This is a genomic window from Conexibacter arvalis, assembly GCF_014199525.1.
GTDB lineage: Bacteria > Actinomycetota > Thermoleophilia > Solirubrobacterales > Solirubrobacteraceae > Conexibacter > Conexibacter arvalis.
This window is the reverse complement of sequence record NZ_JACHNU010000003.1, coordinates 385026-442696: the sequence shown is the minus strand read 5'-3', so window position 1 is coordinate 442696 and position 57671 is coordinate 385026. Positions and strand designations below refer to the sequence as shown.

Genomic DNA, 57671 nt, shown 5'->3' with positions numbered 1-57671 from the left:
GATGGGGCTGCTGGCGCTGCTCGCCACCGCCTGCTTCCTGCACGCGTTCGTCTACCGCCGCGGGCGCCGCTGGATCGTGCTGTTCGGCATCTTCCAGGCGCTGATGCTCTACACGCACAACTGGGGCATCTTCTACGGCCTCGGCGCCTTCGCCGCGCTGCTGCTGCTGTGGTGGAGAAGCGACGAGCGCAAGCCGCTGGCGATCGACGGGCTGATCGGCTTCGGCATCCCGGCCGTGCTGTTCCTGCCGTGGCTCCCGACGCTGCTGTTCCAGGCCGGCCACACGGCGGCGCCGTGGGGCAGAGCGCCCCGCTTCGGCGCGCCGATCCAGATCTCGCGCGACCTGATGGGCGGCGACCGCGCCAGCATCGTGATGCTGCTGTGCGGCGGCTTCGGCCTCGCGCAGGTCCTGCAGGCGCGCAAGCAGAAGCGCGATCCCGAGCGGCTGTCGATCTGGGTGCTGATCGCGATCCCGTTCGTGACGCTCGCGATAGCGTGGATCCTGTCGCAGATAACGCCGGCGTGGGTGTCGCGCTACTTCGCCGTCGCGCTCGCTCCGCTGCTGCTGCTGACCGCGCTCGGCCTCGCCCGCGCGCGCTGGCTCGGCGTCGCGGCCCTCGCGGTGCTCGTGATGTTCTGGATAAACCCGAGACCGTTCGTCGACGGCTACAAGAGCAACGTCCGCGACATCGGCGCCGAGGCCGGCTCGCAGATGAGACCGGGCGACCTGGTCGTCGTCGGGCAGCCGGAGCAGACGCCGCTGGCGTGGTACTACCTGCCGGCCGGGCTGAGATACGCCGACACGGCCGGGCCGGTCGACGATCCGCGCCACATGGACTGGGTCGACGCGATGGACAGGTACGAGGCCGCGCAGCCGCGCGACGTCCTGCCGCCGCTGCTCGACGCCCTCGAACCGGGCCAGAAGGTCCTGCTGATGCGTCCGCTGACCGAGGGGGTCGAGAACTGGTCGGCGCCGTGGACCCAGCTCGCCCGGCGCCGCTCGGCGCAGTTCGGTGCGATCCTTCAGGAGCAGTCGGGGCCGGGCGGCACGTTCAGACAGATCACCGTGGCGCCGCAGTTCTACCGGGGAGCCTCGACGGTCGGCAACGTCGGGATCCTCTACGAGAAGGTCCGCGACACGCCGATGACACAAGCCCCCTGACGCGCTCACCCCGGCGCAGACGAACGATCGGATATGACTGAGAACGAGACCGTCCCCGCTCCCAAGGACAGCCGCCCGTACGTCGTGCTCGGCGGCGGCCCGGCCGGACTGACGGCCGGCTACCTGCTCGCCAAGCGCGGCGAGCCGGTGATCGTCCTCGAGGCCACCGACCAGGTCGGCGGCATCGCCCGCACCGAGGTGCGCAGATCGCCCGACGGCGGCGAGTATCGCTTCGACCTCGGCGGTCATCGCTTCTTCACGAAGGTCAGAGAGGTCGACGACCTCTGGCTGGAGATCATGAGAGGCGAGTTCCTGCTGCGTCCGCGCCAGTCGCGCATCTACTGGCGCCGCAAGTTCCTCCAGTACCCGCTGGAGGGCATGGACGTGATCAAGAAGCTCGGTCCGGTCGACCTGATGCGGGCCGGCTTCTCCTACCTCTACGCGGCGGTCAAGACGAAGGTCCGCCCGCAGAGGGAGGAGACCTTCGAGCAGTGGGTCTCCAACCGCTTCGGCAGATGGCTGTTCACCCAGTTCTTCAAGACCTACACCGAGAAGGTGTGGGGCGTGCCGACCTCCGAGCTGCGCGCCGACTGGGCCGCCCAGCGGATCAAGGGCCTGTCGTTCTTCTCCGCCGCGAAGGCCGCCTTCTTCGGCAACAAGGGCAACGAGATCAGATCGCTGATCGGCGAGTTCCACTACCCCAGATTCGGCCCCGGCCAGATGTGGGAGAGAATGGTCGCCGAGATCGAGGCGCACGGCGGCGAGGTGCGGATGAACGCGCCCGTCACCAGAATCGTCATCAGAGACGGCGTCGCGACCGGCGTGATCGCCGGCGGCGAGACGATCGAGGCGACGGCGATCATCTCCTCGCTGCCGCTCGGCACGACGACGAGAATCACCGACCCCGAGGCGCCCGCCGAGGTCCGCGACGCCGGTCGCAACCTGCGCTACCGCGACTTCCTCACCGTCTCGCTCGTGATCGACGGCAGAGACCTCTTCCCCGACAACTGGATCTACATCCACGAGCCGGGCGTGAGAGTCGGCCGCATCCAGAACTTCCGCTCGTGGAGCCCGTGGATGGTGCCGAACGAGAACGAGGCGTCGATCGGCATGGAGTACTTCTGCTTCGAGGGCGACTCGCTCTGGAACATGAAGGACGAGGACCTCGTCGAGATGGCCAAGCGCGAGCTGGGCCAGATGGGCCTCGGCGACCCGTCGAAGGTGACGATGGGCTTCGCGACCCGCGTCCACAAGGCCTATCCGGTCTACGACGAGGAGTACGCGAGAAACCTCGAGGTCGTCAAGCAGTGGCTGGCGCAGACGCCGAACCTCGTGCAGGTCGGCCGCAACGGCCTCCACCGCTACAACAACTCCGACCACTCGATGCTGACGGCGATGCGCGCCGTCGACAACCTCGTCGACGGCACCGACCACGACATCTGGGCCGTCAACGCCGAGGCCGAGTACCACGAGGAGGATGCCGCCTCCTCGGCCGGCAAGATCGGCGGCCAGGGCGACCGCAACGCGGCCAACCCCTACCCGTACAAGGACGCCCCGCCCGAGAACGACCGCGAGCAGGCGGCCAAGTCCTCGTAGCGCCGCGCCGCACCGCTGCTTCGCTCGAGAGCCCCGGCCCGCGCCGGGGCTCTCGGCGTTCAAGGGGGAGGAGTGGCGCTCTGGGGGCGCATATCACCCCCACAGCGCCACTCCTCCCCGTGCCGGCGGGGCGTCAGGCGAGGCCGAAGAGGGCGCGGGCGTCGGCGGGGGAGAGCTCGCCGAGCGGGGGCGGGGCGGTGGCGTGGCGGGGCGGGGTCGCCGACATGCGAACCGGGTTGCGGGCGACGCGCGTCGGGGCGGGCGGGGCGGCGCCGGCGGTCGCGGCGGCCTCGACGGCGGTCGGCAGCGGCTCCAGCTCGGCGACCGGCTCGAGGCCGAGGCGCTGCGCGAGTGCGAAGGCGCCCGCGAGGTCGTTGACCTCGCCGGCCGGGACGCCGGCGGCGAGCAGCCGCTCGGCCCACTCCGCGGCGGGCGCGGCGGCGAGCCGCTGCTCCAGCAGCGCCCGCAGCTCGGCGCGCGCGGCGACCCGCGCCGGGTTGGTCGCGAAGCGCTCGTCGGCGGCCAGCTCGGGCGCGCCGATCAGCTCGCAGAGCTTGCCGAACTGGCGGTCGTTCCCGACGGCGAGCACCAGCTGCGTGCCCGCGCCGGCGGAGAACAGCTCGTACGGCGCGATGCTCGGGTGGGCGTTGCCCATGCGGCCGGCGACGACGCCGCCCGCGGTGTACGCGGAGGCCTGGTTGACGAGCGCGGCGAGCAGCGAGGAGAGCAGGTCGACCTCGACCAGCTGGCCCTCGCCGGTCGCGGTGCGATGGCGCAGCGCGGCGAGGATCCCGTTCGCGGCGAAGAGGCCGCAGATCACGTCGACCAGCGCGACGCCGGCCTTCTGCGGGTCGCCGTCGGCCGGGCCGGTGATCGACATCAGGCCGCCGACCGCCTGCACGAGCAGGTCGTAGCCGGGCATCGCGGCGCCGGCGCCGGAGGAGCCGAAGCCGGTGATCGTCGCGTAGACGAGGCCGGGGTTGGCGGCCGCGAGCGTCGCGTGGTCGAGGCCGAGCCGCGCCATCACGCCCGGGCGGAAGTTCTCGACCACGACGTCGGCTCGGGCCGCCAGCTCGCGTGCGAGCGCGAGGTCGGCGGGATCTCTCAGGTCGAGCGCGAGCGAGCGCTTGTTGCGGTTGACGGAGAGGTAGTAGGTCGCGACGCCGGCGGCGTCGCGGGGCGGTCCCCAGGCCCGCGTGTCGTCGCCGGCGCCCGGGCGCTCGACCTTGACGACGGTGGCGCCGTGGTCGGCGAGCAGCATCGTCGCGAGCGGGCCGGCGAGCACGCGCGAGAAGTCGAGCACGAGCAGGTCGCCGAGCGCGGCGGGCGTCGCGGCGTCATCAGGGGTCACTCTCTCCACGTCCATGATTAGATTTTATAAGATTCCCGCTCAGCGGAGGTGCCGCACCGCCCCGCGGACCGCCCGCACCGCCGCCTCGCCACCGCACCGGAGGAGACCATGACCGCCTCGACGACCGCCGCACCGGCCCTGCGCCCGAACGACTTCCTCAACATCGACAGCCTGCTGTCCGACGAGGAGCGGCTGATCCGCGACACCGTCCGCCAGTTCGTCGCCAGAGAGGTCGTGCCGAACGTCGGCGAGTGGTTCGAGGAGGCGCGGATCCCGCGCGAGCTCGCCAACGAGCTCGGCGACCTCAACGTGCTCGGCATGCACCTGACCGGCTACGGCTGCGCCGGCGCGTCGGCGACCGCCTACGGCCTCGCGTGCATGGAGCTGGAGGCCGGCGACTCGGGCGTCCGCTCGCTCGTCTCGGTCCAGGGCTCGCTGGCGATGTTCGCGATCTGGCGCTGGGGCTCGGAGGAGCAGAAGCAGGAGTGGCTGCCGCGGATGGCAAAGGGCGAGGCGATCGGCTGCTTCGGCCTGACCGAGCCCGACGCCGGCTCCGACCCCGGCTCGATGCGCACGCGCGCCAGACGCGACGGCGACGAGTGGGTCCTCAACGGCCAGAAGATGTGGATCACGAACGGCTCGATCTCCGACGTCGCCGTCGTCTGGGCGCAGACCGACGAGGGCGTTCGCGGCTTCCTCGTGCCGAGAGGGACGCCCGGCTTCACCGCGCCCGAGATCCACAAGAAGCTGTCGCTGCGCGCCTCGGTCACCTCCGAGCTGGTGCTCGACGACGTGCGCCTGCCCGACTCCGCCCGCCTGCCGGAGGCCAACTCGCTGCGCGGGCCGCTCTCCTGCCTCAACGAGGCCCGCTACGGGATCGTCTGGGGCGCCGCCGGCGCCGCCCGCGCCTGCCTGGAGGCGGCGGTCGAGTACAGCAAGACCCGCATCCAGTTCGACAAGCCGATCGCCTCCTTCCAGATCATCCAGCAGAGACTGGCCGAGATGGCGACGAAGGTGAACCAGGCGACGCTGCTGGCGCTCCACCTCGGCCGTCTGAAGGACGCCGGCCAGCTGCGCAACGAGCACGTCAGCATGGGCAAGCTCGCGAACGTCAACGCCGCGCTGGAGGTCGCCCGCACCGCCCGCCAGGTGCTCGGCGCCAACGGCATCACGCTCGAGTACCCGGTGATCCGGCACATGAACAACCTCGAGTCGGTCGTCACCTACGAGGGCACCGCCGACGTCCACGCGCTCGTGATCGGCAACGCCCTGACGGGGATCTCCGCCTTCCGGTGAAATCCTGCGGCCAGAGGTCTTGGATTCCATTGGAAGAACTCGCCTGGCGGCTCGCTCTTCCAGCGAGGCGGGCGTGAGCGCCCCCCGCCGTCACTCCACCTCGCAGGAGCACGCGGTCCAGTGGCTGCGCGCGGCGATCGTCGCGCGCGAGCTGCGGCCGGGCGAGCGGGTCGGGCAGGAGGACATCGCCGAGCGGATCGGCGTCAGCGTCGTGCCGGTGCGCGAGGCGCTGCGCGTGCTCGAGCAGGAGGGGCAGCTGACCTACCTGCCGCGCCGCGGCTACTTCGTCACCGAGCTGAGCGTCGCCGACCTCGACGAGATCTACGCGCTGCGTGCGCTGCTGGAGGCGCGCGCGGCGCGGCATGCGCTGCCGGCGCTCGACGCCGAGGCGCTGGAGCGGATGGAGCTGGCGGCGCGCGACTGCGTCGCCGCGGCGGGGGCAGGCGACGTCGCCGCCGAGCTGGAGGCCAACCGCCGCTTCCACTTCGCGATCGTCGACGCGCCCGATCAGCCGCACCTGCTGCGGCTGATCCGCTCGCTGTGGGACGCGACCGAGTCCTACCGCGCGCTCTACTACAACGACGCCGCCGAGCGCGACGCGGCGAGCGAGGCGCACGAGCGGATCATGGCGGCGGTTCGGGCGAGAGACGAGACGCGGCTGATCGCCGAGCTCGACGCCCACCGCGACCGCGCGCTGGAGGTCCTGCGCGGGATCCTCGCCGCGCCGTAGGGGCGCCGCCTACGGGCGTCCCGTCGAGGCGCGCGCGATCACGCGGTGGGGGACGAGCACGTGGCGCTGCGCCGGCTCCTGCTCCTCGAGCAGGTCGACCAGCAGCCCGGCGGCGCTGCGGCCGATCTCCTCGGGGTTGAGGTCGAGCGTCGTCAGCGACGGTCTCGCCTCGTCTGGCGCCTGGCTCTCGGTCGCGGTCGTCGCCAGCAGGAGGTCGTCGGGGACCCGGACGCCGCGCGCCTCGGCCGCCAGCAGCGTGCCGAAGGCGAGCCGGTCGTAGGTCGAGAAGATCGCGTCGGGCGGCTCGGGCAGCGACAGCAGCTCGCTCGCGACGGCGTAGCCGGCGCGCTCGGTCAGGTCGCTGGCGGCGCGGCGCAGCAGCGGCTCGGCGCCGCGCCGCTCGCACCAGTCGGCGTACGCCTGCTCGACGTCGTGGGAGTAGGAGATGTCGAGCGCGCTCGTCATCAGCGCGATCCGGCGTGCGCCGCGGCGCTCGAGGTGGTCGAGCATCTCCGTCGTGCCGGCTATGTGGTCGTTGTCGACCCAGCAGGAGGGGGCGTCGCCGCCGGGGAGGCGGCCGGTCGTCACGACGGCGATCCCGGCCTGCTGCAGCTGCGCGACCAGCCCGTCGTCGCGGACGGGGTCGACGATGATCGCGCCGTCGACGGCGATCCCGGCCTGCGGGTTGAGGGCGGCGTCGCCCGGGGCCATCACCAGCGCGTAGCCGTTGGCGATCGCCTCGGTCGAGGCGGCCATCATCAGCTGCGCGAAGTAGGCGAAGTCGGTGACCGCCAGCGGCGCTCCGCCCTGCTGGGAGACGGCCAGCCCGAGCAGTCCCGTCTTGCCGACGACGAGGTTGCGCGCGGTCGCGTTCGGGCGGTATCCCAGCTCGTCGGCGATGCGGCGGACCCGCTCGCGCGTCTCCTCCGGCAGGCGCCCCTTCCCGTTGAGCGCATGCGACACGGTGGTGACCGAGACACCGGCCGCTGCGGCGACCTCCTTGATGCCGATGCGCTGTCGAGGGGTCCCCATGGCGAAGACAGATTATCCGTGCGGACGTTGACAATGCAAAACCGTTTTCTCTAGGCTGCGCGAAGGAGTTTGCAAAAACGTCTTTCCAACGAGGAGGGAGAGACTGGTGTCGACCACCCCCGCGTCTGACCCGACGATGTGGACGAGCCTGCTGCACGCAGGTCTCGTCGGCTCGTTCCTGCGCCTGCCCCACGTCCCCGCCGATGCCGATGCGCTGAAGGCGCACGGCGCCAAGGCGGCGATCTACGGCCTGCCGTGGGACGCGACCAGCATCAGCCGCACCGGCGCCAACTACGGACCGCGCGGGATCCGCGAGGTCTCGGCGCAGTTCCTGACCTACAACGCGACGCTCGACTTCGACCTGCTCGACCTCAACCCGGTCGACGTCGGCGACTGCGACGTCGTGCTCGCCAACGCGGTCGAGACCTTCGCCCGCGCGCAGGCCGACATCGGCGCGATCCTCGACGCGGGCGCGCTGCCGGTCACGCTCGGCGGCGACCACTCGATCACGATCCCCGCCGTCCGGGCGGTGCGCGAGCGCGTCGCCGACCCGGGCCTCGTGCTCGTCGACATGCACCTCGACACCGCGCCCGACGTCGGCGGCGAGGAGCTCAACCACTGCTGTCCGATCACGCGCGCCGTCGACGCCGGCTTCGACCCGGAGAAGATCGCGCTGGTCGGCATCTCCGGCTGGATGAACCCCCGCACCGAGCTGGCCTACTGCCGTGAGAAGGGCATCACGATCATCTGGCTCGAGGAGATCTGGGAGAAGGGCGCCGCCTGGGCGGCCGACAAGGCCCGCGAGGTCGCCGGCGCCGGCGACGGGATCTACCTCTCCTTCGACGTCGACTCGCTCGACGCCGCCTACGCGCTGGGCACCTGCTGCCCGTCGCCGGGCGGTCTCACGAGCCGCGAGGCGATCGAGATCGTGCGCGGCGTCTCGCGCGAGGGCCTCGTCGGCGTCGACGTCGTCGAGGCGGCTCCGAGCCTCGAGGCCGGCGCGACCTCGCCGACCTGCTCGATCGCCGGCCGCGTCGCGCTGGAGGCGATGGCCTTCCACGCCGGCGCGCAGGCCGGTCTCGACCGCCTGCTGTCGAAGGCCGGCCGCGAGGCCTGATCGGCGATGCGCGTCCTGCTCGCACAGCTCGCGCCCGCACCCGGCGACCTCGACGCCAACGCCGCGGCGGTCGCCGCGGCGATCGCCGCCCACCCCGACGCGGAGCTGGCGGTCTTCCCGGAGCTGTTCCTGACCGGGTACGACCCCGCTCGCGCCGGGGAGCTGGCGCTCGGCGTCGACGAGTCGCCGCTGCAGGCCGTCCGCGCCGTCGCCCGCCGCCACGGCACGGCGCTGCTGCTCGGCTTCGTCGAGCGGCTCTCCGACGGCCGGATCGCCAACGCGGTCGCGTGCATGGACACCGACGGCACGCTCGTCGCGACGTACCGCAAGACGCATCTCTTCGGCGGCGAGGAGCGCGAGGTCTTCGCCGCCGGCGAGGAGCTGCTCGTCGTCGAGCTGGCGGGCCGTCGGCTCGGCGTGCTGAACTGCTACGACGTCGAGTTCCCGGAGCCGGCGCGGGCGCTCGCGCGCGCCGGCTCGGAGCTGCTCGTCACCGTCGCGGCGAACATGGAGCCCTACGGCCCCGACCACGCCCTCGCCGCGCAGGCGCGGGCGCTCGACAATCGCCTGCCGCACGTCTACGTCAACCGCGTCGGCGAGGAGGCCGGCCTGACGTTCGTCGGCGGCAGCTTCGTGGCCGGGCCGGACGGGCAGCCGCTCGCCGCGCTCGACGCCGGCTCGCAGACCCAGGTCGCCGACGTGCCGCTCGGCGCGGCCGCCGGCGACGACGTCGACTACCTCGCGCATCTGCGCGACGACCTCGTCGTCAAGGCCGTATCGTCACCCAGCGTCCAAGGAGGAAACCGATGAGCAGCAGCACCGCATCGCCTGGGTTGTTCACCCGCAGAGCGACGGGCCTCGTTCGCGAAGGACGGACGCGCGACGCGCTGTTCTACAACCTGCTGTGGTCGAGCGTCGGCTTGACCTTCGCGTTCTTCTGGCTGTTCGCCGGCTTCTACCCGGGCGCGAGCGCGCTGCTCGCGTTCCTGATCGCGGCCGCGCTCGGCCTCCCGGGCGCCTTCCTCTACGCGATGCTGACGCAGCTGATGCCGCGCACCGGCGGCGACTACGTCTTCAACAGCCGCTCGCTGCACCCGTCGATCGGCTTCGCCGGCAACTTCTCCTACTCGGTCTGGCTGGCGATCGTGATCGGCGTCTACTCGACCTACATCGCCGCATACGGCTTCGGCGCCTTCGGCCGCATGATGGCCGGCTTCGGCGCCGGCGACGGCTGGCTCAGCTTCGGCGACTGGTTCGGGACCAGAGCGGGCCTCTTCATCACCGGCACCGCCGTGCTGTGCCTGTCGGCGGCGATCTTCGCCTTCGGCGGCGTGCGGCTCTTCTTCAAGATCCAGATCGTCGCGTTCAGCCTCTACCTGCTCGGCGCGATCGTCGTGCCGGTGCTCGTCGGCCTCTTCACGAGCAACGCGACGTTCGTCTCGAACTTCAACGAGTACGCCGCCCACTTCGGCGTCCAGGACGCCGCCGGCAAGCTCGCCGCCTCGGCGACCGAGCTCGGCTTCGCGCCGGCCGAATTCAGCTTCGAGATGACGTTGAGAGCGGTCTCGGTCTTCTGGTTCATCTTCGGCTTCATCTTCTCGTCCAATTACTTCGCCGGCGAGATCCGGCTCGCGAAGCGGACGCACATGTACTCGATGCCGGGCGCCGTCGGCCTCGCCGTGCTGGTGCTGCTGTGCATGGTCCCGACGTTCACCCACGTCGTCGGCTACGACTACGCCGCGATGTTCAGCCTCGCCGACCCGACCGCGTACGGCTTCGGGCTCGGGCCGGCCTATCCGGAGCTGATCGGCATCGCCGCCGGCAGCCCGGTGATCGGCGCGATCGCGATCATCGGCTTCACGATCGCGCTGCTGACGTGGCTGCCGCAGACGCTGATGCTCGTCAGCCGCAACATGTTCGCCTGGTCGTTCGACAACGTCATGCCGGCGAAGCTGTCGCAGGTCGACGCGCGCACCCGCTCGCCGCTGATCGCGATCGGCGTGATGCTCGTGCTGTCGATCGGCTCGACCGCGATCTACTCGTTCACCGACTGGTTCAGCTCGATCGCGGCGCTGCTGGGGCTGACCTTCCCGCTGCTGGTGACGGCGATCGCCGGCACGCTGCTGCCGTTCCGCCACCCGGACCTCGTCGCCTCCTCGCCCTACAGCGGCAAGGTGCTCGGGATCCCGGTGCTGACGGCGGTCGGCTCGCTCGCGATCCTTGGCTTCGGCGGCGCGATCGCGATCCTGCTGTGGGACCCGGCCTCGGGCGTGTCGCTGAGCGAGAACGGCGGCAAGATCTTCCTCGTCGCCGGCATCTACCTCGCCGGCATCGCGATCTGGTGGATCTCGCGCGCGATCCGCAAGCGCCAGGGCATCGACGTCGACCTCGCCTACCGCGAGCTGCCGGCGGCGTAGCGTCATGGGTCTCTTCAAGCGCGACAAGAAGGGTGGCGGCTCCGGCGCCGTCACCCGCATGTACTACGCCTCCGACATCCACGGCTCCGAGGTGCTGTGGCGGAAGTTCCTCAACGCCGCCGGCGCCTACAAGGCCGACGTGCTCGTGATGGGCGGCGACGTGACCGGCAAGGTCGTCGTCCCGCTCGTCGAGAGAGCGGACGGCTTCCACGTCGACCTGTTCGGCCAGAGATCGGTCGTCGCCGGCGACCAGCTGGAGGAGATGGAGCACAAGATCCGCAACAACGGCATGTACCCGCACCGCATGTCGGGCGAGGACGTCGAGCGGGTCGCGGCGCTGAGCGAGGACGAGCGCGAGGAGTGGTTCGCCGACGTGATGCGGGTCACGTTCGACCGCTGGCTCGCGCTCGCCGACGAGCGCCTCGCGGAGCAGATGCGCTGCTTCGTGATGCCGGGCAACGACGACCCCGAGGGCGTCGACCGCTCGATCGCGGAGGCGGCGAAGGTCGAGGAGTGCGACGGGAAGATCGTCCGCTTCGGCGACTACTCGATGATCTCCCTCGGCTATGCGAACAGAACGCCGTTCGACTCGCCGCGCGAGCTGACCGAGGAGCAGATCTTCGAGCGCGTCAGCGCGCTCGCCGACGAGGCCGGCGACATGTCGAGGATGATCTTCAACCTCCACGTGCCGCCGTACGACTCGACGCTCGACACCGCGCCCGCGCTCGACGAGAACCTCGCGGTCGTGATGTCGGGCTCGGCGCCGAAGATGATCGGCGTCGGCTCGACGGCCGTCAGAGAGCTGATCGAGAAGTACCAGCCGATGCTGTCGCTGCACGGCCACGTCCACGAGTCGCCGGGCGCCGTCCACATCGGCCGCACGCTCTCGATCAACCCCGGCTCCGATTACCACACCGGTCGCATCGCCGGCGTGTTGATCCAGCTGAAGGGCGACACCGCCCGCCACCAGTTCGTAACCGGATGATGAGATGAGTGCCATGACCGACACCGCCTCGTTCCTGAACCGCCTGCCGGCCGAAGGCCAGGGCATCGTCAGCGACGCGGAGGAGCGCGGCCTGCGGGTCCGCCTGCTCGGCGGGATCGCGATCCGCCTGCTGCTCGGAGACCGCTTCGACATGGCCTTCGACCGCTCCTACCGCGACGTCGACGTGATCTGCGGCCGCAAGGACGGCCGCGGGCTCGAGGAGCTGCTCGCGGCGCGCGGCTGGGAGCCGGCGGCCGAGTTCAACGCGCTCAACGGCTCGCGCCGGCTGCTGTTCCACGACCCGGCCAGCGAGGCGCAGGTCGACGTCTTCGTCGGCGAGTTCTCGATGTGCCACGCGCTGCCGCTGGCCGACAGCCTCGACCGCCCGGGCCCGTCGCTGCCGGCGACCGACCTGGTGATGACGAAGCTGCAGATCGTCGAGCTGAACGCGAAGGACCGCAGCGACCTCTACGCGCTGCTGGCCGGCTGCGAGGTCGGCGACGGCGACCCGGCGGCGATCGAGCCGGCGCGGATGGCGTCGCTGACCGGACGCGACTGGGGCCTGCACCACACCTTCGAGCTCAACCTCGCGAAGCTGCGCGAGGGCGTCGCCGCCGGCGAGGGGCCGGCGGCGGCGACCGTCGCGATCGACGCGCTGGCGGAGGCGATGGAGGCCGAGCCGAAGTCCCGCAGCTGGAAGATGCGCGCCCGCATCGGCGAGCGCAAGCGCTGGTACGAGCTGCCGGAGGAGGTCGACCGCGAGGGCTGACGCCTTCGCGGCCGGCCCCGCCGCCGGCCGGCCGGGTCCGCCCGGCTCGCTCGGCCGCGGCGTGCGACCCTCGCGCCGGCCCCGCCGGGGCCCAATCCGCACATGGCGCGCGCGGGCGCGTTAGGCTCGCGCCATGCACCGCTTCGTCGCGCTGATCGCCGTCGTCGCGGCGCTCGCCGCGCTGCCCGCGGCGGCGCTCGCGCAGGACAACCCCTTCCTCCCCGACTCGGGCCAGCAGACGCCGCGGCAGAACACGCCGCCGCCGCCCGCGCCGGTCGAGGAGGACCGCGGCGACGACGGCGACCTCGGCCCCGGCGTCGCGATCGGCGTCGGCGTGATCGTCGTCGCGCTGATCGCCGGCATCTGGATCGCGATCTCGCGCGACGCCCGCGGCGCTGCGCCCGACCGCAGAAGGCAGCACACCGCCCGCACCGAGCCCGACGCCGACCTGCGCGCCACCCCCGGCTCCAGAGGCCGCCACGCCACCCGCGCCCGCAGAGGCCGCAAGCCGAGCAAGCAGGAGCAGAAGCGGCGCAAGCGCGGGCGGGCGCGGTAGCGCTCCGTTTCGCGGACGCTGGGGCGGCGCTCCTGCCGCGGCCGTCGTCTGGCGCTCTCGTCGCTGCCGGTTCGGGGCGCCTCCCGGCGGGAGGCGCCCCGTTGGCCCGGGCCGGCGGAAGCCGGCGACCGCCGATGGGATCGCACAGCGGCAAGGACACGGCCTTGATGAACGCGCGCGAGGCGCGAGCCGGCTCGATGGCGATTCGTGGTTGCGTCGGACCGACAGACCGGGCATGCTTCGGCTGCGAGATGCCGGAATAGTGACAACTACAAGAACACGTTACCGACGGGGTACCCTCGAGCTTCCGGCGCTAACCCACCAACCAGGGGAGTTTGCATGTCGCTCGCAACCTTGCGCGATCACCTGTCCCGCGGCGGTGCCGCGACGCTCAACCATCCGGCGACGTATGCCGTCGCCGAGGGGGCAGTGATCGCGCCGGCGCGGTACGCGGGTCGCTCGGGCTCGGAGTTCGTCTTCGAGACGCGCTACGTCGACGGCGGCTTCGCGCGGACGGTGCTGATCGACTCGAAGGGATCGCAAAGCAACCGCGCCGAGGAGGGCCTTCTGACGGCGCGGCGCGAGGTCGCGGCGGCGGAGCGCATTCCGGTGATCGAGGTCCGCTATCCGAGCCGGACGCTCACCGATCTCGAGCTGCCACATCGCGCCGTCGACGCCCACATTCGCGCGAGCACGCGCGACGGCGTCGACACCGTCAAGACCGAGTGGTACCGCGCACTGCGCGACGCGACGGCGGTCGACCTCTCGCCGCTGTTCCTCGCTTCGCCGGCCACCCTCGCCTTCGGCGGCTGGGACAGCAGCCGCAGACGGGGCCAGCTGCGGCTGCGCAGCCTGTTCGTCTCGGAGCTGTTCGGCGTCGTCTCGGAGCAGGAGGACGGCCGCGTGTCGCGTCGCTCCGGTGGCCGGCTTGACCCGCTCGGGCAGGATTTCCACCTCACCCCCGACGAGTTCCAGCGGCTGCTCGACGTTCAGCGCGACGAAATGGGGGAGAGAACCGTCAGAACGCTCGAGAGAAGAGTCGCCGCCGCGCGCAGAAACGGCAGAGCGGAGACGATCTCGGCCTCGCCTCTCAACCTCGGCGGCGTCCCGCCGAGCACGGAGACGCCGTTCGGCGTCTCGGTTCCCGCCGTCCGGCGGGCACGCACCTACTCGCTCGCCGGACTGCGGCGACTGCGCTTCGGCGGAACCGCCGAGGATGACGCGAAGGCGCGGACGGCGCTGCTGGCGATGCTGCTGCTCGGTGCCGCCTACGCCGACGCCGACCCGGAGATCCGCGCCTACTGCGATCTCTCGGCGCCCCGTGGGCGCGTCCTGCTCGACGACAGAGAGGCCGAGCTGGACCTCTCGATCGACGCCTGCGCGGCGTTTCTGGAGGAGGCGATCGCAGATCTTCCCGAGCGACTCGCTTGGACCGGCCAGACGATTTCGCTCGATGGCGAGCCGTCGCTCGATCGGGCGGCGACGGCCACGGCGGACGATGCGGACGCGTGAGCACCATGGATGCGGATGCGGGCGGCACGCTGCGGATCTCCGTCAGCTTCCCGCTCGGCTCGTACTGCGGCGCTGACAACGGCGCCGCTGAGGACCTGCCCGCGCCGTCACGGCTCCATGAGGCGTTCGTCGCCGCCGCCGGCGGCGGGTCGTGGGCGGTGCCGGACGGTCCGGTGCTGGTCATCTGCGACAGGCATCGGGCTGCGCTCGAATGGCTCGAGCGCGAGCAGCCGATCGGCGTGGTCGTCCCGAAGACGCTGCTGACGCGGTCGCCGTTGCGGCGGTACCGCTGGCGGGCCTCGCTGGTCAAGCCGAACGAGACCGATTTCGAGCCGCGCGCGGCGCTCGACGGTCCGGTCGACTACGTGTGGCCGAGCGCGCCGCGGGAGGTCGTCGCGGCTCTGGAGGAGATCGCCGCCGAGGTGACCCACGTCGGTCGCGCCGACAGCGTCGCGATCGTGCGCGTGCAGGTCGACTCAGGCGAGCCGCCGCGCCAGATGCTGCGACGGGCGCAGCGGCGCGGGCCGGGTCGCGTCATGCGGGTCGCCTCGCGCGGCCGCACGCAATGCCTCCTCGACGCGCATCGCGAGGCGAGCCGCGGCGGCGAGCACCGCAGAGGCGACTACGGCAACCAGGCCGGAGACGTGCTGGTGACCGGCGCCAACGAGACGGCAACGGAGCTGTGCCGCTTCGCGCCGGCGAAGCCGGAGTTGGCCTGGCCGTACGACGAGGTTTGGGCGCTGCCGATCGAGGGCGATCGGGGGATGGCCAGGGCCGTGGTCGCACCGCGGTCCAGCGTCGCGACGGCGGTCGGCGTCCACCGTGCGATCGTCGCCGCGATCGCCTCCGACGTGCCGCCGTTCATCACCGGCCGCGACGGCGAGCGGCCGCTGCGAGGTGCCGGGCACCTCGCGATCCAGCCCCTGCTGGACGAGCGCTCGGGCCGACCCGCGGTGTTGCTCGGGATTCCGGCCGGCGTGCCGGAAGCCGATCGTGAGCTGCTCCGCGGCGTGCTCAGTCGCGGCCTGCGTACCGGCCAGGCTGGCCGACGTGGCGAGCGGCGGCACTGGTTCACGCTCGGCAAGCCGCAGGCGCGCCCGCCGGTCCCCTTCTGGGACGGCGACACGGCGATCATGCGCACGGCGGTCCCGCTCGCGTTGGAGACCACGGGAGGGCCGCGAGGCGGAGGTTGGACGCTCGAGGACGCGGTCGTCTGCTCGATCGGCTACGCGATGCGCGGCGTGCTCGAGGACGCAGGCGTGGCGTGGGGCACAGGATGGAGCTTCCGGGCCGAGCTGGTCGAGCGACTGCGCGGCGACTTCAAGGTCGGGGTCGTCGCTCGCCGCGTGCAGGGAGACGCGAGCCGTTTCGTCCATCGTGTCCGCGATGGCGAGCTCGTCGTCGCCGCGCACGCGGCGGTCGCGCTCGGGCTGCTGGCCCCGCAGGCTGGCGGCTTCCTCGCGATCGGCCGCTCGCGCCACCTCGGAGGCGGCTTGCTCGTGCCGCTTGGGAGCGGGAGATGAACGAGATGCTCGAACGCTTCCGCCGCTTCTTCGCGGTGACCAACGGCGGGGCGCGGCCGTATCCCTGGCAGGAGGCGCTGCTGGCCTCAATCGCCGCGAGCGGCCGTTGGCCCGCGGCGATCGCAGCGCCGACGGGGTCGGGCAAGTCGTCGGTCGTCGACATCCATGTCTTCCTCGTCGCGGAGCGCGAGCGGGCGCGTGCTGCCGGTCGGGACACCATCGCACGGCCGCCGCGTCGGCTCGTGCTCGTCGCTCCGCGCCGCGTCTTGGTCGAGGACCAGTTCCTGCGTGCGCAGCAGCTCGCCGAGGCGATCGCGAGAGCCGAAGGCGCGAGCGACCCGATCGTCGGCGAGGTCGCCGATGCGCTGCGCCGGCTGACGACCTCCGAAGTCGACGAGGCAGAGCAGCCCTCGCCGCTTGGGGTCACGCGCCTGCGCGGGGGCGTTCGCCTCGACACGCGGTGGCGGCTCGACCCGGCGCAGTGCCAGGTGATCTGCGCGACGCCGCAGATGTGGGGTTCGCGGCTGCTGGGGCGCGGCTTTCGCGGCTCGCGGCTGTCGCGCAACCTCGAGATGGGACTGCTCGGCCATGACGTCGCCGTCGTGGTCGACGAGGCGCATCTTCACGGGCGGCTGGTGGAGACGGCGTCGAAGGTGGCGTCGCTGTCGGCGCCGCCGATCGGACTGCAGGTCGTCGCGATGAGCGCGACGCCGAACGGCGTCGCGGCGGCCCATGGGCTGACCGAGGCAGACAGCGCCGATCCGGAGCTCAACCGGCGCGTGCGGGCGCGCAAACGCGTCGAGCTCGTCGAGGTCGACGACTGGAGACGCGACGCGGTCCCGGCGATCGTCGAGCACGCGGAAGCCCACCGCGGGCTCGGAACCGTCGGGGTGTTCGTCAACACGGTCGAGATGGCGCTGCACGTGGCGGCGAAGCTCGACGGCGAGGTCGAGCTGGTCTGCGGTCGCATGCGACCGGCCGACGTCGCGGCGATGCGCGACCGTCGGCCCGGGCTGCTCGAGCCGCGTGGCAACGCGGATGTCGACTTCCTCGTCTCGACCCAGTCGCTGGAGGTCGGGGTCGACCTCGATCTGCCGGCGATCGTGACCGCGATCGCTCCGGCCGCCGCGCTGGCTCAGCGGGCGGGACGGCTCAACCGCGGCGGCAGACGTGACGACGCGGTGCTGACCGTCGTCGCGCCGCGCACGCTCGCCACAGCGAAGCCTGAGACGCTGGACAGAACGTTCGCGCCGTACACCGGGGCGGACATCGTCGCCGCGGCGACGTGGCTGGCGCAGCTCGAGGGCGATGCCTCACCGGCCCGCATCTCTGCGACGCCGCTGCCTCGGACTGGCGACGCGCTGGCGGTCCCGGCGCTCACAGGCGTCGAGCTGGAGACGGCGGCGATGTCGAGCGTCGTGCTCGCGGCCGACATCGAGCCGGCCTTCTACGTCGAGGAGCCGACTGAGCAGGCTGACCGCTCTATTTCGATCGCCGGACGCGAACATCTCGACCTTGCTCCCGAGGTCGTCCGGCAGGCGCTGCTGGCTGCGCCGCCGCGCGCGCATGAGCTCGCAGCGTTGAGCCTCGACGCCAGACGGCTCATCGACGCGGTCGTCACCGCGGGGGACGGCAGCTGCTGGGTCATGCGCAGCGAGCAGGGGAGGCGCAGCGCGGAGCGGCTGGCCGCGCCCGACGACCTTGCTCCGGGCGACACGTTGATCGTGCCGGCCGCGAGTCGAATCTGCACCGCAGGTGTGATCGGAGTGCCGAGAGGCCGTCCGACGCCGATCGGCGACGTGATGCGCAGACGCCCCGACGGGCTGACGCCCGATGCCGTCGTGAAGCTGTCGCGAGCGGAGGTCGAAGCTGCCGTCGGCGATCTGCCGCTCGGCGGCCGCAAGGCGCGCGGCGCGCTGGCGTCGCTCGTCGCAGCCGCCGGTGCGCACGACGTGGCGGACGCGCTGGCCCGCCTTCGACTGCGCGACCTGGCCGTGACGTGGTGCGCGGTCGAGGAGGACGAGCACGGATTGCTGGTCGCCGTCGCGACCGACCACGACGGACGTCTGCCTGCGATCGGCGTCGGCCGTGACGCTGTGACCCTCGACGCCCATGGCATCGAGGTCGAAGCGCGCCTGGTGCGGATCGTCGGTGCGCTGGACCTCCCGTCGGGAGCGCTCGGCGTCGCGCTGGAGCAGCTGGCGCAGGCAGCGCGCTGGCACGACGAGGGCAAGCGCCATCCGCGCTTCCAACGGCGTATGGGGGCGCCGCCGGACGGTCCGCCGCTTGCGAAGCCGGCTCCGGGGCACGTCGCCGATCGCGGTGACGGGTGGCGCCACGAGCAGCTCAGCGCCGCGGTCGCGTGGGCGAACTCGGATCGGGATCCGGTCCAGGCGGTGATCGTCGCCGGCCACCACGGCCACGGCCTCCCGCTCTTCGACCGCGACCCGGAGGCCGTGCTCGACGGGTGGGGCGACTGCGAGCGCGCGGTGCGCGACGCGCTCGATGAACTGTTCGGCCCGTTCGGCGTCTACGAGCGCGAGCGCCTGCGCCTGCAGCGCTCGCTCGGCGTCCATCGGCTCGCCTACCTCGAAGCATTGCTGCGCTGCGCCGACATGCAGGTCTCACGGGAGGGACGGTGATGGAGCAGGTCGTCTTCACCCACGGCGGCGAGGTGCTGATCGCGCACCTGGCCGCCTACGGGCTCGCCGTCGTGCTCGAGTCCGCGATGATCGACGCGCATGTCGGTCACGATCCCGATTCGCTGCGGTTCGAGCCGTTCGTGCACTTCGACGCGACACAGGCCGACGCCGCGCGAGCGGTTCGGGATGCGGCGGGCGCGCTTGAGCGCCTGATCGAGAGCGACGTCGAGAGGGTGAGCGAGAAGAACGCGCGCCGCTCGGTGATCTGGGGCCGGTCGAGCTTCGACCACGGATCCGAGCGCGGGGCGTTGGTGCTCGCGAAGCGAAGCGCGCTGGTCGCCGAGGCCGACGCCGGACGCCAGCGGTTGGCATCCGGGCTGCTCGCGGCGCTCGGCGCGCCGGCGCTGTGGGGGCCGAAGACGGTGAAGTCGGGAAGCGGCGCCACCGCGCTCGATGGCGTCCTCGGGAACCACACCTCCGACTTCGTGCGCGGCGTCCTGCGTCCGTGCCGGGCCGACGCCGCCGACGTGGACGAAGCGCGCTTCCTCGCCGAAGTCGGGAAGGTGACGAGCGAGCAGCGTGATCGCACGAACTGGGCGCCGAGCGGGACGCGGGTCGGCTTGATCGACCAGTGGCTCGCCGCGTTGGGGCTGTCGATGCTCCCGGTCGCGCACCGGCAGGTGAGACGCTCGGCCACGCCGGCCTGCTGGAGCGGCGGGCGACCTGTCCGCCACCGGACCACGCTGCCGCTGCTGGACCAGCCGGTCTCGCCGGCGCGCCTGCGCGCGCTGTTGTCGCTGGGGTCGCTGGCCTCCGTCTGCCGCTCGGAAGACGGCCAGCCCGACGTTGACCACGCGGGCGCGTTGCGCGCGTTCGGGGTCACCGAGGTCGTGACCTTCGACCGGCGCTACAACCCCGGCTCCAGCAGCAGCGTCGCGTTCACGTATGTACGCGGGCGTCGCCGCGCGCTCGGGGCCTCGGCGGTCGGATGAGGCGATGGCGGAGCCCGAGGAGAGCATCGCGATCGGTGTCGTCGCCCACCACGTCTTCTGCCCGCGACGTGCGTGGCTGGAGGTGCACGGCGAGAGAACGGACACAGCGCAGGTCGCCGTGGGCGTTCGCGACCATCGGGCCGTCGACGATCAGGCGACGTCCCGCGGAGCGCGGATGCGCACGATCGACGTCAGCTCGCAGGCGCTCGGCATCCATGGCCGGTGCGACTCCGTCGAGGTTGCGAGAGACGGCAGGCTGACGGTCGTCGAGCACAAGGCGGCGCCGCTGCGGCGCCGGTCGGTGGCGACCGAGGCGAACCGCGTCCAGCTGGCGCTGCAGGCGCTCTGTCTGAGAGAGGCAGGGCGAGCTGTTGCGGGAGCCGCGGTCTGGTTCAGCACGACGCGCAAGCGGGTGCCGGTCGAGCTCACGGAGGATCTGCTGGCGGGCGCAGCCGCGGCCGTCGGCGCCACCCGAGCCGTGGTGTCAAGCGTCACGCCGCCTCCGCCGTTGGAGGATGACGACCGGTGTCGGCTGTGCAGCCACGTCTCCGTCTGCCTCCCCGACGAGCACCGACAACGTCTGCCGGCGCGGAGGATCAGCGTCGCCGATCCGCTCGGGACGGTCCTCCACCTGACCACACCGGGTTCTCGCGCCCGTGTGCGGCGCGGGCGGATCGAGGTCAGCGCGCGGGGGGAAGAGCCGGCGTCGGTACCTATCGGGCAGGTAGCCGGCGTCGTCGTCCACGGCAACGCCGACGTCTCGTCAGCCCTCTTGCGAGAGATGCTGGCACGAGGGTTTCCGATCGTCTGGTGCAGCTGGTCGGGTCGCGTGGTGGGCTGGGCGACGCCGGCAAGCGGGCCGAACGGCGATCTGCGCGCGGCACAGCATCGCCTCGACCCGGAGGTGAGGCTCGCGGTTGCCCAGTCGATCGTCGCCGCGAAGATCAAGAACCAACGCCACATGCTCCGGCGGCACAGACTCGCCGGCCGAGAGGAGCTCCTGAGAGCGGCGGAGCTTGCATCGTCGGCTCGCTCGATCGGCGAGGTCGTCGGCATCGAGGGAGGTGCCGCCGCGCGCTATTTCAGCTCGATCAGAGGGGCGTTGAGAGCGGAGTGGGCGACGTTCGGCGGGCGCAACGCGCGGCCGGCCATTGATGCCGTCAACGCTGCCTTGAACGTCGCCTACGGCTTGTTGCTTGCCGACGTGATCCGCGCGATCGCGGCGTGCGGGCTCGACTCCCACGGCGGTGTGATGCACACTCCCGGGCGCAACAAGCCTGCGCTGGCGCTGGATCTGATGGAGGAGTTCCGACCGCTCGTCGCGGACTCGACGGTGTTGTGGGCGATCAACAATGGCGAGCTGCGCGCCGGCGACGCTCGCGACGACTTCGGTGTGGTGCGCCTGAACGAGCGGGGCCGCAAGGCGCTGATCGCGACGTACGAGCGGCGGGTGACTGGCGAGTTCCAACATCCGCGGTTCGGCTACAGAGTGTCGTGGCGGCGGGCGATGGAGATCCAGGCACGCATGTTCCTCGCGGTCGTCGCCGGCAGCTCGCCGACATACGAGCCGATCGTCGCGCGGTGATCGGCTGTGAGCGCCGTCTGGAGGTGGACACACAATGAGCGAGCCGGTGCGGCGCATGCTCGTCGCCTATGACATCACGGATGACCGCCGCCGCGATCGCGTCGCGGTCGCGCTGCAGGAGCATGGCCAACGCATCCAGTTCAGCGTGTTCCTCGTCGACGGCCGCCCGGCGTCCTTCATCCGACTGAGAGCGGAGCTTGCGGGACTGATCGACCCGTCCGTCGATACGGTCATGTTCTGCGATCTCGGCCCTCGCGAGACCGTGAACAAGCGAGTCATCAGCCACATCGGCGCGGCGAAGCCCGTCGCCGGCGAATCGGGCAGCTTCATCCTCTGAGCACGGCTCGCCGCGCAGTCTCCGGTGAGACGGAATCCCCCCGCAGACTGCGATGCTCCACAACGCCCGTGGAATCGGGCAAACGCTGGAACTCGTTCCTTGACAATCGACCTCAACCGCATCGATCCACACGGAGCCTGCGCAGGTCGCCGGAAAGCACCTGCAAATAGCGGCCATTCTCCGGCCGCTCTCTCGTCGCCTTCGAGGCGGCGAGTTCATCGAGGCGTGATCGGCGGGCGGTACCCGCTCGCACGGAAGCTCTCGTCGCCTTCGAGGCGGCGAGTTCATCGAGGCGCGACACTGTCTGAGAACTGGCCTCCGGTCGCGTTGCTCTCGTCGCCTTCGAGGCGGCGAGTTCATCGAGGCGGGGCGCGCTCACGGACGAGGCAGCCGCCGATCGCCTCTCGTCGCCTTCGAGGCGGCGAGTTCATCGAGGCCTGGTGATCGCGGGAGGGATCGTTCTCGCGGTTGCCTCTCTCGTCGCCTTCGAGGCGGCGAGTTCATCGAGGCACCGGCTTGCCGAGCGCCTCGGCGAGGTCGGCCTGGACTCTCGTCGCCTTCGAGGCGGCGAGTTCATCGAGGCACCCCAGACAGCGTCTCCCGCGATCGTGTGATTGGCCTCTCGTCGCCTTCGAGGCGGCGAGTTCATCGAGGCGTCAGGTACTCGCCGTCGAAGTCGACGGGCAGGACTCTCGTCGCCTTCGAGGCGGCGAGTTCATCGAGGCCCGGCGTCGAACAGCGGGACCTCGTAGTAGACGCCCTCCTCTCGTCGCCTTCGAGGCGGCGAGTTCATCGAGGCTACGACGAGCAGGACGCGATGGCTCGCGCGCGTGCGCCTCTCGTCGCCTTCGAGGCGGCGAGTTCATCGAGGCCTCATGCAGCCACGGCGGGCCAAATGGCGTGTACTCTCGTCGCCTTCGAGGCGGCGAGTTCATCGAGGCGAGAACGCCTGGTGGCCGAACGAGGCGCCTGTGCCTCTCGTCGCCTTCGAGGCGGCGAGTTCATCGAGGCGCGCCCAGAGCGCGGAGGCGCCCGCCCCGGATCGCGCGCTCTCGTCGCCTTCGAGGCGGCGAGTTCATCGAGGCCCAATAAATGACCTCTTCCTGGCGCCCGGCTCCAACCTCTCGTCGCCTTCGAGGCGGCGAGTTCATCGAGGCCGTGGATTCGCCCCCACCGAGAAGGACCTCAAGACCTCTCGTCGCCTTCGAGGCGGCGAGTTCATCGAGGCAGGTCCGCGCGGCGGAGGTTCGCGCCGCCGAGGTCCGCCTCTCGTCGCCTTCGAGGCGGCGAGTTCATCGAGGCATGCGGTCCAGCGCGTCGTCACGCTCGACGACCTCTCTCGTCGCCTTCGAGGCGGCGAGTTCATCGAGGCGCTTCTCGCTTGCGGGCGCTGCTTCGATGGCAGCTCTCTCGTCGCCTTCGAGGCGGCGAGTTCATCGAGGCGGCTCCATCGCGACCGTGCGGTAGTCGTGCCGGTGCCTCTCGTCGCCTTCGAGGCGGCGAGTTCATCGAGGCGAGACTTCCGGACCGACATGCGACCAGGGGTGATGTCTCTCGTCGCCTTCGAGGCGGCGAGTTCATCGAGGCGGGAGCCGTACTCGTGGGCTTTGCCTTTGGCTACTCCTCTCGTCGCCTTCGAGGCGGCGAGTTCATCGAGGCGTACGGCCGCTGTACCGCTGGCCGGTCACGGTCGCGGAGCTCTCGTCGCCTTCGAGGCGGCGAGTTCATCGAGGCACCCGCCGCGAAGACGGGATCCTGGAGCCGCAACCCTCTCGTCGCCTTCGAGGCGGCGAGTTCATCGAGGCGCTAGCAAGCGCGGGACGCATCCAGGGCAATGGCCTCTCGTCGCCTTCGAGGCGGCGAGTTCATCGAGGCGGTAGCCCGGCCGGAGCAGACATGGCTGAACCGGTCTCTCGTCGCCTTCGAGGCGGCGAGTTCATCGAGGCCGGTTGGCGCGGCAGATCGTGGCGCTGATGCCGCCCTCTCGTCGCCTTCGAGGCGGCGAGTTCATCGAGGCCGCTGGAGGCGCCACAGCGTTCTGCCGTCGTTCGCCAGCAGCAGCTCTCGTCGCCTTCGAGGCGGCGAGTTCATCGAGGCCCGTGACGGGTCCCGTGTACTCTGTTGTACAAGCGAATCTCTCGTCGCCTTCGAGGCGGCGAGTTCATCGAGGCCGGACAGATGCTGCTCATCCGCTACGGGATAGTCTGCAACTCTCGTCGCCTTCGAGGCGGCGAGTTCATCGAGGCAGCCTTATGGGCGTTGCCCGCAGGGTCAGGAACGGCTCTCGTCGCCTTCGAGGCGGCGAGTTCATCGAGGCAAGGGCCGTCGCTTCGACGGCGAGCGCGCGCTGATCTCTCGTCGCCTTCGAGGCGGCGAGTTCATCGAGGCAGGACGATCTCGGTCGCCTGCTCGGTCTCGGGCATCCTCTCGTCGCCTTCGAGGCGGCGAGTTCATCGAGGCCAGTAGCGGCGCGAGTGGCCGGTGCCCTTCGGGGCGCTCTCGTCGCCTTCGAGGCGGCGAGTTCATCGAGGCCTGAGGTCTCTCGGTGCCTGCGGATGGAACCGGAAGACTCTCGTCGCCTTCGAGGCGGCGAGTTCATCGAGGCATCCAGCGCCAGTCGGTCGCGCCGCGCGAGAAGCGCTCTTGTCGCCTTCGAGGCGGCGAGTTCATCGAGGCTGCAGCTCCGCCGTCGGCTCGGTCGAGAGGTGGCGCTCTCGTCGCCTTCGAGGCGGCGAGTTCATCGAGGCCGCCGCTCATTCGAGGGCCGCTATCGCGTCAGACTCTCGTCGCCTTCGAGGCGGCGAGTTCATCGAGGCTGGTACGGGCCGGTGAACTGCTGGTAGATGCGGATCTCTCGTCGCCTTCGAGGCGGCGAGTTCATCGAGGCGTGGTCGTGAACGACAACGCGCTGCGGACTCTGCCTCTCGTCGCCTTCGAGGCGGCGAGTTCATCGAGGCGGCGCCGTCCCTACCGAGCTGAGAGGCCGGGTCGACTCTCGTCGCCTTCGAGGCGGCGAGTTCATCGAGGCGACCTCACGCCGCCCGGCGTCCACCGCGAGCAGCGTCTCTCGTCGCCTTCGAGGCGGCGAGTTCGTCGAGGCACGCGAAACCCCCGCCGTTCGGGCAGGGGCTATGGCTCTCGTCGCCTTCGAGGCGGCGAGTTCATCGAGGCCCGGCGTCGAACAGCGGCACCTCGTAGTAGACGCCCTCTCGTCGCCTTCGAGGCGGCGAGTTCGAGGCGTCGATATCGACGAGACCGGGTCGGACGACCAGCTCTCGTCGCCGTCGAGGCGGCGAGTTCATCGAGGCTACACGGTCCCGAACCCCGTTGACATGCTCGGCACTCTCGTCGCCTTCGAGGCGGCGAGTTCATCGAGGCACGCGAAACCCCCGCCGTTCGGGCAGGGGCTATGGGCGGCTCTCGTCGCCTTCGAGGCGGCGAGTTCATGGAGGCGACGCCGCGAAGGGCGGGGCGCGATGAGCCCGGTCCCTCTCGTCGCCTTCGAGGCGGCGAGTTCATCGAGGCTTCGGCAGCCCGCACGCCGGGCAGGCGGGGCCATCCTCTCGCCGCCTCTGAGGCGGCAAGTTCATCGAGGGAGCGCGCGGCAGAGCCGCCGGTCCGCGAAGGCCGTCCCCGCGCAGCAGCGTCCTGCGGAGCGCGCGCGGCCGGGACCCGCCGCCATCCCACGACGCTGCTGCTGAGAGGGACGGCTGAGCGGGTCGGCTCGAACTGCCGCCAGCTTCCGACAGACCAAGCGCGTCCAAAACCGTCCACCCCACTGCTAAAGCGGTTTTGCGTGGTGCCGATCACCGGGGAGTCCGATGAGCTGGCGCGTCTGCGCGCTCGGAGTCCTGGAGGTCACGTCTCGATGTCCGCCCCGCCCAAGCTGCGACTTCGCTCGGTCCGCGCGAAGCTGCTGCTGACGATCCTGCCCGTCGTCGCGCTCGCGATCGGCGGCCTCACGTTGCTCGCCGTCGACCGCTCGACCAGCGCGCAGGAGGACGCCGTCTACCGCGAGGCGTCGCAGCTGGCGGCGCGCGAGGCGAACAGATTCCAGGCGCAGGCGAGCGACGCGGTCGCCGTCGCCCGCGGGCTCGCGAGCGTGACGGAGAGAAAGGGCTCGATCACGCGCGAGGAGATGATCGAGCTGGCGCGCCACTACCTGGAGAGAAACCCGCAGCTGTCGGGCACCTACCTTGGCTTCGAGCCCAACGCCTTCGACGGCCGCGACGCCGAGTTCGCCGGCGATCCCGACCACGGCCCCGACGGCCGCATGGCGATCTGGTGGGGCTACGACGAGGACGGCAGATACGTCCGGATGGCGCCGCTCGACGAGAGCGAGCAGTACTGGCAGATGCCCAAGCGCACGCTGAGAGAGGGCGTCACCGAGCCGTACCTGTACGAGGGGACGCTGATCACCTCGTTCACCGCGCCGATCCTCCGCGACGGCAGATTCATCGGCGTCTCGCAGACCGACAACGAGCTGACCCAGCTCGACGAGAACGTCAGAAGAGTGTCGTTCCTCGACAGCGGCTACGCCTTCGTCGTCTCCAACACCGGCCTCTTCGTCTCCTTCCCGGACAGAAGGCTGATCGGCACGGAGACGCTGCAGCAGTACGCCAGAAGAGTGGGCGATCCGGTCCTCGCGCAGGTCGCGGCGGCGGTCAGAGCCGGCAGACGGGCGCAGTTCGAGACCAAGGACCCGCGCACCGGCAAGGACGTCGTGATGTTCACGGCGCCGGTGAGAACCGGCGGCTGGGGCTTCGTCACCGTCGCGCCGGTCGACGAGATCCTCGCCGAGGCCAACTCGCTGCGCACGACGCTGCTGCTGCTCGGCCTGCTCGCGCTGATAGTCGTCGGCGCCGTCGTCTGGTGGATCTCCGTGCGGCTGACGAAGCCGATCGGCGAGGTCGCCGACGCCGCCGACCGCATCAGCCGCGGCGACCTCGAGATCGAGCTGACGACGAGATCGAACGACGAGCTGGGCCGGATGGCCGCCGCCTTCCGCCGCATGGTCGACTACCTGCGCGACCTCGCCGCGACCGCCGACGCGATGGCGCGCGGCGACCTCTCCCGCCGTGTCGAGCCGAAGTCGGAGGAGGACGTGCTCGGCCACGCCTTCGACCGCATGTCCGGCGAGCTGCGCGAGGCGCTCGGCGAGCAGTCGTCGCTGGAGGCGCTGACCGAGCGGATGGACCAGCTCGAGCACCGCGACCTCGCCGAGCTCGACGACGGCCTGCGCGCGATGCGCGACGGCGACCTGACCCGCTCGGCGCGGATCACGACCAAGCCGCTGGAGGCGCCGAGCGGCCGTCCGATCGGCCGCCTGGCGCAGATCTTCAACGGCATGCTCGGCCGCGCCGGCTCCTCGGTCGAGAGCTACGACTCGATGCGCCAGCAGCTCGGCGGCATGCTCGACGACATCTCGCGCACGTCGACCAGCGTCTCGCAGGCCTCCCAGCAGATGGCGTCGACCTCCGAGGAGGCCGGCCGCGCCGTCGGCGAGATCGCCGGCGCGATCGCCGAGGTCGCCCAGGGCGCCGAGAGACAGGTCTCGACGGTCGGCTCGACGCGCGAGGCGAACGCCGGGGTCGGCAGCGCGGTCTCCGCCTCGACCGAGTCGGCCCGCGCGACCGCCGACGCCGTCTCCCAGGCGCGCGACCTCGCCGAGCAGGGCGCCGCCGCCGTCACCGAGGCGAGCGAGGCGATGCAGGCGGTGCGCGCCTCCTCCGAGGACGCGACCGCCGCGATCCGCGACCTCGGCGCCAAGTCGGAGCGGATCGGCGGGATCGTCGAGACGATCACCGGGATCTCCGAGCAGACCAACCTGCTGGCGCTCAACGCGGCGATCGAGGCCGCCCGCGCCGGCGAGCAGGGCCGCGGCTTCGCGGTCGTCGCCGAGGAGGTGCGCAAGCTCGCCGAGGAGTCGCAGGAGGCCGCCGGCTCGATCGCCGGCCTGATCGAGGAGATCAGACGCGGCACCGCCAGAGCGGTCGCCGCCGTCGAGGCCGGCGCCTCGCGCACCAGCGCCGGCGTCGAGACGGTCGACCAGGCGCGCGGCACCTTCCGCTCGATCCGCGAGGCGGTGGAGGCCGTCCACGTCCAGGTCGGCGAGATCACCGCCGCGATCGCCGCGATCGAGCAGGGCGGCAACCAGGTCCGCGACGACCTCGGAGCCGTCGCCGCGATCGCCGAGCAGACCTCCGCCGCGACCCAGCAGGTCTCCGCCTCCACCCAGGAGACGAGCGCCGCCACCCAGCAGATCGCCGCCTCCGCCCAGGAGCTGGCCCAGGCCGCCGAGGAGCTCGAGCGCCTCGCCGGCCGCTTCACGCTGGCCTAGCTCACCCTCCCGCTCGCGCAAGAGGGCAGGTTTGTGGGTCTCACAGACCCACAAACCTGCCCTCATCTATGACGTGGCACGACAGATCGGGTGGAGTGCCACAGGGATCGTGCTCGTCGCCGAGGTACGATCGCGACCGTGTCAGATGAGCGCGACCTCGAATTGCGCAGAGCGGCGTTCGAACATGTGCGCGCGCTCTCCCGGCGGTTCGACGACATCGTCCCGGTCACGGCCCTGCAGGCGGGATTCGAGTTCCAGGGCGAGCGGGTGTCGTTCGGGTCGTTCTACAGCGGCATCTTCCGTCCGAGACAGATGCGCGGCCCGGCGGCGCTGTGCCTGGTCACGGCGCCGCCGAAGCAGTCCGGGCGCGCGCCGTACGAGGACGGGTACGACGAGCGCACGGGAGGCTTCGTCTACCACTACCGCACCGCGAAGTCAGAGACCGCCGGAGCGCGCCTTCAAGCTGAAACCGACAACCGGAAGCTGCGAGCGGCGTTCGAGCTCGCCGTCCCGCTGATCTACTTCCACGGCGTCGCTCCGGGCCAGTACGCGCCGGTATGCCCGGTCTTCATCACCGAGGACGACGATGACCGGCGCGTCGTGACGCTGCAGGCCGCGCTGCCGCTCGCTGACGTCGGCGAGCAAGGGATTCAGTCCACATCTGACACTCGTCGTTACGCGACCCAGGAGGTACGGGTCCGGCTTCATCAGCACCGATTCCGGTTCGAGGTGCTGCGCGCCTACAGCGGAAGCTGCGCCGTCTGCCGTCTGCGAGAAGCCTCGCTGGTGCAGGCCGCGCACATCATCGAGGACCGCATGCCGACCGGCGCCGCCGTCGTCGTCAACGGAATCGCCCTCTGCGCGATCCATCACCTCGCGTACGACCGCAACGTCATGGGGATCGATCCGACGGGTGTCATCCACATCGCCTCCCGTCTCCTCAACGAGATCGACGGCCCGATGCTCCGCCATGGTCTCCAGGAGTTCCACGGCGAGGCGATCAGCATGCCGAGGCGCAGCGTCGATCGGCCCGACCCCGATCGGCTCGAGCAGCGCTACGCGCAGTACAAGCTGTCGGCTTAGCCTCCCGGCCGTCGGCGGCTCGCCGATCGCAAGAGGGCAGGTTTGTGGGTCTCACAGACCCACAAACCTGCCCTCATCTATGACGTGGCACGACGGATCGGGTGGAGTGCCATACCGGCTGAGAGCTTGCCGTCCGCCCGGCAACGCGCGCGCTCGCGTGACAGACTCTCTTGTGCTTTCCATGACTTAGATGCTTCTTTGACACAGGAGAAACCCATGTCTGCCAACAGCTTCGGGGCGAGAGCCTCGTTGTCGGTCGGAGGTCGCGACTACGAGATCTACCGGCTCGACGCGCTGCAGTCGAAGTACGACGTCGCGCGCCTCCCGTTCTCGCTGAAGATCCTGCTCGAGAACCTCCTGCGCAACGAGGACGGCGAGACGATCCGCGCCGAGGACGTCGAGGCGCTGGCGACCTGGAACGCGAAGGCCGAGCCGAGCAAGGAGATCGCGTTCACGCCGGCCCGCGTCGTGATGCAGGACTTCACCGGCGTCCCCGCCGTCGTCGACCTCGCGGCGATGCGCGACGCGATGAGCGCGATGGGCGGCGACCCCGCGAAGATCAACCCGCTCGTCCCCGCCGAGCTGGTGATCGACCACTCCGTCCAGGTCGACGAGTTCGGCACCAAGTACGCCTTCGAGCACAACGCCCAGCGCGAGTTCGAGCGCAACGAGGAGCGCTACCAGTTCCTGCGCTGGGGCCAGGAGGCATTCGACGGCTTCGAGGTCGTCCCGCCCGACACCGGCATCGTCCACCAGGTCAACCTCGAGTACCTCGCCCGCACCGTCTTCGTCAACGACAAGACCGGCCAGGCGTACCCCGACACGCTCGTCGGCACCGACTCGCACACGACGATGGTCAACGGCCTCGGCGTGCTCGGCTGGGGCGTCGGCGGCATCGAGGCCGAGGCGGCGATGCTCGGCCAGCCGATGTCGATGCTGATCCCGCAGGTGATCGGCTTCAAGCTGACCGGCGACCTGCCCGAGGGCACGACCGCGACCGACCTCGTCCTGACGGTCACCGAGAAGCTGCGCGAGCGCGGCGTCGTCGGCCGCTTCGTCGAGTTCTTCGGCGCCGGCGTCTCGCAGCTGCCGCTCGCCGACCGCGCGACGATCGGCAACATGTCGCCGGAGTTCGGCTCGACCTGCGCGATCTTCCCGATCGACGCCGAGACGATCCGCTACCTGCGCTTCACCGGCCGCGACGAGCAGCAGATCGCGCTCGTCGAGGCGTACGCGAGAGAGCAGGGCCTCTGGCACGACGAGAACGCCGAGGAGCCGACCTTCACCGAGGTGATCGAGCTCGACCTCTCGACGGTCGTCCCCTCGATCGCCGGCCCGAAGCGCCCGCAGGACCGCATCGAGCTGTCCAACGCCCAGTCGGCCTTCCGCGAGGCGCTGAAGGGCTACCTGCCGGCGAGAACGACGACCGACAGGGCGCTTGACGCGACCTTCCCGGCCAGCGACCCGACCGCGACGCAGGACCCGGAGAACGGCGACGTCCCGCGCCGCGGGCAGCTGCTCAGCACCGGGCCGGTCGCCTCCGTCGAGGCGCTCGGCAGCGCCGTCCCGGTCAGACTCGCCGACGGCACCGAGACGACGCTCGACCACGGCCACGTCGTGATCGCCGCGATCACGAGCTGCACGAACACGTCGAACCCGTCGGTGATGCTCGGCGCCGGCCTGCTCGCGCGCAACGCCGTCAGACGCGGCCTCAGAAGCAAGCCCTGGGTGAAGACCTCGCTCGCGCCGGGCTCGAAGGTCGTCACCGAGTACTACGAGCGCGCCGGCCTCACCGGCGACCTCGAGGCGCTCGGCTTCCACCTCGTCGGCTACGGCTGCACGACCTGCATCGGCAACTCCGGCCCGCTGCCGGAGGAGATCTCGAAGGCGATCAACGACAACGACCTGGCGGCGACCTCGGTCCTGTCGGGCAACCGCAACTTCGAGGGGCGCATCAACCCCGACGTGAAGATGAACTACCTCGCGTCGCCGCCGCTCGTCGTCGCCTACGCGATCGCCGGGACGATGGACGTCGACCTGCTCAACGACCCGCTGGGCGAGGACCAGGACGGCAACCCGGTCTACCTGAGAGAGATCTGGCCCTCCGCGGCCGAGGTCGCGCAGACGATCGAGCAGGCCGTCCAGTCGGACATGTTCCGCAAGAGCTACGACGGCGTCTACGCCGGCGACGAGCGCTGGCGCGGCCTCGACGTCCCGACCGGCGACAAGTTCGCCTGGGACGACGCCTCGACCTACGTCCAGAACCCGCCGTACTTCGTCGACCTGCCGGCCGAGCCGACGCCGGTCACCGACGTCGAGGGCGCGCGCGTGCTGGCGCTGCTGGGCGACTCGGTCACGACCGACCACATCTCGCCCGCCGGCGCGATCAAGCCCGACTCGCCGGCCGGCCGCTACCTGCAGGAGCACGGCGTCGAGCGCAGGGACTTCAACTCCTACGGCGCGCGGCGCGGCAACCACGAGGTGATGATGCGCGGCACGTTCGCGAACATCCGCCTCAAGAACCTGCTCGGCGGCGACCTGCCCGAGGGCGGCAACACGTACTACCTCGGCGGCGGCGAGCGCGAGCAGATGGCGATCTACGACGCCGCGATGAAGTACCAGGAGCAGGGCACGCCGCTGGTCGTGATCGGCGGCAAGGAGTACGGCTCGGGCTCCTCGCGCGACTGGGCCGCGAAGGGCACGAACCTGCTCGGCGTGCGTGCCGTGATCGCCGAGAGCTTCGAGCGGATCCACCGCTCCAACCTCGTCGGCATGGGCGTCCTGCCGCTCCAGTTCAAGGAGGGCGAGTCGGCCGCTTCGCTCGGCCTGACCGGCTTCGAGACCTTCACGATCGCCGGCATCGCCGGCGGCGACACGGTCCCGCGCGAGGTCACCGTGAAGGCCGACGACAAGGAGTTCACGGTCACCGTCCGGATCGACACGCCGAAGGAGCAGCGCTACTACCGCAACGGCGGCATCCTCCAGTACGTGCTGCGGGAGCTGCTCGCGGCCGGCTGAGCCGCCGCTCCGCTCCCCACGCAGGCTCCTCGCGACGCCGCCTCCGGGCGGCGTCGCGTCGTTTCACGGCGAATCAGCACACGGCGTCGCGCGAGCGGTCAAGATCCGCTGCGCATGATGCGAACGACATCGTCGCGCGGCGCCGTCGCGCTCCTGCTCGCGGCAGCCGGCGCCGCGGCGATCGGAAGCGCCCCCGCGGCCGCAGCGGAAGACCGGGGAGGGGCGCGCATCGCGCTCAGACGCTGCGCGCCGAGAGACGGGAGCGACCGCACCCGCTGCGGCACGGTCGCCGTGCCGCTCGACCGCTCCGGAGCGGTTCCCGGCGCGGTGCGGCTGCGCGTTCGCGTCGTGCCGTCGAGAACGCGCCGCGCGAGCGGGACGGTGATCGCGCTCGCCGGCGGACCGGGACAGGCCGCCACGCCGCTGGCGCCCGCGATGGCGGAGATTCTCGGCGCGGTCGCGCGCTCGCGCCGCGTCGTGACCTTCGACCAGCGCGGGACCGGCCGCTCGGGCCGGCTCGCCTGCGCCGCGCTCGACCGCGCGCGCACCAACAGAGCGATCACCGCGGCGGTCGGCGACTGCGCGCGCCGGATCGGCCCCCGGCGCGTCGCCTACACGAGCTCGGCGTCGGTCGACGACATCGAGGCCGTCCGCGCCGCGCTCGGCGTCGAGCGGGTCGCGCTCTACGCGGTCTCGTACGGAACGAAGGTCGCGGTCTCCTACGCCGCGCGCTACCCGCACCGGGTCAGCCGCCTCGTGCTCGACTCGGTCGTGCCGCCGGAGGGGTCGGATCCCTTCATGCGCTCGACGATCGTCTCGATGAGACGGGTGCTGCGGGCGATCTGCAAGGGCGGCGCCTGCCGCTTCACGCGCGACCCGGCGGCCGACCTGCACGCCGTCGGCAGACGGCTCGCGCGCGGGCCGATTCGCGGCGTCCGCTACGACGGCCGCGGCCGCGGTCGGCGTGTTTCGGTCACGCAGGCGCGGCTGTTCTCGCTCCTGCTCGCGGGCGACTTCGACCCGCTGACGCGCGCGGCGTTGCCCGCGGCGCTGAGCGCCGCCGCGCGCGGCGACGCGGCGCCGCTGGCCCGCCTGGTCGGGCAGCCGAGCGGCGAGGCCGGTCTCGACGACCGCCACGACAGCCACGCGCTGTTCATCGCGACGACCTGCGAGGACGGCGGCGTGCCGTGGCCGACCGGGACGCCGGTCGAGCAGCGGCCTGGCGCCTTCGCGCGCGAGCTGGCGGCCGTCCCGGCGGCCGAGCTGGCGCCGTTCGGACACGCGACGTTGCGCGCGCTCGGGATCGACTACTGCCGCACCTGGCCCGAGTCGCCGATCGAGCAGCCGCCGGTCGCGCCGCTGCCGGACGTGCCCGCGCTGCTGCTCGCCGGCGAGGAGGACGTGCGCACGCCGCGCGAGGACGCCGCCGCGCTCGCCGCGCGGCTGCCGCGGGCGACGCTCGTGACGGTCCCGCACACGGGTCACTCCGTGCTCGGCGCCGAGACGGGGAGATGCGCCGGCCGCGCGCTGCGGCGCTTCTTCGGCGGCGGCCGCGTGCGCGACTGCCGCTCCGGCGGGAGACGGCTGCTCGACGTCGTCAGACCGCTGCCCTCGCGCTTCGGCGCGCTGCGCCCCGCGAGCGGGACGCCCGGCCGCGCCGGCCGCACGGTGACCGCGGTGGCGGCGACCTTCGGCGCGATCGCGAGCGACCTCATGAGCGAGATCTACGCGCGGCTGCTCGCCGGCGACTTCGGCGTGCTCTCCGGCGAGCCCGTGCGCAGCGGCGGCCTGCGCGGCGGCAGCGTCGAGCTGAACGGCAAGGGGTTCGTGCTGCGGCGCTACAGCGCCGTCCCCGGCGTCACGATCAGCGGCACGATCCGCGTCGATCTCGACCGGGGCGCGCTGCGCGTCGGCGGCCGCTCCGCCGCGCGCGGGACGCTCCGCTTCGGGCCGCGCGCGGTCACCGGGCGGCTCGGCGGGCGCGCCGTGCGGATCCCGGTCGGCGCGCTGGGGAGCGCGACGCTGTCGTCCGCGGTGGCGGCGCCCGCGATCCCCGCGCCCAGCGCGCTCGCCGCCGCTGCGCGCGAACGGGCGCGGGCGCTGGCGCCGGACGGGGCGCCGACGCTGCCGGCCGCCTCGTTCCCGGGTCTGCCGACGGCGCCGGAGCCGGCCGCCGTCGACCGCTGACACGGCCGGCGCACGGCGGGGCGCGGCGCGTCAAAGTGGAGCGATGCGCCCGGCCGGAGGAGATCGCCCCGCTCGCGCCCGCACGGCCGCCGGCGGTCGCGCCACGCGCCGGCGGCACAGCTCCGCGGTCGCCCGCACGGCCCCGGGTGGTGACGGCACGCGCCGGCGGCGCGCGTCCGCGGCCGCCCGCACGGCCCGGGGTGGTGACGGCACGCGCCGGCGGCGCGCGTCCGCGGCCGTGCGCGCCGCCCGGCGCGGGTCCGCCGGCGTCCTGCGCGCCGCCACGCGCCGGCTCGCCTCGGCGCTCGTCGCCGCCGTCGCGGCGGCGATCGCGCTGACCGGCGCGACCGGCGCGGCCGGCGCCGCCGAACCGCTCGCCCTGCACGCGTGCGGCGACGAGGCCCGGGACCGCTCCCGCTGCGGGACGGTGCGCGTGCCGCTCGACCGCGGCGGCGCGCTGCCGGGCTCGATCGACCTGCGCGTCCGCCTGCTCGATCCCAGGAGCGGCGAGCCCGGGGCGACCGTCGTCGCGCTCGCCGGCGGCCCCGGCCAGGCGGCGACGCCGCTGCTGGAGCAGATCGTCAGCGGCCTCGGCGCGGCCGGTCGCAGCCGTCGCGTCGTCACCTTCGACCAGCGCGGCACCGGCCTGTCGGGGCGGCTCGCCTGCCCGGCGATCTCCGACGCGCGGCTGACGCTCGCGGAGACGGTCGCCCGCTGCGCGCAGCAGCTCGGCCCGCGGCGGACGGCGTACACGACGGCGGCGACGGTCGCCGACGTCGAGGCGGTGCGGGAGGCGCTCGGCGCCGAGCGGATCGTGCTCTACGGCACCTCCTACGGGACGAAGGTCGCGCTCGACTATGCGGCCGCCCATCCCGAGCGGGTCGAGCGCCTGCTGCTCGACTCGGTCGTGCCGCCGACCGGAGCCGACCCGTTCCTGCGCTCGACGCTCGTCGCGGTGAAGCGCGTGCTCGGCGGGCTGTGCGCCGGTCGCGGCTGCCCCTTCACGCGCGCTCCGACCGCGGACGTCGCCGCGCTCGTGCGGCGGCTGGCGCGCGCGCCGCTGCGCGGCAGCGCGCTCGACGGGGGCGGCCGCCCCCGCCCGGTCACGATCGCGCGCGTCGACCTTCTCGGGCTGCTGCTGCAGGGCGACCTCGACGCGTACCTGCGCGCCGCGCTGCCGGCGGCCGTCACCGCGGCGCTCCGCGGCGACGCCGCCCCGCTGCTGCGGCTCGCGTTCGGGCAGCGCGGCGGGGAGGAGGGCAGCCGGCGCGACAGCGACGCGCTCTACCTCGCGACGACGTGCGAGGACGGTGCCGTGCCGTGGCCGGCCGGGACGCCGCCGGAGCAGCGGCGCGCCGCCGTCAACGCCGCCGCGGCAGCGATCCCCGACGCCGCCTTCGCCCCGTTCGACCGCGCGACGATCCGCTCGCTCGGCACCGCCGACCTCTGCCGCGGCTGGCCCGAGTCGCCGATCTCCCAGCCCTCCGGGGCGCTCCCGGACGTCCCGGCGCTGCTGCTCTCCGGCGACGACGACCTGCGCACCCCGCGCGACGACGCCGAGGCGGTCGCCGGCCAGCTGCCGCGCGCGGTCGTCCTGCACGTCCCCAACACCGGCCACGGCGTGCTCGCCTCCGACCCGACCGACTGCGCCCAGCGCGCCGCGATCGCCTTCCTCGACGGCGGCACCCCCGCGAGCTGCCGCCAGCGCAGACGGCTGCTGCGGCCGAGCGCGCCGCCGCCGCGCCGGCTCGCCGACCTGCGTCCGCCGCGCGGGACCTTGGGCCACGCCGGCCGGACGGTCGCGGCGGTGCTGCTGACCTACGGCGACGCGGTCGACCAGGTCGTCGCGCGGACGCTCCAGAGCGGCGGCGCCGTCGCCTCCTTCGGCGGCCTGCGCGCCGGCAGCGCCACGCTCGACCCGCGGCGCGGGCTGCGGCTGCGCGGTTACTCGTACGTCCCCGGCGTGACGATCGGCGGGACGGTCCGGCCGGAGGAGCCGCAGCTGACGCTGACGGTCGGCGGCGCGGCTGCCGCGCGCGGCAGCGTGACGCTCTCCGCGGACGGGCTGCGCGGACGGCTCGGCGGCCGGACGGTACGGCTGCCCGCCGCGGCGCTGAGAGCCGCATCGGCGGCGGTCGCGGGCGCAGCCGGGGAGCTGCCGCCGCCGCGGCTCGGCGCGGCCCCGCCGACGGTCGCCGGGGCCGCCGCGGCCGGCCCGCGCTCGCCGCGCCCCGGGGCGCTCGGCGGGCGTCGCTAGGCTTCCGAGCCATGCCGACGCCCGACTTCCTCCGCACGCTGCTGACCACCGCCGGCCCGTCCGGGTACGAGAGACCGGTCGCGACCGTCTGGCGCGACGCCGCGAAGGCGTTCGCCGAGGTCAGCGCCGACGTCGTCGGCTCCTCGGTCGCGCGCGTGAGAGGCACGGCCGGCGGCCCGCTGACCGCCGTCATCGGCCACATCGACGAGATCGGCGTGATCGTCACCCACATCGACGACGACGGCTTCCTGCGCTTCGAAGGCGTCGGCGGCTGGGACCCGATCATCCTCGTCGGCCAGCGCGTGACGCTGACGACGAAGGGCGGCGAAGTCGAGGGCGTGATCGGCAAGAAGCCGATCCACCTGATGAAGCCCGACGACCGCAAGAGCGTCCCGGAGCTGAAGGACCTGCACATCGACATCGGCGCCAGAGACGGCGAGGAGGCCCGCGCGCTGGCGCGCGTCGGCGACGTCGCCGTGATCGCCGGCGAGCCGGTCGAGCTGCCCAACGATCGCGTCGTCTCGCGCGCGATGGACAACCGCCTCGGCGCCTACGTCGCCTTCGAGGTCGCGCGCCTCGTCGCGGAGGCCGGCGGCGCCCCCGGCGACGTCGCGGCGGTGGCGGCCGTGCAGGAGGAGACCAACCTCGTCGGCTCGCGCACGAGCGTCTTCTCGCTGAAGCCCGACGTCGCCGTCGTCGTCGACGTCACCTTCGCGACCGACCAGCCCGGCGTCCAGCTCGGCGAGCTGTCGAGACAGCCGTTCGGCTCGGGGCCCTCGATCACGCGCGGCTCGATGATCCACCCGCTCGTCGCCGAGCTGCTGATCGAGACGGCCGAGGAGGAGGGGATCCCGTACACGCTGTCGGCGGCCGGTCGCGCGACGGGGACCGACGGCGACGTCGTCCACCTGACGCGCGGCGGCATCCCGACCGCGGTCGTGTCGATCCCGCTGCGCTACATGCATTCGCCCGTCGAGATGGTCCAGCTCGACGACGTCGAGAACACGGCGAAGCTGATCGCGGCCTTCACGCGGAAGCTGACCGCCGAGACCTCGTTCGAGCGCTGATGGCCGCCCGGGCGGCCGACGTGACGGACGGCGCCGCGCCGCTCCTGCTGCTGTTCGACATCGACGGGACGCTGCTGGCCGGCGCGACCGAGGCGCATGCCGCCGCGCTCGTCTCGGCGCTGCGCGAGGTCCACGGGCTGCCGGCGGTGCGCTCGACCCGCGACCTCGGGATCGACCCGTCAGGCCGCACCGACCCGGAGATCGCGCGCCTGATCCTGCTCGCCCACGACGTCTCGGCCGAGCGGATCGACGCGCGCGCCGACGCGGTGCGGGAGGCGTGCTGCGCCGAGTACGCGCGCACCTGCCCGCCCGACCTAAGCGCCTTCGTGATCCCCGGCGTGCCGGAGCTGCTGGCGCGGCTGGCGGGCCGTGAGGAGGAGCTGCGGCTGGCGCTCGTGACCGGCAACTACGAGCCGGTCGCGCGCGTGAAGCTGCGCAGCGCCGGCGTCGGGCATTGGTTCGCCTCCGGCCAGGGCGGCTTCGGCTCCGACAGCGAGGACCGAACCGATCTCCCCGGCGTCGCGCGCGCCCGCGCCGGCGGGGCCGTCGCACGTGCCGGACGCGCCGAGGCGGGCGCCGGGTCGGAGGGGGCGGACCGGTCCGCCCATCCCCGCGACCGCACCGTCGTGATCGGCGACACGCCGCGCGACGTCGCCTGCGCCCACGCCGACGGCGTCCGCTGCATCGCCGTCACGACCGGCCGCTTCTCCGCCGCCGAGTTCGAGGCCGCCGGCGCCGACGCGGTCGCCTCCGACGCGCTCCAGCTCGAAGCGGCGATCGACGCGCTCACCTGACCGCGCGCCGATCGTTGGCGTTCTGTACTGGCATGTCCTGTACAGAACGCCAGTGATCGCCCGTCAGGCGCCCGGCGTCGGGAACTGGCGGCGCATCAGCGCGTCCCAGGCGCGGTCGGGGAGCGCGCTGCGCAGCGAGATCGTCGCGCGGGCGGAGGGCGTGACGACGACGCGGCTCGGCGCCCGGTCGCGGGCGATCGCCTTCTCGATCGCCTTCGCGACCCGGTCGGGCCCGCCGCCGAAGACGCGCAGCGGTCCCTCGTAGGCGCCCTTCGTGACCGCGCCGACGGTCGCGTTGAAGCGGGCGTACGGGTCGTCGGTCGCGCCCGCGCCGTCGCCCGCCGTCGCGCCCGCGCGGTCGTCCGCCGCGCCGGTCGCCTCCAACCCCGCACCCGCCAGCGCGGTGTTCGCCGCGCTCGCGAACCCGGTCGTGATCAGGCCCGGCTCGACGAGGATCACATCGACGCCGAAGCCGCGCAGCTCGAACCGCAGCGCGTCGCTGAGCGCTTCCAGCGCGTACTTCGTCGCGTGGTACCAGCCGCCGCCGGGGAAGGTGAGGCGGCCGCCCATCGAACCGATGTTGACGACCTTGCCCCAGCGCTGGGCGCGCATCCCGGGCACGACCAGCTGGGTCAGCCGCGCCAGCCCGAAGAGATTCGTCTCGAACTGGCGCCGCGCCGCCTCCAGGGGGACGGTCTCGACCGCGCCGCTCTGGCTGTAGCCGGCGTTGTTGACGAGCACGCCGACGGCGCCGGCCTCGTCGCGCACCCGCGCGACGGCGGCCTCCATCGACGCCTCGTCGGTGACGTCGAGCGCGAGCGTGCGGCAGCCGGCGTCGGCGAGGTCGGCGATCGCGTCGAGCCGGCGGGCGCTCGCCCACACGCTCCAACCGCCGGCCGCGAGCCGCAGCGCGGTCGCCCGCCCGATGCCCGACGAGCAGCCGGTGACCAGCACGGCTCTTGAAATCTGTGTCATGGCCCAACCCTAGCGGGCGGGCGTGAGCGTCCGGACGACTCGAGCGCCCGTCACCCCAGGTGATTCGGCGTCCCGCCGCATGCGCGCGGACATGCCGGTTGCGCTCAAGTAGACACGAGTGTTTAATGCGGTCGCATCCAGGGCTTCCGTCGTGTCCGGGGCAGGTCGCGCCGCCGGGCGCGGAAGGTGGAAGCGAGTCACAGGGAGAGAGGAAGATCCCCCATGAAGCTGGCCACCGGCCAGGGCGCCGCAATGCCTGCGCCCGGCCCTCGATGCCGCATGCCCATGCCCGGGCGGCCGCGGCCCGCGCGCGCATGAAGCGCGCGCTCACCACCGCGCTGCTCGCCGCCGGCGCCCTCGCCGGCGCCGCCGCAGGCCTGCCAGCCGCAGCAGCCGGGCAGCCGCCCGCCGAGCTGAGATGGGAGCTGGTCTCGCCGCTGGAGTCGAGAGGGTTCGACTGGACCAGAACCCGCGTCGGCGGTTCTCGCGACCACGTCCCGCTCTTCAGCTCCGGCTCCGACGTCAACGGCGTCTACCCGTCGACCCGCACGCCCGACGGATGGAAGGTCGGGTACCAGTCGCTGACGCCGCCGAACGGCTCGCAGTTCGTCGCCTCCGACGTCGAGGACCTCTCCGACGACGCGTCCCGCGCGGTCGTGCGCGCGTCGAAGCCGGGCGCTCAGGTCACCGACCGGCTCGCGCTCGGCCTCCCCGACGGTTCGTGGCGGATCATCGGCGCCGGCCTCAGCTACGTCGACCGGACGCCGGACGCCCGCCGGCTGATCGTCAAGGACTACGTCGCGATGCAGGATCCGGACGAGGTCTACCCGGGCCTGCCCGGACGTGAGACCGGCGTCTTCGTGTGGGAGGACGACGGCACCGACGACGGCGTTGCCACCGCGGTCGGAACCGATGTTCCGCGCATCCTCGCCTGCGGCGCGACCGTCGGCGACGGCATCATGCACGGCTTCGAGCAGACGGGCGTGTCGGAGGACACGCGCACCGTCGTGCTGCAGTCGAAGTCCGGCGCCTGCGGCCAGCCGAGCCACGTCTTCCTGTGGAGAGACGGCGTGACGACCGACATCTCGGCGCCGGACTCCGGCGACGGCGCCGCGACCTACGTCGGCAGCGCCACCGACCTCAGCGCCGTCTTCTTCCGCACGGCGCTCGCGCTCGACCCCGCCGACGCCAACGGCGCGGCGGACGTCTACCGCTACGACGTCGCGACCGGGACGCGCACCCGCCTGACCGGCGCGGCGACCGACGCCGGCGAGACGCTGGGCGACGCGATCTCCTCCGACGACGGCGGGCGGCTGTGGTTCTCGACCCAGGGCGACGACGACCTGCACACGCTGTGGGTCGCGACCGGCGACGCCGCCGCGAGAGCGATCTCCACGGTCAGAAACACCGCGACCTTCCCGTTCGTGCCGTTCCCGCTCGTCAACACGCCCGACGGCCCGAACACGACCGCCTTCCCCGCCCAGCTGACGTCCGACGGCGCGACGCTCGTCTGGCCGACGCGCGTCGAGATCGACGGCGCCGGCGGTGGCGCGGTGGGGAGCGATGCCGGTCAGCTCTTCCGCGCGACCGCCGACGGCGACGTCGACTGCATCTCGTGCTTCGCCGACGGCTCGCCGGCACGCCAGCCGGTCCCCGGCCCGCCGGAGGGCGGCCTCAACCGCGGCAACCGCGTCATCTCCGATGACGGGCGCTGGATCTACTTCCAGACGACCTCAGCCCTGGAGCCGGACGATCGCAACGGCGTCTCCGACATCTACGTCTGGCACGACGGCGTCCGCTCGCTCCTCACCCCCGGCGAGGAGGGCGTCAGCGCGGAGCTCGGCGGCGTGACCGGCGCGGGCGACGCGATCGTGCTGACCGACGCGATCCTGCTGCCGTGGATCGACGATGACCACGTGAAGGTCTACATGGCCCGGATCGGCGGCGGACTGCCGGCTCCCCGCGATCCGCGCGAAGCGTGCGAGGGCGACGGCTGCCAGGGCGACCCCGGCCCGCGCGTGGAGCGACCGGGCGATCCGACCGAGAGCTTCACCGGCCCGGGTGACGAGGACGACCTGGCGCCGCCCTTCCCGGCCAATCCGTCGATGACCGTCAAGAGACTGTCGAGAGCGGCGCAGCGCAAGCTCGTGCGCGGTCGTGCCGTGACGCTCGCCGTCCGCTCGAACGCGCGCGGCCGTGTGCGCGCGACGACGAGATTCAAGGTCGGCAGACGGTGGGTCCGCAGCAGCTCCGCGGCGCGCACGTTCAAGCGCGCCGGCACGGTTCGGCTGACGGTGCGCCTCTCCAGAGCGGCACGCCGGCAGCTCGTCCGCCGCGGCGCGCTGCGCATCCGCATCGACGTCGTCCACAAGCAGGTCGCGAAGCCGCGACGGCTCGCCTTCGTGTTGAAGCAGCAGGCGCCGGCGAGACGAGGCGCCAATGCGTGACGCAATCCAGGAGAGCAAGATGACAGCAGGCCCCGTGACCCGGCCGGCGCTCGTGCGCGCGCTCGCCGCGCTGTGCGTCGCGCTCGTCGCGGCGTTCGCGTCCGCGTCGGCGGCGCAGGCCGACGAGACGCCGTTCGGCATCGACTCGTTCACCGTGACGCAGTCGACGACGCAGGCCGGCGGCCATCCCGACCTGACCGTCAGATTCGAGGTCGCCAACGTCACCGAGGATCACCCGGAGCGCGGGTTCCCGCTCTTCTCGCCGATGAAGCGGCCGCTGGAGACGCCGCGCACGCTGGTCGTCGATCTGCCGCCCGGCCTCGTCGGAGATCCGAGCGCGGCGCCCCGCTGCCCGGCGGCGAAGTTCGCCTACCGGAGATGCCCGCCCGAGAGCCAGGTCGGCACGATCGAGGTCGAGACGTTCTACTTCCCCTACCTGCAGATGCCGGTCTACAACCTCGTGCCGTCGAGCGGCGCGCCGGCCGAGTTCGGCTTCTACGGCGAAGTGCTGCCGTTCCACATGCGGATCTCGGTCCGCGACGAGGATCGCGGCCTGCGCACGACCATCACGACGCTGCCGACCCAGGCCCCCCTGGTGACGACCGAGCTGACGCTGTGGGGCGTGCCGGCGGACCCGGCGCATGACGCCCTGCGCGGCCGCACATGCAGCGTCGGCTTCTTCGACATCCTTGACTGCCCTGGGGAGACGGGGGAGGGCAACGTCCCGAGCAGCGACCCGCGCCGCCCGTTCATGACCAACGCGGCGACGTGCGACGGGCCGACGACGGCCAGAATGGCGATCGAGACGTACCAGCGGATGGGCAGATTCGTCCACGCCGAGGCCTCGCTGCCGCAGCTGACCGGCTGCGAGCGGCAGAGATTCGCGGCGAGCGCGACCGCGCGTCCCGACACGACGAAGGCCGGCGCGCCGGCCGGGTACGCGATCGAGCTCGACGTGCCGCAGAGCCAGGATCCCGACGGGCTCGCGACGCCGCCGGTCAAGGACGTCGTCGTGAGACTGCCGCAGGGGACGGTCGTCTCGCCGTCGACCTCCGACGGGCTGCAGACCTGCGCCGACGCGGCGATGAAGGTCGAGACCTCCGAGATCCCCGACTGCCCGCCGGCGTCGAAGATCGGCACGGTGCAGATCGACACGCCGCTGCTGGCCAGACCGCTGACCGGCTCGGTCTTCCTGACCGAGCAGCGGCCCGAGCGGCTGCTGAGAATGGTGCTGGTCGCCGAGGAGGCCGGGGTGCGGCTGAAGCTGCCCGGCGCGATCGACCTCGATCCGGCGACCGGCCAGATCACGGCGACCTTCCCGAACAACCCGCAGCTGGCGTTCAACCACCTGACGGTGAAGCTGAAGGGCGGGCCGCGCGCGCCGCTGGCCAACCCGCGCACGTGCGGACCGGCGACCACGACGACGACGCTCGTGCCGTACGGCGGCGGTGAGCCGGCCGTCTCGACCGACACCTTCGAGGTGTCGTGCGACGGCGCGCCCGCCGGCTTCGCGCCCGGCTTCAGCGCCGGCTCGGCGAGCACCGTGGCGGGGGCGGCGAGCGCCTTCACGCTCGCCTTCGCGCGCGGCGACGGCGACGACATGCTCGGCTCGATCGCCGCCACGCTGCCCGCCGGCCTGCTGCCGAGACTCGGCACGATGCCGCTCTGCGGCGAGGCGCAGGCGGCGGCCGGCACCTGCGGCGAGGAGACGCGCGTCGGCTCCGCGCAGGTGAGCGTCGGCCCCGGCGAGCTGCCCTATCCGCTGCCGCACGGCGGCCGCGTCTACGTCACCGGGCCCTACAAGGGCGCGCCGTACGGCCTCTCGATCGTCGTGCCGGCGCTCGCCGGTCCGTACGACCTCGGGACCGTCGTCGTGCGCGCCGCCGTCGACGTCGACATCCACACCGCCGCGCTGAAGGTCGTCTCCGACCCGCTGCCGACGATCCTGCAGGGGATCCCGCTGCAGATCCGCGCGGTGCGGGTGGCGATCGACCGGCCGGGCTTCATGCTCAACCCGACCAGCTGCGCACCGCGGGCCGTCACGGCCGCGATCTCGTCGGCCGGCGGCGCGACCGCGAACCTCTCGTCGCGCTACCAGGTCGGCGGCTGCAAGGCGCTGAAGTACACGCCGAAGCTGGCCGTCAAGGTCGGCGGAAAGGGCCGCGTCGGCGCCGGCAAGGCGACGCCGCTGGTGGCGACCCTGACCCAGCCGGCGGGGCAGGCCGGCAACCGCCGCGTCCAGCTGGCGCTCCCGGGCACGATCAACGCCCGCCTCGAGGTTGTCGAGCAGGCGTGCACGCTGGCCGAGTACGAGGCCGGCAGCTGCGGCGAGAAGGCGAAGATCGGCAGCGCCATGGCGGTCACGCCGCTGCTGCCCAACCCGCTGCGAGGCCCGGCCTACTTCGTCAGAAACCCGGCGCGCAGACTGCCGGACATCGTCGTGCAGCTGCGCGGCGACGTCGCCTTCGACCTCGTCGGGAAGATCCGCATCAGCAGAGACTTCCGGCTCGTGACCAACTTCGACACGATCCCGGACGTCCCGCTGTCGCGCTTCCAGCTGAAGCTGCCTGCGGCCAACTCGCCGGTCGGCACGGTCTACGGCCTCTGCACGAAGCGCGGCAGACTGGCGAGAGCGCGGCAGACGCTGCGGGCGCAGAACGGCAAGGTGATCCGCCGCGCCCCGCGCCTGACGATCGCCGGCTGCGCGAAGAAGCGGAAGTAGGAGCGAGCGCGGCCGGCCCCTCGCGACGAGGGCCGGGCGCGCGACGCTCGAACGGGCGGGGCGGCCGGAGCGATCCGGCCGCCCTCGCACGGCTCAGCCGCGGACGAGTCTCTTGTACGTGACGCGGTGGGGCCGGTCGGCCTCCGCGCCGAGGCGCTCGCGGCGCTCCTCCTCGTAGGCCTCGAAGTTGCCCTCGAACCAGCGCACCTGCGAGTCGCCCTCGAAGGCGAGCACGTGCGTGGCGATGCGGTCGAGGAACCAGCGATCGTGCGAGATCACCACGGCGCAGCCGCCGAAGTTGAGCAGCGCCTCCTCGAGCGCGCGCAGCGTGTCGACGTCGAGGTCGTTGGTCGGCTCGTCGAGCAGCAGCAGGTTGCCGCCGGAGCGCAGCAGCTTCGCGAGGTGGACGCGGTTGCGCTCGCCGCCGGAGAGCTTGCCGACCTTCTTCTGCTGGTCGGTGCCCTTGAAGTTGAAGCCGGAGGTGTACGCCCGCGAGTTCATCTTCTGGTCGCCGACCGCGATCTGGTCCTCGCCGCCGGAGATCTCCTCCCAGACGGTCTTCTCCGGGTCGAGCGCGTCGCGCGACTGGTCGACGTAGGCCAGTCTGACCGTCTCGCCGACCTTGAAGGTGCCGCTGTCGGGCTGCTCCTGCCCGGTGATCATCTTGAACAGCGTCGTCTTGCCGGCGCCGTTGGGCCCGATCACGCCGACGATGCCGCCGCGCGGCAGCTTGAACGAGAGGTCCTCGATCAGCAGCTTGTCGCCGAAGCCCTTCGAGACGTTGTCGGCCTCGACGACGACGTCGCCGAGGCGCGGGCCGGCGGGGATGTGGATCTGGACCTGGTCGAGCCTCACGTTGCGGTCCTCGGCCAGCAGCGCCTCGTAGGCGTTCAGGCGCGCCTTCGGCTTCGCGCGGCGGGCGGAGGCGTTCATCCGCACCCACTCCAGCTCCTGCGCGAGCACCTTCTTGCGCGCGCTGTCCTGGCGCTCCTCCTGCTCCATCCGCTTCTGCTTCTGCTCGAGCCAGCCGGAGTAGTTGCCCTCGAACGGGTAGCCGCGCGAGCGGTCGAGCTCGAGGATCCAGCCGGCGACGTTGTCGAGGAAGTAACGATCGTGGGTGATCGCGACGATCGTCCCTCTGTAGTCGCGCAGGTGCAGCTCCAGCCAGGCGACCGACTCGGCGTCGAGGTGGTTGGTCGGCTCGTCGAGCAGCAGCAGGTCGGGCGCTCTCAGCAGCAGGCGGCAGAGCGCGACGCGGCGTCTCTCGCCGCCGGAGAGCTTCGTCACGTCGGCGTCGCCGGGCGGCAGCCGCAGCGCGTCCATCGCCGTGTCGAGCATCGTGTCCAGGTTCCAGGCGTCGGCGGCGTCGATCTGCTCCTGCAGGCGCGCGAACTCGTCGGCGGTCTCCTCGGAGTAGTTGGCCGCCAGCTCGTTGAAGCGGTCGAGCAGTGCGCGGATCTCGGCGACGCCGTCCTCGACGTTGCCGCGCACGTCCTTGGCGGGATCGAGCTGCGGCTCCTGCTCGAGCAGGCCGACGGTCGCGCCGGGCGCGAGCTGCGCGGTGCCGCGGAACTCCCTGTCGATGCCGGCCATGATCTTCAGCAGCGTCGACTTGCCGGAGCCGTTGTAGCCGAGCACGCCGATCTTGGCGCCGGGATAGAACGAGAGGTTGATGTCTCTCAGCACCTCCTTGTCCGGCGGGAAGAGCCGGGACAGGCGGTGCATCTGGAAGATGTACTGGGCGGACACGACGACGAGGATAGAGGTCGCGCGCCCGGGTTCCCCGCTCGCTCGCGCGCGCGAGAGCGGCGACCGGCCGCGCCGCTCACCGGTCGGCAACCTCGGCCCGGCGTGCGCCGCTAGCCTTGAATCCTCATGGCCGCGGTCTTCGACATCGAACAGGCGATCCTGCTGCTGGAGCTGGAGCCGCCGTTCGACAAGCGGGCGGTCCAGCTGGCCCGCCGCAGGATGGCGAAGGTCTGGCATCCCGACATCGCCCCGCCGGGACGCCAGCACGAGCACCAGCGCCACCTGCAGGCGATCAACGAGGCCGCCGACCAGCTCGAGCAGCTGGCCGAGTCCTCGCGCGGCGGGCGCGTCTCCGCCAACGCCGTCAAGGTCTCCGCCGCCGCGGCGCGCAGAGCGCGCGCCGAGGAGGGCCGCCGCGCCTACGAGGAGGCGCAGCGCAGGGCCGAGGAGGAGGCCGACCGCGCCAAGCACGACCCGTTCGGCTCCCAGGCGCCGGCCCACTCGGTCGTCCACCGCTACGCCCGCTGCCTCTCCTACCCGGAGTGGGGCGTCGGCTCGGTCACCGGCATCTACTTCTCCGGCGAGGGCGACGACGTGCAGCAGTGGGCGCGCGTCAAGTTCCAGCTCGGCATCCGCACGATCCCCGCCGGCTCGCTGCAGTTCGTCGACTTCTCCAGACCGGACCCGGGCGCCGACCGCGTCCAGCGCTTCATGACCGCCGCCCAGCACGCGCTCGCCGAGGGCGACCCGGAGCTGGCCGCCAGACGGCTCGTCTACGCGCGCGACGCCGATCCCAGAAACCCGGTCGTGCTGCGCCAGCTGACCGTCGCCTTCTGGCAGTCGGGCAACCTCCCGGCGGCCGGCCGCTCGGTGCGCGACTGGCTGCGGGTCGAGAGAGACCGCCCCGCGCCGCACCGCTTCGCCGCGCGCATCTACGAGGACATGCGCGCCTACGACCTCGCGCGCGACGCGGCCGTGCGCGAGACCGAGGTCGCGCCCCAGGACTCCTCCGCGTGGGAGCGGCTCGGCCGGCTGCGGCTGCGGCTCGGCGACCGCGCCGGCGCCCAGGCGGCGCTCGAGACCGCGCGCGGGATCGCGCCGACGGTCGAGGGGCTGCTCGACCTCGCGCTCGTCCACCAGCTCAGCGGCGACGTCGGCGCCGAGGTGACCGCCTGCGAGGCGGCGACGATCCTCGCGCCGGAGAGCCTCGCCGCCTGGTCGCGCTACGCCCACGCGCTCGCCCGCACCGACCGCGTCAGCGACGCGATCGAGGTCGCCGAGCACGCGATGGACCTCGGCACCGACCCCGAGGTGGCGGCGCTGCTGCGGTCGCTGCGCGAGCGCCAGCCGCGGACGCTGCCGACCGAGACAGCAGCCTGAACCGTTCGAGCGGACGCGATGCGCGACAGTTCTCTAGAATCATCCGAGCTTGGCGAGCGCGCCCGCGTCGTGTCGCCAGGAACATGCGGGAGTAGCTCAATTGGTAGAGCACCGGCCTTCTAAGCCGATGGTTGCGGGTTCGAGCCCCGTCTCCCGTGCTTCGCGTACCGCCGGCGTCGGCCTCGTGCCCGCCGGCGGTCCGTTCTTCTACTGGGGGAGCTTCTGCTGATGCGTGACGAAACGCCGGCGCTGCTGCGCCCGGACAACCTGCTCGACGGCGTCGACGCGACGTTGCGCGCGGTCGACCCGAGCGCCTTCCGCGTCGTCCCGATCCTCAGACAGGAGGACCCGACGGACGTCGCAGCGATCACGCGCGACCGTGAGCTGGCGCCGCAGGCGGTCGCCGCGCTGGAGGCCGACCCCGCGGTCGCCTCCGTCGCGCAGGAGCAGCAGCGCTTCCTGATGAAGCTGACCGACGCGCGCGTCGCCGAGACCGGCGCCGGCCTGGAGGCCGGGCGCCTGACCGGCATGGAGACCGGCGACCTGCGCGCCGGCGAGCGCGCGATCGTCGACTTCTGCGACCCCAACGCGACGAAGGCGCTCCACATCGGCCACCTGCGCAACATCGCGCTCGGCCAGGCCGTCTCGGCGGCGCTGAGAGCGGCCGGCGCGACCGTCGAGCGCCAGAGCCACATCGGCGACGCCGGCCGCTCGATGGGCGAGGCGATCGCCGGCTACGTCCGCTACGCGCAGCCGCGGACGCCGGCCGAGGCCGGCCGCAAGAGCGACCAGTTCGTCGGCGACCTCTACGCCCGCTACGCCCGCGAGGAGGGCCCGATCGCCGACGTCGCCGACGAGGACGCGCCGGTCGCGCGCGACCTCGACGAGCGCAGAGACCTCGCGCAGCAGCTGCTGAGCCGGATCGAGGCCGGCGACGCCGAGGCGGTCGAGCTGTGGAAGACCGTCCGCGGCTGGGCGGTCGAGGGGCAGAACGAGACGCTCGCGCGGCTCGGCGTCCGCTTCGAGCGGATCATCTACGACTCCGACCGCACCGAGAAGACCCAGGAGGTGTGGCGGCTCGGCGTCGACCGCGGCGTCTTCGTCCACGAGGAGCGCGGCACCGTCGCCTACATGACCGGCGACGACTCCTACCCGGTGATGCCGCTGACGCGCGCCGACGGCTTCCCGACCCATCACCTGCGGGTCGTCGCGATGTGGCGCGACATGATGATCGACGAGGAGGGGGCCGACCTGATCCACCTCTCCGGCGACGAGTGGGCCGCCCACGTCCAGCACGTCGAGGAGCTGCTCGGCAGACTGGAGCCGGAGCTGCCGGTCCTGCCCTCGCGCCACATCCTGCACGGGATGGTCTCCTCCGAGGTCGACGGCGAGCTGTCCTCGTCGAAGGGGACCGCGAAGCTGATCGACGAGCTGCTCGACGAGCTGGTCGCGCGGCCGGAGGTCGCCGCCGTCGCCCGCGACGGCGAGGCGCTCGTCGGCGCCGAGGACCTCGTCGCGATCGCCGTGCTCGGCTTCTGCCTCGACAAGCCGGTCGTGAAGGGGCTGATCCTGCCGCCGATCGAGCAGCTGGTCGACCCGGAGGCCAACAGCGCCTGGCGGATCGCGCTCGCGTGGGCGAAGGCGTGGGAGGCGCGCAACGACGGCGCCGCCGATCCCGCCCCCGCCGACTCCGACTACCGCCACATCGTGCTGCAGTCGCAGATCCACCGCCGGAACCTGTCGGTTGCGCTGGAGAGCCTCGACCTGCTCAAGTACTACCGCTACCTCGCCCACCTCAGCGAGTGGTACCTCGAGCGCGACGCGGATCCGCGGGTCGGGCGCGTCATGCGCGCGATCCTCGTCAGCGGCCTCGGCGCGCTCGGGCTCGTGCGCGACGGCGCCGACGCCGCGCGCGCGGAGGCGGCGCGTCGCGCCGGCACCGCCGCGATCAGCTGAAACGACCCCGGACCACACCATGACCGAGCAGCAGAAGCCCACCGACGAGCACGTCCTCAACGAGGTCGACACCTACGGCCCCGCCTACATGCGGATTGCCGAGCGGCTCGGCGGCTACGACTCCACCTCCGAGGACGCCGCGGCGATGGTGAGACTGCTCGGCCTCAGACCCGGCACGACCGTCGTCGAAGCCGGCTGCGGCTTCGGCCGCTACTGCGCCGCGCTGGAGGAGCAGGGGATGGCGGCGACCGGGATCGACATCTCGCCGGCCGCGATCGCGGAGGCGGAGAAGCGCAGCCCCGGCCCGCGCTACCTCGTCGCCGACCTGACCCAGCCGCTGCCGGAGGGCGTCGGACCCTTCGACGTGATCGTCAACCTCTACTCGTCGTTCGGCTACGGCGCGACCGAGGCCGAGGACATGGAGATGCTGCGCGCCTTCCGCCGGCTCGTGAAGCCGGGCGGCACGATCGTGATGCAGCTCTCAGACCTCGACCGCTCGCGCCACCGCCTCAGAACCGACGAGGGCGTCGTCGTGCGCGAGACCAACGGCGTGATCGAGACGCTCGACGTCGATTTCACGACCGGCAGACTGCATGTCAGATATGAGCTCGACGGCGACGTCGTCCACTCGCGCATCCGCATGTACGAGAAGGAGGACCTCGTCGCGATGCTGGAGCAGGTCGGCTTCGCGGACGTGAAGATGTACGGCGACTTCGACGGCGCGCCGAAGCGGCCGGAGGACCGGCTCGTGCTCGTCGGCACCGCGACGGAGGGCTGATCGCGGTGAGCGAGATCCAGAACCTCAACCCGGTCGACGTCTTCGGTCCGATCTTCATCGAGATGAACGAGCGGCTCGGCCGCTACGACGCCACGACCGAGGAGGCCGAGGCGATCGTCGCGCTGCTGGAGCTGGCTCCGGGCGCGCGCGTGCTGGACGCGGGCTGCGGCTTCGGCCGGACCGCCGGCGCGCTGGCGCGGATCGGCGTCGACGCGACCGGGATCGACATCTCGCCGGTCGTGATCGCCGAGGCCGAGCGGACCAACCCGGGCCCGCGCTACCTCGTCCACGACCTGACCCAGCCGCTGCCTGACGGCGTCGGCCCCTTCGACGCGGTCGTCAACGTCTACTCGTCGTTCGGCTACGGCAAGACGATCCAGGACGATCTCGCGGTCCTGAAGACCTGGCGCGCGGCGCTGAAGCCCGGCGGCAGGCTGGTGATGGAGCTGTCGGACCTGGAGCGCTCGATCGCGCGGATCGGCCCGCCCGGGACGGTCGTCGACCGCGACGACAACGGCGTCCACGAGCACCTCTACATCGACCCGCAGACGAGCATCCTGCACGTCACCTACAGCTTCGGCGGCAGATCGACCGAGGTGCTGACGCGCTACTACGAGGCCGACGACCTCGTCGCGCTGCTGCGACAGGCCGGCTTCGCCGAGATCGAGCGCTACGGCGGGTTCGACAAGCGCCCCAAGGCGCCCGAGGACCGGCTCGTGCTGACGGCGGTGGCTGGGGATCTGCGCCCTGAGGGCTTGATCCCTGGCGCGAACTCGCCTGCGGCTCCTTCGCGGGGCGCGGAGGGCGATCGATGAGCGAGCGCAGACGGGTCGCGGTCGTCGTCGACGCCTACTCGACCGGGGCGAGACTGGCGCCGCGCTTCATCGCCGAGGGGCTCGACGTCGTCCACGTCCAGAGCAACCCGAACGAGTCGCCGTTCTACATCGACCGTCTGCGGACGCAGGACTTCCTCGAGAACGTCGTCCACCGCGGCGACCTCTCGGAGACGGCCGCCGCCGTGGCGAGATACGACCCGGCCTTCGTCGTCGTCGGCTCCGAGCCGGGCGTGCTGCTGAGCGACGCGCTCAGCGAGCGTCTCGGCCTGCCGTCGAACGGGACGGCGCAGAGCCGTTGTCGCCGCGACAAGTCGGAGATGGCGGCAGCGGTGCGCGCGGCCGGCCTGCGCGCCGTGCAGGAGCTGAAGACCGGCGACGTCGAGGAGGCGATCGCCTGGGCGTCCGAGCGCGGCGACTGGCCGGTCGTCGTCAAGCCGCTCGACTCGGCCGGCACCGACGGCGTCGCGCTGTGCGAGGACGCCGACGCGATCCGCGCCGCCTTCGCCGCCGTCCTCGGGCGCCCGAACGCGCTCCAGGGGGCCAACGAGCAGCTGCTCGTGCAGGAGCTGCTGAAGGGCACGCAGCTGTTCTGCGACTCGATCTCGTGGGACGGCGTCCACCACGTCTCCGAGGTGTGGCGCGACACGAAGATCCGCATCGAGGGCAACCTCGCCTACGACTTCGAGGAGCTGCTCGACTTCCACGGCGAGCAGCAGGACCAGGTCGTCCCGTACGTGAAGGCCGTCCTCGACGCGCTCGGGATCAAGTACGGGCCGGCCCACACCGAGGTGATGCTGACGCAGGACGGCCCGGTGCTCGTCGAGTCCGGCGCGCGCCTCCACGGCTCGATCCGCGACGACGTGATCGACCGCTGCACCCCGTCGCACGTGACCGTCACCGTCGACGCCTACCTGCGGCCCGAGACGGTCGCGCGGCGGGCGGCGAGCGAGCCGGAGTACACGCTCGAGAACGCGTCGCGCTGCGTGATGCTGATCTCCCACCAGCGCGGCCGCGTCGTGTCGGACGCGGGGATGCGCGCCGTCGAGGCGCTGCCGACCTACGCCGGCTCGATCTCGATGGCCCAGCCGGGCGAGGAGATCACCCCGACGATCGACCTCTTCTCCTGCCCCGGGATCGTCTACCTCGTCGGCCCCGACCGCGACGAGCTGAAGCGCGACTACGACACGCTCCGCCGGATCGAGCGCGAGCAGGGCATCTTCGAGGTCGAGTCGCCCGAGCCGGCCGCGGAGCCGCGCTGAGCGAGGTGGGAGAGCCGGGCGGCGGGGCGGCCGTCGGCACGGATCGGGCAGCCGCCGCGACGGGCACGGATCGCGCGTCGGCGGCCGCCGACGCGGCGGGCGCTCTCTCGCCGCTGCTCGCCGAGCGGTTCGCGGCGCGCGCCGCTGAGCGACCCGACGCGGTCGCGGTGCGCGACGGCGCCGGCGAGCTGACCTACGGCGCGCTGGCGGCGCGCGCGGAGGCGATCGCGCGGGCGCTGGCGGCGCGGGCGGGCGGCCGGCGGATCGCGCTGCTGGCGCGCGCCGACGCCGACTCGCTCGCGACGACGTTGGCGGCGATGCGGATCGGCGTCTCGGTCGTCGTGATCGACCGCCACCTGACCGAGCGCCAGCTCGCGCGCGTCACCGCCGACGCCCGCCCGGCGCTGGTCGTCTCCTCCGGCCGCCTGCCGCGCCCGGCGGTCGAGCGGCTCCCGCCCGAGCTGCGCGCGACGCCGGCGGAGCTGGCGGCCGAGGGCGCCGCCGCCGCGTTCGTGGCGCCCCACGGGGAGGCACCGCGTTCGGCGCTCCCCGCGGCGGCGCGCGACGACGCGCCCTCCGCGGCGCTTCTCGCGGCTGCGGCCGGCGACGTGCCCCGCGCGGCGCTTCCCGCGGCCGCGCGCGAGGACGAGCTGCTGATCGGGCTGACGTCGGGGACCAGCGGGGAGCCGAAGCTGTTCGTGCGCGACCAGGCGTCGTGGGCGACGACGCTCGACCGCTCCGACGGCGCCTTCGACGTGCGCCCCGGCGACCGCGTCGCGATCCCCGGCCCGCTCGACCACTCGCACTTCTTCTACGGCGCGCTGCACGCGCTCACGCGCGGCGCGACCGTCGCGCTGCTGCCGCTGGAGCGCAGCTTCGCGGCCGGGGAGGCGCCGACCCACGTCTACCTCGTGCCGACGCTCGCCGTCGACCTCGCCGACCTGCTCGACGGCGCGCCTCGCCCGTCGGTGCGCGAGGTCGTCTCGTCGGCCTCCGCCTGGCCGGCACGGGCGCGCGAGCGGCTGGCGCGGCTGCTGCCGTCCGCGACGGTCCACCACTTCTACGGCGCCTCCGAGCTGAGCTTCGTCGCGCTCGACAGCTCCGGCGACGACGGCCGGCCGCCGGAGACCTCGGGCCGCCTCTTCCCCGGCGTCGAGGTCGAGATCCGCGACGGCGACGGCCGCCCGCTGCCCGACGGCGAGCAGGGGATCGTCCACGTCCGCAGCGACATGCTGTTCGACGGCTACTTGGCCGCCGACGGCACGCTGACCGGCGGACCCGACGGCGACGGCTGGGCGACGGTCGGCGACCTCGGCACCCTGCGGGGCGAGTGGGTGGCGATCGCCGGCCGCGCGAGCGACACGATCATCTGCGGTGGCCTCAAGGTCGAGCCGGGCGCGGTCGAGCGGGCGCTCGCGCAGCTGCCTGGCGTCGCCGACGCCGCCTGCGTCGGCCTCCCCGACGAGCGGCTCGGCGCGATCCCGGTCGCCGTGCTGGTGCTCGACGGCGCCGCCGCGCCTGCGGCCGCAACGCCGCCGGCCGATGCGCCGCCGGCCGCCGCGCCTGCGGCTGCCGCCCCGCCACTCACCCGCGCCGCCGTCCGCGCCCACGCACGCACGATGCTGCCGCAGCCGAGCCGGCCGCGCGCCCTCTTCGTCGTCGACGCGCTGCCGCGCACCAGGCGCGGCAAGCTCGACCGCCCCGCCCTCGTCGCGCGCCTGGTCGCCGGCGAGGCGCGCGAGCTGACCTGACGCGCCGGCGCGTCGCCACGGCCGCGCTCGGCGCGGGCGCCGCCTGGCCGCAGAACGACGAAGGGCCCGCTCGGCGAGCGGGCCCTTCGCGGAAACGAGACAGCGGCGCGCGAGGCGCCGGGGCTCCGCGGCCTAGAGGTAGGCCAGCGAAGTGGGGATGCCGGCCAGCTCGTCGCGGATCTTCAGGACCGCCGGGGCGATCGGCGAGTCCTCGCGCCAGCCGTACTGGTCGAGGATCTTCTGCACGTTCTCCTTCGACGGGGCCGAGACGACCTCCGACTCGAGCGTCGCGCAGAGGGCGTGGACGCCCTCGATCACGCGGGAGGTCTCCCAGGTGATCGTGCCGTCCTCGGCGCAGTCGATGTAGCCGTTGCCGGCGAGGAAGCTCAGCTCGACGCAGGCGGCGCCGGCGTCGCTCCAGTTCCACGGGCCGCGGCGCAGGTAGTGGAGCGCCTCGGCGAGGTAGACGGCGGCGAGGTCGTCGGCGCTGCAGCCGGCCAGCTCCAGCCACGTCGGCGTGAACGACATCGCGGTGCCGAAGGCGTCCGCTATCGCCTCCTGCAGCGAGTACCACGGCTCATGCCCGACGTCCTTGGGGCCGACCTTGCCGGCGCGAGGCGTCGTGACCGCGTGGGCGATGTCGTGGCCGCGCATCCAGGTGATGAGGACCGACGCGATGTCGACGTCGGGCGAGGGCTTGTGGCCGTTCAGCAGCCGGTCCCCGAGCGCCTTGGAGATGTGCTCGTAGCGGAGGCCGTAGACGTTGCGGAAGAGGATCGTCTTGTTCGACTTCTCGCCGAAGCCGGCGCCCTCGTCCTCCGGCAGGAAGTAGCAGAAGTGCTTCGGGAAGGCGTTCGACTCGCCGCCCATCGTGATCAGATCGGTGATCTGCATCGCGAACGGGCTGTCGGCGGTGACGTCGCTCGTGCCGGTGTGGCCGTTGGCCTCGGCGAGCACGGCGGCGGCGGAGGCGTCGAGGCCGGCGATCAGCTCGTTGCCCTGCTCGTGCGCCGCCGTGATGACCACCGAGTGGAGCGGCGTGCGCGTCTTGTTGCGGAAGGTGCAGACCGGCGAGGCGATGATCGACAGCTCCTGTGGGTCGACCAGCGCCGCCTCGTCCTGGGCGATCTGCTTGTCGTGCTTGAGCTCGCGCAGCGCGGCCGCACGACGACGGATCAGCTCGGCCTGCGCGGGGGAGACCGGGTCGCTGTCGGCCAGCTCGTCCATCAGGTCGGCCGAGAGGCCGGCGATGACGCGGGCGTGCGCCTCGTTGGTGAAGCTGCCGTCGAGCGCCTGCAGCGCGCGCAGCGCGTCGCCGAGGGCCGAGAGCTGGCGCAGCTGGGGCAGCAGCGGCTCGACGGCGCTCGTGATCGACGGCGCCAGGTCGACCGCCGTGATCGTGTGGTTGTCGCGCTCCGGCCAGATCAGCGGGGCGGGCGAGACGACGGCGGTCGAGGTGCTGGAAGCGGTGGCAGACATGGGTCCGGTGATCTCCTGGTTGAAGAAACTGCTGACAGTAGTGGGTGCGGTCCGCTGCTCGACGGGGACTTTCCTGGTCCCGGTCACGAGCGCGGGATGCATCTACGAGTTGAGCGCGACGAACGTGCGTCTTCGAGACGAGACGTAGAGCCGTCTTCGAGTCTCGGTGCGGGCCGCGTTGCGGCGCTCGGTGTCAGCGGTGGCGATCACAGGTCAATGAATGTGTATTGGGTCCTCTGCGTCTTCTGCGCGAATCTTCCCCCGAAGCGCAGAGCAGAAGCACAAAGCGTCTCCATGGTAGAGGAATTCCGCGCGGTCGTGCAACTCGACGGCCGATGACAGATTGCATCTATCAATCGATCACGGCGTCGCGAACGGCGCCGCGGCGGGCGCCCGGCCTCCCGTCCCGGCGGCTCGATACGGTTCGCCGCCGAATGCGCCTGATCGTCGCCCGCTGCGAGGTCCGCTACACGGGCCGGCTCGACGCCCTCCTGCCGGAGGCGCTGCGGCTGATCATGATCAAGGCCGACGGCTCGGTGCTCGTCCACGCCGACCACGGCAGCTACAAGCCGAGCAACTGGATGACGCCGCCGACGACGATCGAGGAGTCGGACGGCAGCATCGTCGTGCGCAAGTTCGCCGGCAAGGAGGAGGACCGCCTCGACATCCGCGTCGTCGAGGTGCTCTCCGACGTGACGCACGACATGGGCGAGGCGGCGGCGCTGGAGAAGGACGGCGTCGAGTCCCACCTGCAGGAGCTGCTGGCCGAGCAGCCGCACTGGTGCGGCGAGGGCTTCCGGCTGGTGCGGCGCGAGTGGCCGACTGACATCGGGCCGGTCGACCTGATGTGCCGCGACGGCGACGACGGCTGGATCGCCGTCGAGATCAAGCGCGTCGGCACGATCGACGCCGTCGAGCAGCTGACCCGCTACCTCGAGCGGATCCGGCTCGACCCGGCGATGGACGGATGCCGCGGCGTGCTCGCCGCGCAGACGATCAAGCCGCAGGCGCGCGTCCTCGCCGAGGCGCGCGGGATCGCCTGCGTCGAGGTCGACCTCGCCGTCCTGCGCGGCGAGCGCGAGCCCGATCTGACGCTGTTCGGCTGAGCGGCCGCGACGTCTGCAGGCGCGGCCGGGCGGCCGCGGAGGAGCCGATCGGCGGCTGACGCTCAGCGGCGCTCGCCCTGCGCCGTCGCGATCAGCGAGCGCGGGCCGCCGTGGTCGCGGTGCTCGCAGAGGTAGATCCCCTGCCAGGTGCCGAGCGCGAGGCGGCCGGCGGAGACCGGCAGCGTCAGCGACGGGCCGAGCAGGCTCGCCTTGACGTGGGCCGGCATGTCGTCGTCGCCCTCCATCGTGTGGGTCCAGTACGGCGCGCGCTCGGGCACCGCCTGGTCGAACCACGCCTCGAAGTCGGCCCGGACGCTCGGGTCGGCGTTCTCGTTCAGCGCCAGCGAGGCGGAGGTGTGGAGGATGTGGAGGTGCAGCAGGCCGACCTGGAGCTGCTCCAGCTCGGGCAGCGCCTCGACGATCTCCCGCGTCATCAGGTGGAAGCCGCGCGGGACCGGCGGCAGGCGCAGCTGGCGTTGGAACCACATGCTGCAGGACGCTAACGCGGGCGGAGCGGCGTCGCGCTCCGCCCGCGGCGAGCGCGTCAGCGCACCTCCAGGCTCGCCACCTGGACGTTGCGCGGCGGGCGCACTCTGTCCCAGCCGTCGGTGATGACGATCCGCACGTGGCGTGCGGAGACCGGCGCGAACGCCGTTCTGACGGTCCCGTTCGGGGCCGCCGGAACCGAGGCGACCTGCCGCCAGCTCTCGCCGTCGGCGGAGACCTCGACCGCGTACGTTCTCGGCCCGTAGTTGGTGCGCGGGACCATCGTCACCTCGCGGACCTCCGTCGCGGCGCCGAGGTCGACGGCGAGCCACTCCGGTCTCTCCGGGCTCGGGCCGCCGCCCTCGGCGGTGCCGGCCGCGACCCAGAAGGTCGACGGCG

The 57671-nt window shown here is 72.4% G+C and carries 39 protein-coding genes, 1 tRNA gene and 1 CRISPR repeat array (2 of these 41 cut by a window edge); of the genes, 33 read left to right on the top strand and 7 right to left on the bottom strand.

From position 1 onward, the window contains the following. Positions 1–1162 carry the 3' portion of a glycosyltransferase family 39 protein gene (locus tag BDZ31_RS14445; RefSeq protein ID WP_183343030.1) on the top strand. 443 nt of this gene lie to the left of the window's left edge, so only the last 1162 of its 1605 coding nucleotides appear in the window; its start codon lies off the left edge, out of view; it ends in the stop codon at positions 1160–1162. Positions 1163–1195: 33 nt separating this feature from the next. Continuing rightward, positions 1196–2758: an NAD(P)/FAD-dependent oxidoreductase gene (locus tag BDZ31_RS14440; protein WP_183343029.1), complete on the top strand. Its 1563-nt coding sequence runs from the start codon at positions 1196–1198 to the stop codon at positions 2756–2758. A gap of 133 nt (positions 2759–2891) precedes the next feature. Here the strand turns inward: BDZ31_RS14440 and BDZ31_RS14435 are convergent, their stop codons facing one another. Beyond that, positions 2892–4124: a CaiB/BaiF CoA transferase family protein gene (locus BDZ31_RS14435; RefSeq protein ID WP_183343028.1), complete on the bottom strand. Its 1233-nt coding sequence runs from the start codon at positions 4122–4124 to the stop codon at positions 2892–2894. A gap of 93 nt (positions 4125–4217) precedes the next feature. Between BDZ31_RS14435 and BDZ31_RS14430 the strand changes: the two genes are divergently transcribed. Both BDZ31_RS14430 and BDZ31_RS14425 read left to right on the top strand, forming a co-directional pair. After that, positions 4218–5405, top strand: a complete 1188-nt coding sequence (locus BDZ31_RS14430) for an acyl-CoA dehydrogenase family protein (RefSeq protein WP_183343027.1) — start codon at positions 4218–4220, stop codon at positions 5403–5405. Between the two features lie 73 nt (positions 5406–5478). Continuing rightward, entirely contained in the window at positions 5479–6135 is a 657-nt protein-coding gene (locus BDZ31_RS14425) for an FCD domain-containing protein (RefSeq protein WP_183343026.1), read from the top strand. A 9-nt stretch (positions 6136–6144) separates the two neighbouring features. Here BDZ31_RS14425 and BDZ31_RS14420 read toward each other — a convergent pair whose 3' ends face one another. Continuing rightward, a complete protein-coding gene (locus tag BDZ31_RS14420; RefSeq protein ID WP_183343025.1) occupies positions 6145–7167 on the bottom strand; it encodes a LacI family DNA-binding transcriptional regulator in 1023 nt (340 codons plus the stop codon). 106 nt (positions 7168–7273) lie between these two features. Here BDZ31_RS14420 and speB point away from each other — a divergent pair, with 106 nt between their 5' ends. The 19 genes from speB to BDZ31_RS14325 all read left to right on the top strand — a co-directional run bounded on the left by speB (position 7274) and on the right by BDZ31_RS14325 (position 38348). Then, positions 7274–8284, top strand: coding sequence for an agmatinase (gene speB / locus BDZ31_RS14415; RefSeq protein WP_343075589.1), 1011 nt, complete (start codon positions 7274–7276; stop codon positions 8282–8284). Positions 8285–8290: 6 nt separating this feature from the next. Continuing rightward, the gene (locus BDZ31_RS14410; RefSeq protein WP_183343024.1) at positions 8291–9094 is read left to right on the top strand and encodes a nitrilase-related carbon-nitrogen hydrolase; all 804 of its coding nucleotides are present in this window, start codon (positions 8291–8293) and stop codon (positions 9092–9094) included. Continuing rightward, entirely contained in the window at positions 9091–10701 is a 1611-nt protein-coding gene (locus tag BDZ31_RS14405) for an APC family permease (protein WP_183343023.1), read from the top strand. Before BDZ31_RS14410 ends, BDZ31_RS14405 begins: the two co-directional genes overlap by 4 nt. A 4-nt stretch (positions 10702–10705) precedes the next feature. Beyond that, the gene (locus BDZ31_RS14400) at positions 10706–11686 is read left to right on the top strand and encodes a metallophosphoesterase family protein (RefSeq protein WP_221243060.1); all 981 of its coding nucleotides are present in this window, start codon (positions 10706–10708) and stop codon (positions 11684–11686) included. A 13-nt stretch (positions 11687–11699) separates the two neighbouring features. After that, on the top strand, positions 11700–12455 hold the full coding sequence (locus BDZ31_RS14395; RefSeq protein WP_183343022.1) for a nucleotidyltransferase family protein: 756 nt from the start codon (positions 11700–11702) through the stop codon (positions 12453–12455). 133 nt (positions 12456–12588) lie between these two features. Beyond that, positions 12589–13011 (top strand): hypothetical protein, encoded by a 423-nt coding sequence (locus BDZ31_RS14390; RefSeq protein WP_183343021.1) that lies wholly within the window; start codon positions 12589–12591, stop codon positions 13009–13011. A gap of 339 nt (positions 13012–13350) precedes the next feature. After that, positions 13351–14523, top strand: a complete 1173-nt coding sequence (cas7g, locus tag BDZ31_RS14385; protein ID WP_183343020.1) for a type I-G CRISPR-associated RAMP protein Csb1/Cas7g — start codon at positions 13351–13353, stop codon at positions 14521–14523. A gap of 5 nt (positions 14524–14528) precedes the next feature. Next, complete coding sequence (gene csb2, locus BDZ31_RS14380) at positions 14529–16046, top strand: type I-G CRISPR-associated protein Csb2 (protein WP_246345237.1); 1518 nt, start codon at positions 14529–14531, stop codon at positions 16044–16046. Then, positions 16043–18688: a type I-G CRISPR-associated helicase/endonuclease Cas3g gene (cas3g, locus tag BDZ31_RS14375; RefSeq protein ID WP_183343018.1), complete on the top strand. Its 2646-nt coding sequence runs from the start codon at positions 16043–16045 to the stop codon at positions 18686–18688. The genes csb2 and cas3g overlap by 4 nt, the downstream gene beginning before the upstream one ends. Beyond that, positions 18688–19680 carry a hypothetical protein gene (locus tag BDZ31_RS14370; RefSeq protein WP_183343017.1) on the top strand — a complete coding sequence of 331 codons (993 nt, stop codon included), beginning with the start codon at positions 18688–18690 and terminating at the stop codon, positions 19678–19680. The genes cas3g and BDZ31_RS14370 overlap by 1 nt, the downstream gene beginning before the upstream one ends. Positions 19681–19684: 4 nt before the next feature. Continuing rightward, complete coding sequence (gene cas1 / locus BDZ31_RS14365) at positions 19685–21265, top strand: CRISPR-associated endonuclease Cas1 (RefSeq protein WP_183343016.1); 1581 nt, start codon at positions 19685–19687, stop codon at positions 21263–21265. A gap of 34 nt (positions 21266–21299) precedes the next feature. Next, positions 21300–21602, top strand: coding sequence for a CRISPR-associated endonuclease Cas2 (cas2, locus tag BDZ31_RS14360; RefSeq protein WP_183343015.1), 303 nt, complete (start codon positions 21300–21302; stop codon positions 21600–21602). Positions 21603–21791: 189 nt separating this feature from the next. After that, positions 21792–25198: direct repeats of the CRISPR family, unit length 36 nt; unit sequence CTCTCGTCGCCTTCGAGGCGGCGAGTTCATCGAGGC. Positions 25199–25470: 272 nt separating this feature from the next. Further along, on the top strand, positions 25471–27942 hold the full coding sequence (locus BDZ31_RS14355) for a methyl-accepting chemotaxis protein (RefSeq protein ID WP_183343014.1): 2472 nt from the start codon (positions 25471–25473) through the stop codon (positions 27940–27942). Positions 27943–28080: 138 nt separating this feature from the next. Continuing rightward, a complete protein-coding gene (locus BDZ31_RS14350; RefSeq protein WP_183343013.1) occupies positions 28081–29025 on the top strand; it encodes an HNH endonuclease in 945 nt (314 codons plus the stop codon). A 216-nt stretch (positions 29026–29241) separates the two neighbouring features. Continuing rightward, positions 29242–32043 (top strand): aconitate hydratase, encoded by a 2802-nt coding sequence (gene acnA, locus BDZ31_RS14345; protein WP_183343012.1) that lies wholly within the window; start codon positions 29242–29244, stop codon positions 32041–32043. A 117-nt stretch (positions 32044–32160) separates the two neighbouring features. After that, complete coding sequence (locus BDZ31_RS14340; protein WP_183343011.1) at positions 32161–34230, top strand: alpha/beta hydrolase; 2070 nt, start codon at positions 32161–32163, stop codon at positions 34228–34230. A 238-nt stretch (positions 34231–34468) separates the two neighbouring features. Further along, positions 34469–36487: an alpha/beta fold hydrolase gene (locus tag BDZ31_RS14335; RefSeq protein WP_183343010.1), complete on the top strand. Its 2019-nt coding sequence runs from the start codon at positions 34469–34471 to the stop codon at positions 36485–36487. A gap of 11 nt (positions 36488–36498) precedes the next feature. Further along, positions 36499–37554 (top strand): M42 family metallopeptidase, encoded by a 1056-nt coding sequence (locus BDZ31_RS14330; protein WP_183343009.1) that lies wholly within the window; start codon positions 36499–36501, stop codon positions 37552–37554. Continuing rightward, the gene (locus BDZ31_RS14325; RefSeq protein WP_183343008.1) at positions 37554–38348 is read left to right on the top strand and encodes an HAD family hydrolase; all 795 of its coding nucleotides are present in this window, start codon (positions 37554–37556) and stop codon (positions 38346–38348) included. Before BDZ31_RS14330 ends, BDZ31_RS14325 begins: the two co-directional genes overlap by 1 nt. 63 nt (positions 38349–38411) lie before the next feature. On the opposite strand, the gene BDZ31_RS14320 is transcribed toward BDZ31_RS14325, so the two are convergent. After that, entirely contained in the window at positions 38412–39323 is a 912-nt protein-coding gene (locus BDZ31_RS14320) for an SDR family NAD(P)-dependent oxidoreductase (RefSeq protein ID WP_183343007.1), read from the bottom strand. Between the two features lie 314 nt (positions 39324–39637). Here BDZ31_RS14320 and BDZ31_RS14315 point away from each other — a divergent pair, with 314 nt between their 5' ends. Next, positions 39638–41770, top strand: coding sequence for a TolB family protein (locus BDZ31_RS14315; protein ID WP_183343006.1), 2133 nt, complete (start codon positions 39638–39640; stop codon positions 41768–41770). Positions 41771–41789: 19 nt separating this feature from the next. Beyond that, on the top strand, positions 41790–44492 hold the full coding sequence (locus BDZ31_RS14310) for a hypothetical protein (protein ID WP_183343005.1): 2703 nt from the start codon (positions 41790–41792) through the stop codon (positions 44490–44492). Positions 44493–44585: 93 nt separating this feature from the next. Here BDZ31_RS14310 and ettA read toward each other — a convergent pair whose 3' ends face one another. Continuing rightward, positions 44586–46241 (bottom strand): energy-dependent translational throttle protein EttA, encoded by a 1656-nt coding sequence (ettA, locus tag BDZ31_RS14305; RefSeq protein WP_183343004.1) that lies wholly within the window; start codon positions 46239–46241, stop codon positions 44586–44588. Positions 46242–46367: 126 nt separating this feature from the next. Between ettA and BDZ31_RS14300 the strand changes: the two genes are divergently transcribed. From BDZ31_RS14300 to BDZ31_RS14270, 7 genes are all read left to right on the top strand, one after another. Then, complete coding sequence (locus tag BDZ31_RS14300) at positions 46368–47621, top strand: tetratricopeptide repeat protein (protein ID WP_183343003.1); 1254 nt, start codon at positions 46368–46370, stop codon at positions 47619–47621. Positions 47622–47706: 85 nt separating this feature from the next. Then, positions 47707–47779 (top strand) — tRNA-Arg (locus BDZ31_RS14295). Between the two features lie 70 nt (positions 47780–47849). Beyond that, complete coding sequence (gene argS / locus BDZ31_RS14290; protein ID WP_183343002.1) at positions 47850–49577, top strand: arginine--tRNA ligase domain-containing protein; 1728 nt, start codon at positions 47850–47852, stop codon at positions 49575–49577. A 19-nt stretch (positions 49578–49596) separates the two neighbouring features. Beyond that, positions 49597–50355 (top strand): class I SAM-dependent methyltransferase, encoded by a 759-nt coding sequence (locus BDZ31_RS14285; protein WP_183343001.1) that lies wholly within the window; start codon positions 49597–49599, stop codon positions 50353–50355. A 5-nt stretch (positions 50356–50360) separates the two neighbouring features. Next, the gene (locus BDZ31_RS14280; protein ID WP_183343000.1) at positions 50361–51170 is read left to right on the top strand and encodes a methyltransferase domain-containing protein; all 810 of its coding nucleotides are present in this window, start codon (positions 50361–50363) and stop codon (positions 51168–51170) included. Next, positions 51167–52450, top strand: coding sequence for an ATP-grasp domain-containing protein (locus tag BDZ31_RS14275; RefSeq protein ID WP_183342999.1), 1284 nt, complete (start codon positions 51167–51169; stop codon positions 52448–52450). Before BDZ31_RS14280 ends, BDZ31_RS14275 begins: the two co-directional genes overlap by 4 nt. 5 nt (positions 52451–52455) lie before the next feature. Continuing rightward, positions 52456–54201 (top strand): AMP-binding protein, encoded by a 1746-nt coding sequence (locus tag BDZ31_RS14270; RefSeq protein WP_183342998.1) that lies wholly within the window; start codon positions 52456–52458, stop codon positions 54199–54201. A gap of 132 nt (positions 54202–54333) precedes the next feature. Here the strand turns inward: BDZ31_RS14270 and BDZ31_RS14265 are convergent, their stop codons facing one another. Then, positions 54334–55680 carry a hypothetical protein gene (locus tag BDZ31_RS14265; protein WP_183342997.1) on the bottom strand — a complete coding sequence of 449 codons (1347 nt, stop codon included), beginning with the start codon at positions 55678–55680 and terminating at the stop codon, positions 54334–54336. Positions 55681–56114: 434 nt separating this feature from the next. Here BDZ31_RS14265 and nucS point away from each other — a divergent pair, with 434 nt between their 5' ends. Then, entirely contained in the window at positions 56115–56786 is a 672-nt protein-coding gene (gene nucS, locus BDZ31_RS14260) for an endonuclease NucS (protein WP_183342996.1), read from the top strand. 62 nt (positions 56787–56848) lie between these two features. Here the strand turns inward: nucS and BDZ31_RS14255 are convergent, their stop codons facing one another. Further along, positions 56849–57274 carry a secondary thiamine-phosphate synthase enzyme YjbQ gene (locus tag BDZ31_RS14255; RefSeq protein ID WP_183342995.1) on the bottom strand — a complete coding sequence of 142 codons (426 nt, stop codon included), beginning with the start codon at positions 57272–57274 and terminating at the stop codon, positions 56849–56851. A gap of 56 nt (positions 57275–57330) precedes the next feature. After that, positions 57331–57671, bottom strand: the 3' portion of a protein-coding gene (locus BDZ31_RS14250) for a discoidin domain-containing protein (protein WP_183342994.1). Its footprint extends 3346 nt past the window's final position; only the last 341 of its 3687 coding nucleotides appear in the window; its start codon lies beyond the right edge, outside the window; it ends in the stop codon at positions 57331–57333.

Bases quoted from the DNA above. Each gene is read 5' to 3' on its own strand.
- BDZ31_RS14440 (WP_183343029.1), top strand. From the start codon at position 1,196: ATGACTGAGAACGAGACCGTCCCCGCTCCCAAGGACAGCCGCCCGTAC.
- BDZ31_RS14435 (WP_183343028.1), bottom strand. From the start codon at position 4,124: ATGGACGTGGAGAGAGTGACCCCTGATGACGCCGCGACGCCCGCCGCG.
- BDZ31_RS14430 (WP_183343027.1), top strand. From the start codon at position 4,218: ATGACCGCCTCGACGACCGCCGCACCGGCCCTGCGCCCGAACGACTTC.
- BDZ31_RS14420 (WP_183343025.1), bottom strand. From the start codon at position 7,167: ATGGGGACCCCTCGACAGCGCATCGGCATCAAGGAGGTCGCCGCAGCG.
- BDZ31_RS14410 (WP_183343024.1), top strand. From the start codon at position 8,291: ATGCGCGTCCTGCTCGCACAGCTCGCGCCCGCACCCGGCGACCTCGAC.
- BDZ31_RS14405 (WP_183343023.1), top strand. From the start codon at position 9,091: ATGAGCAGCAGCACCGCATCGCCTGGGTTGTTCACCCGCAGAGCGACG.
- BDZ31_RS14400 (WP_221243060.1), top strand. From the start codon at position 10,706: ATGGGTCTCTTCAAGCGCGACAAGAAGGGTGGCGGCTCCGGCGCCGTC.
- BDZ31_RS14395 (WP_183343022.1), top strand. From the start codon at position 11,700: ATGACCGACACCGCCTCGTTCCTGAACCGCCTGCCGGCCGAAGGCCAG.
- BDZ31_RS14390 (WP_183343021.1), top strand. From the start codon at position 12,589: ATGCACCGCTTCGTCGCGCTGATCGCCGTCGTCGCGGCGCTCGCCGCG.
- cas7g (WP_183343020.1), top strand. From the start codon at position 13,351: ATGTCGCTCGCAACCTTGCGCGATCACCTGTCCCGCGGCGGTGCCGCG.
- csb2 (WP_246345237.1), top strand. From the start codon at position 14,529: ATGGATGCGGATGCGGGCGGCACGCTGCGGATCTCCGTCAGCTTCCCG.
- cas3g (WP_183343018.1), top strand. From the start codon at position 16,043: ATGAACGAGATGCTCGAACGCTTCCGCCGCTTCTTCGCGGTGACCAAC.
- BDZ31_RS14370 (WP_183343017.1), top strand. From the start codon at position 18,688: ATGGAGCAGGTCGTCTTCACCCACGGCGGCGAGGTGCTGATCGCGCAC.
- cas1 (WP_183343016.1), top strand. From the start codon at position 19,685: ATGGCGGAGCCCGAGGAGAGCATCGCGATCGGTGTCGTCGCCCACCAC.
- cas2 (WP_183343015.1), top strand. From the start codon at position 21,300: ATGAGCGAGCCGGTGCGGCGCATGCTCGTCGCCTATGACATCACGGAT.
- BDZ31_RS14355 (WP_183343014.1), top strand. From the start codon at position 25,471: ATGTCCGCCCCGCCCAAGCTGCGACTTCGCTCGGTCCGCGCGAAGCTG.
- acnA (WP_183343012.1), top strand. From the start codon at position 29,242: ATGTCTGCCAACAGCTTCGGGGCGAGAGCCTCGTTGTCGGTCGGAGGT.
- BDZ31_RS14340 (WP_183343011.1), top strand. From the start codon at position 32,161: ATGCGAACGACATCGTCGCGCGGCGCCGTCGCGCTCCTGCTCGCGGCA.
- BDZ31_RS14330 (WP_183343009.1), top strand. From the start codon at position 36,499: ATGCCGACGCCCGACTTCCTCCGCACGCTGCTGACCACCGCCGGCCCG.
- BDZ31_RS14325 (WP_183343008.1), top strand. From the start codon at position 37,554: ATGGCCGCCCGGGCGGCCGACGTGACGGACGGCGCCGCGCCGCTCCTG.
- BDZ31_RS14320 (WP_183343007.1), bottom strand. From the start codon at position 39,323: ATGACACAGATTTCAAGAGCCGTGCTGGTCACCGGCTGCTCGTCGGGC.
- BDZ31_RS14315 (WP_183343006.1), top strand. From the start codon at position 39,638: ATGAAGCGCGCGCTCACCACCGCGCTGCTCGCCGCCGGCGCCCTCGCC.
- BDZ31_RS14310 (WP_183343005.1), top strand. From the start codon at position 41,790: ATGACAGCAGGCCCCGTGACCCGGCCGGCGCTCGTGCGCGCGCTCGCC.
- BDZ31_RS14300 (WP_183343003.1), top strand. From the start codon at position 46,368: ATGGCCGCGGTCTTCGACATCGAACAGGCGATCCTGCTGCTGGAGCTG.
- argS (WP_183343002.1), top strand. From the start codon at position 47,850: ATGCGTGACGAAACGCCGGCGCTGCTGCGCCCGGACAACCTGCTCGAC.
- BDZ31_RS14285 (WP_183343001.1), top strand. From the start codon at position 49,597: ATGACCGAGCAGCAGAAGCCCACCGACGAGCACGTCCTCAACGAGGTC.
- BDZ31_RS14275 (WP_183342999.1), top strand. From the start codon at position 51,167: ATGAGCGAGCGCAGACGGGTCGCGGTCGTCGTCGACGCCTACTCGACC.
- BDZ31_RS14265 (WP_183342997.1), bottom strand. From the start codon at position 55,680: ATGTCTGCCACCGCTTCCAGCACCTCGACCGCCGTCGTCTCGCCCGCC.
- nucS (WP_183342996.1), top strand. From the start codon at position 56,115: ATGCGCCTGATCGTCGCCCGCTGCGAGGTCCGCTACACGGGCCGGCTC.
- BDZ31_RS14255 (WP_183342995.1), bottom strand. From the start codon at position 57,274: ATGTGGTTCCAACGCCAGCTGCGCCTGCCGCCGGTCCCGCGCGGCTTC.